The organism is Kosakonia sp. AG348 (assembly GCF_003337365.1).
In the GTDB taxonomy this organism is placed as follows: domain Bacteria; phylum Pseudomonadota; class Gammaproteobacteria; order Enterobacterales; family Enterobacteriaceae; genus Kosakonia.
In genome coordinates, this window is the sequence record NZ_QPJR01000004.1 from 1 (window position 1) to 56,945 (window position 56,945).

General features: G+C 50.5%; 55 protein-coding genes and 4 pseudogenes (1 of these 59 running past the window's edge). 30 read left to right on the forward strand and 29 right to left on the reverse strand.

Annotation, left to right across the window (positions count from 1 at the left end; genetic code table 11):
• Positions 1-288: 288 nt before the first annotated feature.
• Together DFO56_RS10230 and DFO56_RS10235 are read right to left on the reverse strand one after the other, a co-directional pair.
• Positions 289-1,401 (reverse strand): hypothetical protein, encoded by a 1,113-nt coding sequence (locus DFO56_RS10230; protein ID WP_045509882.1) that lies wholly within the window; start codon positions 1,399-1,401, stop codon positions 289-291.
• Positions 1,402-1,506: 105 nt separating this feature from the next.
• On the reverse strand, positions 1,507-1,713 hold the full coding sequence (locus tag DFO56_RS10235) for an AlpA family transcriptional regulator (RefSeq protein ID WP_045509457.1): 207 nt from the start codon (positions 1,711-1,713) through the stop codon (positions 1,507-1,509).
• A 226-nt stretch (positions 1,714-1,939) separates the two neighbouring features.
• Here DFO56_RS10235 and DFO56_RS10240 point away from each other — a divergent pair, with 226 nt between their 5' ends.
• The 3 genes from DFO56_RS10240 to DFO56_RS10250 all read left to right on the forward strand — a co-directional run bounded on the left by DFO56_RS10240 (position 1,940) and on the right by DFO56_RS10250 (position 3,975).
• Positions 1,940-2,524 (forward strand): hypothetical protein, encoded by a 585-nt coding sequence (locus tag DFO56_RS10240; protein ID WP_045509459.1) that lies wholly within the window; start codon positions 1,940-1,942, stop codon positions 2,522-2,524.
• A 246-nt stretch (positions 2,525-2,770) separates the two neighbouring features.
• A complete protein-coding gene (locus tag DFO56_RS10245; protein ID WP_045509885.1) occupies positions 2,771-3,493 on the forward strand; it encodes a hypothetical protein in 723 nt (240 codons plus the stop codon).
• Positions 3,494-3,495: 2 nt separating this feature from the next.
• A complete protein-coding gene (locus tag DFO56_RS10250; protein ID WP_045509460.1) occupies positions 3,496-3,975 on the forward strand; it encodes a hypothetical protein in 480 nt (159 codons plus the stop codon).
• A 25-nt stretch (positions 3,976-4,000) separates the two neighbouring features.
• Here the strand turns inward: DFO56_RS10250 and DFO56_RS10255 are convergent, their stop codons facing one another.
• From DFO56_RS10255 to DFO56_RS10275, 5 genes are all read right to left on the reverse strand, one after another.
• A complete protein-coding gene (locus DFO56_RS10255) occupies positions 4,001-4,933 on the reverse strand; it encodes a site-specific integrase (RefSeq protein ID WP_045509462.1) in 933 nt (310 codons plus the stop codon).
• A gap of 46 nt (positions 4,934-4,979) precedes the next feature.
• Positions 4,980-5,432, reverse strand: a complete 453-nt coding sequence (gene radC / locus DFO56_RS10260) for a DNA repair protein RadC (protein WP_045509465.1) — start codon at positions 5,430-5,432, stop codon at positions 4,980-4,982.
• A gap of 2 nt (positions 5,433-5,434) precedes the next feature.
• Positions 5,435-5,896, reverse strand: a complete 462-nt coding sequence (locus tag DFO56_RS10265) for a hypothetical protein (RefSeq protein ID WP_052679806.1) — start codon at positions 5,894-5,896, stop codon at positions 5,435-5,437.
• Between the two features lie 120 nt (positions 5,897-6,016).
• The gene (locus tag DFO56_RS10270) at positions 6,017-6,436 is read right to left on the reverse strand and encodes a DUF2787 family protein (protein WP_039079231.1); all 420 of its coding nucleotides are present in this window, start codon (positions 6,434-6,436) and stop codon (positions 6,017-6,019) included.
• A 238-nt stretch (positions 6,437-6,674) separates the two neighbouring features.
• Positions 6,675-7,052: a helix-turn-helix domain-containing protein gene (locus DFO56_RS10275; protein WP_370447805.1), complete on the reverse strand. Its 378-nt coding sequence runs from the start codon at positions 7,050-7,052 to the stop codon at positions 6,675-6,677.
• A 177-nt stretch (positions 7,053-7,229) separates the two neighbouring features.
• Here DFO56_RS10275 and DFO56_RS10280 point away from each other — a divergent pair, with 177 nt between their 5' ends.
• Genes DFO56_RS10280 through DFO56_RS10290 form a run of 3 tightly spaced genes read left to right on the forward strand, consistent with a single transcriptional unit; the run spans position 7,230 to position 8,501 of the window.
• Positions 7,230-7,757 (forward strand): hypothetical protein, encoded by a 528-nt coding sequence (locus DFO56_RS10280; protein ID WP_045509484.1) that lies wholly within the window; start codon positions 7,230-7,232, stop codon positions 7,755-7,757.
• 14 nt (positions 7,758-7,771) lie between these two features.
• Positions 7,772-8,131 (forward strand): hypothetical protein, encoded by a 360-nt coding sequence (locus DFO56_RS10285; RefSeq protein ID WP_045509889.1) that lies wholly within the window; start codon positions 7,772-7,774, stop codon positions 8,129-8,131.
• A 34-nt stretch (positions 8,132-8,165) separates the two neighbouring features.
• Entirely contained in the window at positions 8,166-8,501 is a 336-nt protein-coding gene (locus tag DFO56_RS10290) for a hypothetical protein (RefSeq protein WP_045509487.1), read from the forward strand.
• Between the two features lie 298 nt (positions 8,502-8,799).
• On the opposite strand, the gene DFO56_RS10295 is transcribed toward DFO56_RS10290, so the two are convergent.
• The 8 genes and pseudogenes from DFO56_RS10295 to DFO56_RS10330 all read right to left on the reverse strand — a co-directional run.
• A complete protein-coding gene (locus DFO56_RS10295; RefSeq protein ID WP_045509490.1) occupies positions 8,800-11,871 on the reverse strand; it encodes a type III restriction-modification system endonuclease in 3,072 nt (1,023 codons plus the stop codon).
• 11 nt (positions 11,872-11,882) lie between these two features.
• Positions 11,883-13,760: a site-specific DNA-methyltransferase gene (locus DFO56_RS10300; protein ID WP_045509493.1), complete on the reverse strand. Its 1,878-nt coding sequence runs from the start codon at positions 13,758-13,760 to the stop codon at positions 11,883-11,885.
• Between the two features lie 74 nt (positions 13,761-13,834).
• Positions 13,835-16,537: an ATP-binding domain-containing protein gene (locus DFO56_RS10305; protein ID WP_045509495.1), complete on the reverse strand. Its 2,703-nt coding sequence runs from the start codon at positions 16,535-16,537 to the stop codon at positions 13,835-13,837.
• Complete coding sequence (locus DFO56_RS10310) at positions 16,534-17,235, reverse strand: DUF4391 domain-containing protein (protein ID WP_045509501.1); 702 nt, start codon at positions 17,233-17,235, stop codon at positions 16,534-16,536. Before DFO56_RS10310 ends, DFO56_RS10305 begins: the two co-directional genes overlap by 4 nt.
• Positions 17,232-20,510, reverse strand: coding sequence for a helicase-related protein (locus DFO56_RS10315; RefSeq protein WP_045509504.1), 3,279 nt, complete (start codon positions 20,508-20,510; stop codon positions 17,232-17,234). Before DFO56_RS10315 ends, DFO56_RS10310 begins: the two co-directional genes overlap by 4 nt.
• Positions 20,510-21,415, reverse strand: a complete 906-nt coding sequence (locus tag DFO56_RS10320) for a YafY family protein (RefSeq protein ID WP_045509508.1) — start codon at positions 21,413-21,415, stop codon at positions 20,510-20,512. Before DFO56_RS10320 ends, DFO56_RS10315 begins: the two co-directional genes overlap by 1 nt.
• Positions 21,416-21,693: 278 nt before the next feature.
• A pseudogene (locus DFO56_RS10325) lies at positions 21,694-21,994 on the reverse strand (transposase); the annotation flags it as partial.
• Between the two features lie 9 nt (positions 21,995-22,003).
• Positions 22,004-22,375 (reverse strand): annotated as a pseudogene (locus DFO56_RS10330) (tyrosine-type recombinase/integrase); the annotation flags it as partial.
• Between the two features lie 663 nt (positions 22,376-23,038).
• Here DFO56_RS10330 and DFO56_RS24940 point away from each other — a divergent pair.
• Positions 23,039-23,252: pseudogene (locus tag DFO56_RS24940) on the forward strand (IS3 family transposase); the annotation flags it as partial.
• A 22-nt stretch (positions 23,253-23,274) separates the two neighbouring features.
• On the opposite strand, the gene DFO56_RS10335 reads toward DFO56_RS24940, so the two are convergent.
• On the reverse strand, positions 23,275-24,483 hold the full coding sequence (locus tag DFO56_RS10335; RefSeq protein ID WP_045509513.1) for a DUF1624 domain-containing protein: 1,209 nt from the start codon (positions 24,481-24,483) through the stop codon (positions 23,275-23,277).
• A gap of 1,093 nt (positions 24,484-25,576) precedes the next feature.
• On the opposite strand from DFO56_RS10335, the gene DFO56_RS24950 reads away from it, so the two are divergent.
• The 6 genes from DFO56_RS24950 (at position 25,577) to DFO56_RS10360 (ending at position 32,451) form a co-directional block, all read left to right on the forward strand.
• Positions 25,577-25,735 (forward strand): DUF5993 family protein, encoded by a 159-nt coding sequence (locus tag DFO56_RS24950; RefSeq protein ID WP_233500395.1) that lies wholly within the window; start codon positions 25,577-25,579, stop codon positions 25,733-25,735.
• A gap of 11 nt (positions 25,736-25,746) precedes the next feature.
• Positions 25,747-26,307 carry a disulfide bond formation protein B gene (locus DFO56_RS10340; RefSeq protein WP_045509516.1) on the forward strand — a complete coding sequence of 187 codons (561 nt, stop codon included), beginning with the start codon at positions 25,747-25,749 and terminating at the stop codon, positions 26,305-26,307.
• 870 nt (positions 26,308-27,177) lie between these two features.
• Positions 27,178-27,960 carry a hypothetical protein gene (locus DFO56_RS10345; RefSeq protein WP_016495795.1) on the forward strand — a complete coding sequence of 261 codons (783 nt, stop codon included), beginning with the start codon at positions 27,178-27,180 and terminating at the stop codon, positions 27,958-27,960.
• Positions 27,961-28,061: 101 nt separating this feature from the next.
• Positions 28,062-28,808 (forward strand): hypothetical protein, encoded by a 747-nt coding sequence (locus tag DFO56_RS10350; protein WP_045509521.1) that lies wholly within the window; start codon positions 28,062-28,064, stop codon positions 28,806-28,808.
• Between the two features lie 214 nt (positions 28,809-29,022).
• Entirely contained in the window at positions 29,023-30,912 is a 1,890-nt protein-coding gene (locus DFO56_RS10355) for a fibronectin type III domain-containing protein (protein WP_045509523.1), read from the forward strand.
• A 936-nt stretch (positions 30,913-31,848) separates the two neighbouring features.
• The gene (locus DFO56_RS10360) at positions 31,849-32,451 is read left to right on the forward strand and encodes a response regulator transcription factor (protein WP_016495792.1); all 603 of its coding nucleotides are present in this window, start codon (positions 31,849-31,851) and stop codon (positions 32,449-32,451) included.
• A gap of 127 nt (positions 32,452-32,578) precedes the next feature.
• Here DFO56_RS10360 and DFO56_RS10365 read toward each other — a convergent pair whose 3' ends face one another.
• From DFO56_RS10365 to DFO56_RS10390, 7 genes and pseudogenes are all read right to left on the reverse strand, one after another.
• Positions 32,579-32,917, reverse strand: a complete 339-nt coding sequence (locus DFO56_RS10365) for a hypothetical protein (protein ID WP_016495791.1) — start codon at positions 32,915-32,917, stop codon at positions 32,579-32,581.
• Positions 32,914-33,333: a hypothetical protein gene (locus DFO56_RS10370; protein WP_045509525.1), complete on the reverse strand. Its 420-nt coding sequence runs from the start codon at positions 33,331-33,333 to the stop codon at positions 32,914-32,916. Before DFO56_RS10370 ends, DFO56_RS10365 begins: the two co-directional genes overlap by 4 nt.
• A 566-nt stretch (positions 33,334-33,899) precedes the next feature.
• The gene (locus DFO56_RS10375) at positions 33,900-34,478 is read right to left on the reverse strand and encodes a lytic polysaccharide monooxygenase (protein WP_016495789.1); all 579 of its coding nucleotides are present in this window, start codon (positions 34,476-34,478) and stop codon (positions 33,900-33,902) included.
• Positions 34,479-34,602: 124 nt separating this feature from the next.
• Positions 34,603-34,944: a protealysin inhibitor emfourin gene (locus DFO56_RS10380; protein WP_174240601.1), complete on the reverse strand. Its 342-nt coding sequence runs from the start codon at positions 34,942-34,944 to the stop codon at positions 34,603-34,605.
• Positions 34,941-35,969, reverse strand: a complete 1,029-nt coding sequence (locus DFO56_RS10385) for a M4 family metallopeptidase (RefSeq protein ID WP_045509531.1) — start codon at positions 35,967-35,969, stop codon at positions 34,941-34,943. Before DFO56_RS10385 ends, DFO56_RS10380 begins: the two co-directional genes overlap by 4 nt.
• Positions 35,970-36,483: 514 nt before the next feature.
• Positions 36,484-36,750: pseudogene (locus tag DFO56_RS24955) on the reverse strand (IS3 family transposase); the annotation flags it as partial.
• A 97-nt stretch (positions 36,751-36,847) separates the two neighbouring features.
• On the reverse strand, positions 36,848-37,738 hold the full coding sequence (locus tag DFO56_RS10390) for a DMT family transporter (RefSeq protein ID WP_045509534.1): 891 nt from the start codon (positions 37,736-37,738) through the stop codon (positions 36,848-36,850).
• 119 nt (positions 37,739-37,857) lie between these two features.
• Here DFO56_RS10390 and gcvA point away from each other — a divergent pair, with 119 nt between their 5' ends.
• Together gcvA and DFO56_RS10400 are read left to right on the forward strand one after the other, a co-directional pair.
• Positions 37,858-38,742 carry a transcriptional regulator GcvA gene (gcvA, locus tag DFO56_RS10395; RefSeq protein WP_045509537.1) on the forward strand — a complete coding sequence of 295 codons (885 nt, stop codon included), beginning with the start codon at positions 37,858-37,860 and terminating at the stop codon, positions 38,740-38,742.
• A gap of 9 nt (positions 38,743-38,751) precedes the next feature.
• Positions 38,752-39,036, forward strand: coding sequence for a hypothetical protein (locus tag DFO56_RS10400; RefSeq protein ID WP_045509540.1), 285 nt, complete (start codon positions 38,752-38,754; stop codon positions 39,034-39,036).
• A gap of 299 nt (positions 39,037-39,335) precedes the next feature.
• Here DFO56_RS10400 and DFO56_RS10405 read toward each other — a convergent pair whose 3' ends face one another.
• A complete protein-coding gene (locus DFO56_RS10405) occupies positions 39,336-39,860 on the reverse strand; it encodes a lipocalin family protein (RefSeq protein ID WP_045509544.1) in 525 nt (174 codons plus the stop codon).
• A 118-nt stretch (positions 39,861-39,978) separates the two neighbouring features.
• Here DFO56_RS10405 and DFO56_RS10410 point away from each other — a divergent pair, with 118 nt between their 5' ends.
• From DFO56_RS10410 to DFO56_RS10455, 10 genes are all read left to right on the forward strand, one after another.
• A complete protein-coding gene (locus DFO56_RS10410; RefSeq protein WP_045509546.1) occupies positions 39,979-40,707 on the forward strand; it encodes a MerR family transcriptional regulator in 729 nt (242 codons plus the stop codon).
• Positions 40,708-40,913: 206 nt separating this feature from the next.
• Entirely contained in the window at positions 40,914-41,348 is a 435-nt protein-coding gene (locus DFO56_RS10415) for a nuclear transport factor 2 family protein (RefSeq protein WP_016495781.1), read from the forward strand.
• Positions 41,345-42,064 (forward strand): SDR family NAD(P)-dependent oxidoreductase, encoded by a 720-nt coding sequence (locus DFO56_RS10420; protein ID WP_045509549.1) that lies wholly within the window; start codon positions 41,345-41,347, stop codon positions 42,062-42,064. Before DFO56_RS10415 ends, DFO56_RS10420 begins: the two co-directional genes overlap by 4 nt.
• Positions 42,061-43,329, forward strand: coding sequence for an NAD(P)/FAD-dependent oxidoreductase (locus DFO56_RS10425; RefSeq protein ID WP_045509552.1), 1,269 nt, complete (start codon positions 42,061-42,063; stop codon positions 43,327-43,329). The genes DFO56_RS10420 and DFO56_RS10425 overlap by 4 nt, the downstream gene beginning before the upstream one ends.
• On the forward strand, positions 43,322-44,044 hold the full coding sequence (locus DFO56_RS10430) for a DUF1365 domain-containing protein (RefSeq protein WP_045509555.1): 723 nt from the start codon (positions 43,322-43,324) through the stop codon (positions 44,042-44,044). Before DFO56_RS10425 ends, DFO56_RS10430 begins: the two co-directional genes overlap by 8 nt.
• Positions 44,041-45,261 (forward strand): cyclopropane-fatty-acyl-phospholipid synthase family protein, encoded by a 1,221-nt coding sequence (locus tag DFO56_RS10435; RefSeq protein ID WP_045509559.1) that lies wholly within the window; start codon positions 44,041-44,043, stop codon positions 45,259-45,261. Before DFO56_RS10430 ends, DFO56_RS10435 begins: the two co-directional genes overlap by 4 nt.
• Positions 45,258-45,740, forward strand: coding sequence for a DUF2878 domain-containing protein (locus tag DFO56_RS10440; RefSeq protein ID WP_045509562.1), 483 nt, complete (start codon positions 45,258-45,260; stop codon positions 45,738-45,740). The genes DFO56_RS10435 and DFO56_RS10440 overlap by 4 nt, the downstream gene beginning before the upstream one ends.
• On the forward strand, positions 45,740-46,267 hold the full coding sequence (locus tag DFO56_RS10445) for a hypothetical protein (protein WP_045509564.1): 528 nt from the start codon (positions 45,740-45,742) through the stop codon (positions 46,265-46,267). The genes DFO56_RS10440 and DFO56_RS10445 overlap by 1 nt, the downstream gene beginning before the upstream one ends.
• Entirely contained in the window at positions 46,264-46,794 is a 531-nt protein-coding gene (locus DFO56_RS10450; RefSeq protein WP_045509567.1) for a DUF3833 domain-containing protein, read from the forward strand. Before DFO56_RS10445 ends, DFO56_RS10450 begins: the two co-directional genes overlap by 4 nt.
• A gap of 12 nt (positions 46,795-46,806) precedes the next feature.
• A complete protein-coding gene (locus DFO56_RS10455; protein ID WP_016495773.1) occupies positions 46,807-47,766 on the forward strand; it encodes a DUF1722 domain-containing protein in 960 nt (319 codons plus the stop codon).
• A 129-nt stretch (positions 47,767-47,895) separates the two neighbouring features.
• Here the strand turns inward: DFO56_RS10455 and DFO56_RS10460 are convergent, their stop codons facing one another.
• Positions 47,896-48,564: a class I SAM-dependent methyltransferase gene (locus DFO56_RS10460; protein WP_016495772.1), complete on the reverse strand. Its 669-nt coding sequence runs from the start codon at positions 48,562-48,564 to the stop codon at positions 47,896-47,898.
• A gap of 183 nt (positions 48,565-48,747) precedes the next feature.
• On the opposite strand from DFO56_RS10460, the gene DFO56_RS10465 reads away from it, so the two are divergent.
• Positions 48,748-49,107: a DUF1304 domain-containing protein gene (locus DFO56_RS10465; protein WP_045509570.1), complete on the forward strand. Its 360-nt coding sequence runs from the start codon at positions 48,748-48,750 to the stop codon at positions 49,105-49,107.
• Positions 49,108-49,176: 69 nt separating this feature from the next.
• Here DFO56_RS10465 and DFO56_RS10470 read toward each other — a convergent pair whose 3' ends face one another.
• Positions 49,177-49,971, reverse strand: a complete 795-nt coding sequence (locus tag DFO56_RS10470; RefSeq protein ID WP_045509573.1) for a helix-turn-helix domain-containing protein — start codon at positions 49,969-49,971, stop codon at positions 49,177-49,179.
• A 77-nt stretch (positions 49,972-50,048) separates the two neighbouring features.
• Here DFO56_RS10470 and DFO56_RS10475 point away from each other — a divergent pair, with 77 nt between their 5' ends.
• Genes DFO56_RS10475 through DFO56_RS10485 form a run of 3 tightly spaced genes read left to right on the forward strand, consistent with a single transcriptional unit; the run spans position 50,049 to position 53,228 of the window.
• Positions 50,049-52,112: an FUSC family protein gene (locus tag DFO56_RS10475; protein WP_072051632.1), complete on the forward strand. Its 2,064-nt coding sequence runs from the start codon at positions 50,049-50,051 to the stop codon at positions 52,110-52,112.
• Positions 52,105-52,320 carry a DUF1656 domain-containing protein gene (locus DFO56_RS10480; protein ID WP_045509576.1) on the forward strand — a complete coding sequence of 72 codons (216 nt, stop codon included), beginning with the start codon at positions 52,105-52,107 and terminating at the stop codon, positions 52,318-52,320. Before DFO56_RS10475 ends, DFO56_RS10480 begins: the two co-directional genes overlap by 8 nt.
• The gene (locus tag DFO56_RS10485; protein WP_045509579.1) at positions 52,317-53,228 is read left to right on the forward strand and encodes an HlyD family secretion protein; all 912 of its coding nucleotides are present in this window, start codon (positions 52,317-52,319) and stop codon (positions 53,226-53,228) included. Before DFO56_RS10480 ends, DFO56_RS10485 begins: the two co-directional genes overlap by 4 nt.
• A 74-nt stretch (positions 53,229-53,302) precedes the next feature.
• Here the strand turns inward: DFO56_RS10485 and DFO56_RS10490 are convergent, their stop codons facing one another.
• From DFO56_RS10490 to DFO56_RS10500, 3 genes are all read right to left on the reverse strand, one after another.
• Positions 53,303-54,481, reverse strand: coding sequence for an alpha/beta hydrolase-fold protein (locus DFO56_RS10490; RefSeq protein WP_045509581.1), 1,179 nt, complete (start codon positions 54,479-54,481; stop codon positions 53,303-53,305).
• Between the two features lie 377 nt (positions 54,482-54,858).
• A complete protein-coding gene (locus DFO56_RS10495) occupies positions 54,859-55,269 on the reverse strand; it encodes an ASCH domain-containing protein (protein ID WP_045509583.1) in 411 nt (136 codons plus the stop codon).
• Positions 55,270-55,380: 111 nt separating this feature from the next.
• Positions 55,381-55,656 (reverse strand): hypothetical protein, encoded by a 276-nt coding sequence (locus tag DFO56_RS10500; protein ID WP_045509585.1) that lies wholly within the window; start codon positions 55,654-55,656, stop codon positions 55,381-55,383.
• Positions 55,657-56,025: 369 nt separating this feature from the next.
• Between DFO56_RS10500 and DFO56_RS10505 the strand changes: the two genes are divergently transcribed.
• Positions 56,026-56,945, forward strand: partial view of an ATP-grasp fold amidoligase family protein gene (locus DFO56_RS10505; RefSeq protein WP_045509588.1) — the 5' portion only. 13 nt of this gene lie beyond the right edge of the window; the window shows 920 of its 933 coding nt (coding positions 1-920); the start codon lies at positions 56,026-56,028; its stop codon lies off the right edge, out of view.

The window sequence follows — 56,945 nt, forward strand, 5'->3', positions numbered from 1 at the left end:
TTAAACTCTTCGGGATAACGCTTACCGCTCATGGGCACCTCTCTTTAAGCCATCTTAAATGACTCTGAGGTGTCTGTTAAACCCGTGGCGATTCAATGGGGGAAAATGATCTCAGTCTTTCTCCTGTTATTGCACGAGGCAAAGCAATTGGGCTAAACCCTACCGGTAGTTAACAGGTCTGTCGTATCAAACCTGGGCGGTTTAAAACCATCTCTTTACAGAATTCAGGTTTCATACACCGGCCATTTCCACGTCCCCCAAACAAACGGCATCCCTGCCGCAACACTATTATCCCTGTTTCTGACGCGATTGAAGCCACTTCAGACGAAGGTTGTATTGCCAGTACTGCGGCTGCGCAAGAATCCCAAGCTTATCCAGCACAAGCGGCAACATAGCCCAAATAGTCTCTGAGTCGAACAACTGGATACGGTAGCGCGCCATACGTTTATCAACGCGCTTGTCAGCAGCTTTTTTCGTTGAGCTGACCTGTTTACCATTTATGGTAGCTGATGGTTTGTACTTTGCTCTGGCAACCGGATAAGGGACATACTCACGTAGTAAGCGGGCGAACTTGGGTTCAAGCATCGGATCTGCCAGCGCGTCACGATCATAAAAAGCCAACTTAGCAATTAGGTTCTCCATATTACGCAGGTTGTTCAGCATTAGTTTTTGCTTGCCAGGAGACAAACGCAATTCCAGACGCAGAAACCGCCGGAACTGGTGCTCATCAAGAACAAGAACCGTTTGCTCGTACCTCTTCTGAGTACTTATCTCCGGTGCATCAACCTTTTCGTATACGGAGGCCACAATGGTCGTAGATCCCAGCCTTAACCCTTCCTGCTCTCCATGTAAGTCATAAAAATCGCCCCTCCTGACCCCAGACAACCCAATGAAATAATCATGGAGTTTCATGCCAACCACATCCAGTGCGTAGTGGATAGTTGTTACCCAGGCATTGCGCAAGCCGCGATACAGGAACTTACCTATGCGCCCCTTACGCCCCAGCCACACAAACAAATCCGTTATCCGTTGCGAAGAGTAGTGCTGGGGACTGAATTCCATTCGCTGAAATCCGCGTTGCCTACTGGTTGGGTCAAAATGGATCACCAGCAGTATGGGGTGATTACGCGTTGTACCTTTCAGTCGAATTTCCACTACCTGGCGATAATGTCCATCGCACTCATCCCTGCCAGCAGGCCGAACTTCTATCAGATAGTCACCACCTGAAACAAGGCCAAGCAAACGCTGTTTGAGTACAAGATTTTTCTTCCAGTCATGCATATCCGTTACCCATGCCAGTTTGTCTACACCTCCATACATAGACTGGCCTGCACCATTAACTCCCAGAGGAACTTTGTCAGTTAAAGATGTCACCCGTTCACGATTAAATTGCTGCTTCATATTCTGTTCCAATAGTTCATAGCAGCAACAGTGATCACTCATGCACATGCAGGTACCATCACTGTTACTGTTTATATTGTTGGTATGTCAGGGGTGGAATGAGGCTTACAGAGCACGTGGCTTGCTAAGCCCGCGTGACTGAATCCAGCGTTGAATTTCATGTAACTCCCACCCCACAGCCCGACCACCATCGCCAGTGAGCTTTTTGGATGAGGGAAAATCCCCTTTTGATATGAGTCGGTACATCGTGGCGGCGGAAATCCCGGTCAGATGAAGAACCTCTTTTTTACGGAGAATACGGTTGGTGTTCATGCTTGTGCTCCTTTGAGCTGCTTCAGGAGCGGGGTTATTTACAAGCATGAAAAAGCGTGACGATTGGCTTGCGGATGGCCTTAACAGGCCTGAATCAGCCTTCCTTACAAAATTCCTTCGCTATAAAACGAATTAATGCCACCAAAAACCTTCTTGAAAACGCGCGGCTTTCCTTGAGGCTCAATGATGGTAAAATAACCAGGAATTAAATTAACTGGAGAAGGAAATGAGGGAACCCAGTAAAAAAGCAGATGCGGTATGCCATCGTGAGCGCATGAGTCGTAACGAGACATTTGAACTCCTGCAGAAGAAGCTCTATCTGGGGAGGGACACCCGGCATAAGTTGTCACTGATTGCCAAAAAATTGACGGGTGACGGGTTTAATCCACATACAATCGACGGGGAAAAAGCCGCTCATGTCATAAGCACTTGCGTAAGCCACATGTACAACGAGCTCTTTGACGATAATGAGGAAAACTCTGTCGAAGGCCTTGAGGAACACCACAAAATTGCCGCAGCAACATGTCAGATATCCATGGATATTTACGCGGTTTATCAGCGCATCAGAGGTCGCTTCGACAAGTTATATTTCACAGGCGCGACTGATAAGGAAAGGTACGATTCAGTTGCAGAAAAACTCAACGAATGTGAAGTCAAAAAGCCCAAGCTAAAAGCACTGTCCGCTGGCCCAAAATGGACGCGAAGTGATGTAGCCTGGATATGTAACCCTGCGAATATTAACGAGTGCATTGAACGAAAAAACAAGAAACATGCGCCTCTGAAACTAACCAGGAATGCCGCTGAGTTGTAGGGTTGAAAGCGATCGTCCTTAGTCCCCCAAGGGCCCTGCTCTTACATTAGCAAAAAACATAAAGCCAACTCGTCGGGTTTAAGCAATGAATGCCAATAAATGCTACCTCGTGCAGAGCCCTTGGGGGACAAGGGGTTGGCGTATTTTTTTCGATTTCTTTGCCTTTTCTACGCTTATCTGAGTTATTTCCCATCTGTCGTTTCGTTGCTACTCTTTATTGGGCTACGAACACATGGTGGAAGCGCTATGGATACTGCTTTACTTGCGTCTCTTGATGGTGAAGGAAAGAAAAAGCTGGAGCGGGCAATCGCAACGCTACAGGGTGATGTGAATGCTGCTTCGGGCGTATTGTATGTTGATCCAAAGCTCAGACTTGAGTACTCACGTCGCATCAAAGCCATGTCTGACGATCTCTACGCCAAAGCTTCACGCGGGATCATTAGCTGGGAAAAAGCCGCAGAGGAAGCTAACCAGACGCGCAACCTTCTGATGGAGCTCATCCGCTACCGAAGCACACCTGTAGGCAAAGCACTGGCGCAAAAAATGAAGGCGCAGGGCAAGACGCTCAATGAGCTGATAGCCTATAAAACAAAGGCGTTGTACGGCGACAAAGTTAACTTTAATAATCTTTCTGTTTCACAGAAAAACGCGGTTTACAGCGCCGTGGTGCAATCGGCTGGTAAATCCAACCTCGAAGTAAATATCAAAATGCAGCGTTTGTCAGGTGCCGGACGTGGATTGATATTCCTTTCTCTTGCAGTAGCTGTCTACCAAATCTATGAAGCCGAGGATAGAGTGCTTGAGACTCAACGGCAGCTTGCCATCAGTAGCGCCGGGATTGCAGGTGCGTGGGGAGGAGGAGCGCTGGCGGGACTGATGTGTGGTCCTGGCGCACCTGTTTGCGTTGTTATTGGTGCTTTTGTTGGCGGTGCGATTGCCGCATGGGAAATCAGCGGATTCTGGGACTAACTATGTTTAAGCAGCTCGACAACGTAACACTTATGCTCAGGGAAGAACCTACACCGACATCAATGGGAAAATATGAAGTCCTGATTGCTGGAAAAGGTACGGGCATTATGGTTCCAGTACAGGTGATAGAAGCTGCTGTTCAGGTTGATGATAAACGCCTGCTGTTGTTTCTTACCGATGACGTTCCCTATGAAGAAGCGCTTAAAATCGCACTGCTCGACCTGAAAGAGGGTGTGAAAGAGATACTGACGTTGGGTGGCGCATATCTGACAGGATCGTTTACGGACCTGAACATACAACCTAATGCAGTTGAATTCAGCTTTATTGGCGATACAACATGGCGGGTTGAAATACCAGCGATGCCCTTTATGAAACTCCCGTTCATCGGCGATCCACGGGGCGTTTCGCGTCCTCCGGCTCTGAAGCATTACATCAAAATCACCGCCAGTCCCGCACCTGCTCGCTTCGACGGTAGCCGCTAATTATTGAGTCAGAGAAGGGAATGTTCTAGTAGCACTGAATCCGTCGGCTGGCTCTGACTTTTACCTTATCCCCACGGCAGTCATAGCGGGTAGTCGTGGATATGTCGCTGTGCCCTGCCAGCTGGCGTACGGTATTAATATCCACATCCTGCTCTAACAAGCGTGTAATGAAGGTGCGCCGCATGTCATGAGGAGTAAAACGCGCTATGCCTGCATCATGCTGTAACTGCTCCAGGATGCCGGTTAAACCGGTCGTTGTCATCGGCTGGCTGGCGACCTTGCCGTTGCGCTGAATGCGGTTAAACAATGCATCCCCGGCCTCTTTCGCGCCACTGGCTTTAATCCATGCGCGGATGGCTTTATCTACCGCTGCCGCAACGTGTATCTCACGGTATTTACGCCCCTTCCCCTGCCTCACTGTAAGGATGCCGTTGTCATAGTCCCGGCACTCAAGGCTGACCAGTTCCCCGGCCCGCAAACCCGCACCGCAAAGTGTCATAACAATGGCAACATCACGACAGCAGCGGATACGTTGCGGATGCCGTTTAGCGGCCTGAACGAGTGCACGAACCTCTTCCCTGCTGAGTGCCCTTCCCTTGCGCTGGTTATCGCCATTAACGCGCTTAACTGCGCGGATACGGGCCAGCGTTTCGGCATTCATACAATTGAGGTTAAAGGCCGTCTGCGCGATGCCCCGGAGTGCTGACAACGCCATGTTAACCGACGACACGGCGTAACCGTCATCCAGCAGTGCCGCACGTACTTTAGCGACAGCGGCGAAGCTAAGTTGCTCCCAGGGGTAGCTGGCTGAAACCGCACCGCGTTTGAGTATGCCGGCGCTGCGGTTTAACAGGCTGGTGATACCCCGCCGTCCCGACGGGGCAAGACCGCTGATATAGGCGTCCAGCACGGTGGTTTCCACCACCGGCGCGACCTGACGCAGTGCAACCCTTCTCATGCGTTTAACCTGCTATAACATGTATTAAACCAGGTAACTGTCTGCATCACACCAGCCCTCGTTCAGCCAGCGACACCGTCTCTGTCCCGGCCACAATAAAGTGGTCCAGCAACCGTACATCCAGCATTTGAAGTAGCTCCTGCAGCCGCTTAGTTATCTGGACATCGCACTTGCTGGGTTCTGCCTCACCGCTGGGGTGGTTATGCACAAGGATGACCGCAGCGGCGTTATGCCTGAGTACCCGCTTAATAACCTCACGGGGATGAACGCTGACCGTGTTTAACGAGCCCCTGAACAGTATTTCCCGATGCAGAAACTGGTGCTGGTTATCGAGCAGGATGATGCCAAACTCCTCATGCTCCAGCAGGGCCATTTCATGCATCACGCACCGCCTTACATCATCAGGAGAGCAAAGCTGAGCGCCACGCTGGTAACACCGGCTGATAATGTCACGGGCCTGATCCAGGATGCGGGTTTCACGCAGGGTAAACGTCGTCATGTTCAGAACTCCCGTTCAATGAAGTAAATAGCTTCGGGAAACAACTGTCGCCGGGTCGCGCCAGCACGTAAGGAGAAGGCTTTGCGGGGCATGGAGGTTCGTCCGTTGCTGTCGAAGAACCAGAGCGTTTCTTCGTCCATTGTGGTGACAAGGGACCAGTGAAACTGGTCGCTGAGCATAATCAGGCGGGAGTGGTCTGTTACCGCCAGAAACCGCCTCATTTCACTGAAAACCCGCCCTTCCACAAGACCGCGACTTCCTTCAAAAGGTTTGCTGATTTGGACCGGAAACTGGCGGTGGTAGTGGCCTTTCCGGAGTACCTGCGCAATCAGCCAGTCGAGCCGGTTTTCATCTATCCCTTCGGTCAGCCACTCATGCAAAGGCCAGCGTTGCTGATAGGTCTGAAGAAGTCGGTTCATGAGTGGTTTTCGCTTCACCCGACCGTCATACAGCCAGCTCAGCATATTCACCACACAGTACGCGCCGCAAAGACAGTCAAGCTCTCCCTGTACAGACGCGTGTATCCCTCTGTTAGCAGTCACAGATAATGTCTCCATCAATAATTAGCTGTCAGTGTGGCGGGATTAGCTTTCCCACATAACGGTGAGGGTGTAGATATTCAGGAAGTGGTAATGAACGAAGTTTCTCTGCCAGAGTGCAAAAATGTCTCGCCCTTCCCCTGGGGGTAAATCACCGGCATAGGACAGGAAGACATAGCGCTGGCTCCAGCTGATATCGATTTCCTTTTCGAGCTCCGGGTCTGTTCCCATATATTTAAAGTCAGTGATGTAATCGAAATACCATTCATCGTTGCGGGAAATAAGCCTTATTTCGACCGGATGAAACCCACCATTTTCAGCGCTGTAATTGATATCTTTGAACAGTAATGTAACAGCACGAATATTCGGTTTAACTGGCGGCTTTTTACTGAGTTCAGCCAGTATGATATTAATGAGTTCCTGACTTACGGGCATGGACAGCCCTTCCTGACGGATAATATTCATTGTATTTATTCCGGTAAATATGCGTTTGGGTTGATGACATAAACACTAATTAACCCTAACCCGCACTGACTTTTCAGACGATGGACGTCCTCCCGCCAGAAGGGATATAAAATGAAAAGCTAAGTTGGCTATTAGTTTATGCATTAGTTACTGAATAATATGACACTATCCAGTAATGACATTATACCAGGAATATACTTATAAAGCAATTAGTTTCACTCAGAAACCAATTCTAAATTTATTTTATGAATTCATCTAAAAACAGGAGAAGGCTTTTCCTTTTGCCGTAATCCAATTTGTTCCAGACTTGATCGAGGCGTTGTTTTAATTCTTTATCAAGCCCAGACAGATAGTCAGACGGGATATTAGAAACATTCAGATCATCCATGCAATCAATAAAGAACCAACTTATTGGTGTCTTTAGAGACACTGCAATTTTAACTAAATGCGCAACATTGATCTTATTCGTTCCTCGTTCATAGCGGGAAAGTTGTTGCTGAGATATATCGATAATTTCTGCAAGTTCAGCTGCGGTTAACCCGGCTTCTTTACGTCTGCTCTGAATACGCTGTCCTACCAGCTTATCAGCTGAATCTGCCACCAGTTTAACCATCATTTATTCTCCCGTCCGTCCATAAGCGGAAGTTTGGGTCTTTTTTACTCTTGCATGAACATCACTAATGACCTTAAAATCCCATAAATACTCACTTATAGACCAAACAAGACTAAGACTGACGAGCTGAGTGACCAGCAGATGAGCCTTAGAACAAAGGTGGACAGAAAGGGGAACATTGTGGCAACCACCATTACTGAGATAACGGATTGCTTTGAGTACTTTTTTAGCTCCCTTTACCGGCGTGAATTTGTCAAAACACTGCGTCTGAATGAATGCAGCGAGCGGGAATTACTGCCATTAGTACGTTGCTATTTACTGGGTTGGTTTGCGGATAACGTCTCGCCAGAAGTTAAAAGCAGGCTACCCGGAACGGTATCCGGGCATGGTTTCATTGACTTTGTGATTGACGATGTGGCCGTTGAGTTTGCAGTCCGTAAGCCAACAGCAGCTCGTTCTAATGTCTCCGCAACCGTAAACAGCACGGAAGTGAAGAAGTTGATGAAGCACGACGGCAAAGCACTGCTTGTACTGTTTGACTTCTCTGACACGCCCTATTCAGAAGAACAGATCGAATCTTTTCGTGACTGGCCTTCCCTGGGACGGGGAAATCACCGTAAATCAGCTTTCAACGTAGTGTATTTCTTTGTGGAAAAACGCAGGCCGCTGGCACTGGGGAAAATCACCAAAAACATTCGTATCAGCTAACAGGATATTTAATGATGAAGAGAATTGTTACTGCATTAGTACTGACAGCCTTAGCCTTCCCGACAATCGCAGCTCAATACGCTAAGCCCGGTGCAGTTTTAACGCTAAAGCCAATGAACGGTAATGCAGAGTTCAGCATCAACGCATCAACCAAAGATGGCTCAGGGACCTGCAACATGGACGGTACAGCACAACAAATAGCTGCTGGTGAGAATCAGAAACGCCGTTGGGTCTGGAACGATAATTCCAGCCAATGTGTTGCCGTGCTCAGTGAAATGAAAAATGGGAAAACCAGCGTAATGACTCGTGGTTGCGGAGGATACTGCGGGGCTTCGGCAGCGGGGGCAATGGATGGTCAATACAGCAAAAAATAATAAAACGGCACTTTGATTCGAAGGAAAACAACAAATGAAAATAAATATACTTCTGGTACTGATTGCAGCGGGTTTAATAGTAGGCTGCGGGGATAAGACACCCAAATGTAATAGCGATGACGCCAAGAACCTGGTCGTTGATATAGCACGGAAAACGATAGAGAAAGGAATGACACTGGATAAGGATGTGCAGATTTCTGTAGAAAATGTCAGGACAGTAAGTCATGAGTCAGGTCTTGATGTTTATCAGTGTGCTGCCGATCTAACTTTCGCCAAACCAAACATGAAAGATTCATTGCCAATTACGTATCGGATACAGAAAACAGAGGATGGCAAAGGACAATTTTATATAAACGTATCTGGCTTATAAAATTTCGCATATTACTTCACTGCAATACGGAATAATCAAACAAAAAACAGGAGCCAACCAAGCACATTAAATAGATGGGGGGTGACATCCCCCAGTCCCCATTCAAGCAGTTATGAGCTATTGTGTAAGCACACCGATTTTAGTCTCACGCACTTTTTGAGGTTTCCGCCTTTTCAGCCATCAACCGATACTCTTCCGGTGTCAGGTATACCGGACGAGAGCTCAGATGTGGCCATGTGCATAGGTGGCAATTTGTGTACGCCATAATCTCACCACCACATGGCCAATCCTTAGTGTCTTACTTCACCACTTCCATCAGCTTAGCGAAGCTATCCACTACGTCATACTTCACGTTTTCTGGAGCAAACTTCGTGTTGATCTCATCGAAGAATTTACGGGCACATTTAATCTTGGTGGCTTCGATAGGCCTTAAATCCAGTGATGACATCGAGCCCTTTGTCTCAGCAACGAAATACACGTGCTTGACTGAGCCTTCTTTGAAGGAAATGGCCCAATCGGGGTTGTAATCGCCGACAGGGGTTGGGATTAGAAAACCACGCGGCAACTTGGCATATACCACCACATCCTTGCTGGTATCCAGCTCTTCGACGAACTTGCGCTCAATCGCAGAGTCGGTAAGCACGTAGTCATAGATGTGATTTTGTAATTTATTCCCGGCCTTACTGAGATCCTGTTTGCTTTGACCCGTGGTAAAGATGTCCAAATCAAACTTGTCCTCTAGCGTGTCATAAGCCAGATGCTCGATGATGACATTGGCCTTTTGTTCGTTGACCAAGCGAATGGCTTCAGCAATGAAGCTTTCCGGGTTACTCTTGAATTGTGCGAAAACGTCAGCATTGAGGCCTTTAAGAATTTCGGCAACAGTTCGTCTTGTAAGCAAAGTCCCCTCTGATAACTTGCCAATCAGATCGTACTGCACAGAGGAGTGGATTGAGGCGTTGTCCGATTCTGTTTCGGTAACTTTCAGTTCGAAGGCATTACCCTTTTTGAGGCCATCATAAGTTGCCGTATCAGTCTGCTCGCCACGGTGAATGGTGTATTGTAACGGCGTTACTCGCAACCCAGCATTCTTATCATTGAGCACCTTGATCGCATTGTTCACCAGCTCAACATCATCAAACAACACGCTGTAAGTAGCCTTGTGATTGATTCGGCCCCACAGCGCCTTGAACTCCTGCTTTTCAAAGTTGGCATTGGTCTGCAGTCTTTTGGGCTTGCGACCATCTTCTACCTGCATGAGTTGGCTTTCGCTGAATACGCTGTCAATCAGCTGGAATACCTGCTCTGCATAGGACTGCAGCTCGTCCGGCAATGCCCCGAGCCTGCAGTCTTTCTTGGCTTGATGATACTTCTCCGTGATATTGCGCTTCTTATCGACGTAGCCGTTCTGGATCAGATAAAACTCAATGTCCGTGGCTTGGTCCTCTGATACCGTAATCGGGCCTTCCTTCGTGTTCAGCATTTTGCCCGTGAAGTAGGCCTTGTCCGCCACACGCGGACGAGCTGACAAGGACTCGCTAATGTCCTTCTGCAAGGCGGTCACGAAGTCCTTGTAACTTTCGCTAGCCACAACTGTCAGTACGTTAATGTCATGAACAATGGATGGGTGATCCATGCGATCACCATTTTGATTGACGGATAAACGCAGGCCGCGCCCGACCTCTTGCCGGCGTGAAATGGTGTTATCACTATGCTTGAGCGTACAGATAACAAACACGTTCGGGTTATCCCAGCCCTCACGCAAGGCCGAGTGTGAGAAGATAAAACGCACCGGCTCAGCTAGTGATAATAATCGTTCCTTGTCTTTGAGGATCAGATCGTAAGCATCTACGTCATCCGACAAGCCGGCATTTTCACCGCGTGCAGCAACCTTGGGATCGGTGAGGCGCTTGCTCTTCTTGTCGACGGAAAAGTAGCCGCTGTGCGTTTTATCGGCCGCAATGCGGCGTAGATATTTAGCATAAGGGGTCTCTCCCTCCATAAACCCATTATCAAACGCTTCTTGAAGGTGCTTAGCGTACTCTTCTTCAAAGATTTTCGCATACTCGCCCTTTTCATCGGCAGCGGAGTAGTCCCGGTACTTGGCTACTTCGTCGATAAAAAACAACGAGAGAACCTTCACCCCTTTATCGAAGAGCTCCATCTCTTTATCAAAGTGCGCCTTGATCGCCTCACGGATCTGAATGCGGCGTAGCGCTATCTCGGAAATATCACCAGTCGCATCACCCACCGTCAGTTCTACGCCATTGGTAAAGCTCAAGGTGTCCGTATTGGCATTGATGTCTGATACCACAAACCCATCGCGGTATTGATCCAGCTCGTTCGATAGCACAAACAGATTGTCACCCTTGCCCAGTTTGCGAGTGACGCGCTTGATGTTTCCTCCGCTGAGTTTCTGTTCAAACTCCACAACCGCGACTGGCGGTTTTTTGGTTGAGATTTCGATGGCTTGTAAATAGAGATAGGCATTGGTTCCCGCTAGTCCCTTCACCGAGATACCGCGCACCTCAATCTTCTTCACCAGCTTCTGGTTGTAAGCATCGAGCGCATCCAGGCGGTGGATCTTGTTGTGTGTGGTCTTGTGGGTAGCGGAATAGCGCAACACCATCAACGGGTTGAAATTAGCCAAAGAATCCAGCGTCTTGCCCCCCTCCATCCGCTGCGGCTCATCAAGGATCAAGATGGGCCGGTTTGCGCTGATCACATCGATCGGGCGACGTGACTGAAAATCATCAAGCGCTTCATAGATACGGCGGTTATCTTTACCGGTGGCGTTAAAAGCTTGTACGTTGATCACCATGACATTGATACCGGCATCGGAGGAGAAGCTTTCCAGATGGTGCAACTGCTTAGAGTTGTAAATAAAGAAGCGAGCCTTCTTGTGGTAGGTCTCCTGAAAGTGCTCGGCCGTGATTTCCAACGACTTGGCCACGCCCTCGCGGATTGCAATGCTCGGCACCACTATGACGAACTTACTCCAGCCGTACTGTTTGTTAAGCTCGAAGATCGTCTTGATGTAGCAATATGTCTTGCCAGTCCCCGTTTCCATCTCAATATCAAGATTTAGCTTGGCGACCTTGTTCTTGACCAAGCTCTCCGACAACGGCAGGTTTTGCTGGCGCTGCGCCTGTTGGATGTTATCAAGCAAGGCAAACTCACTGAGGTTTAGCTCAGCATTTTTAAAACCGGTATCTACCGCAAACAGATCACCCATGCCATTTTTGGTATTACCAGGGTCAAGGCGATAGCTCATGGCCGCATCAGAGGCCAGTGGCTGCCCCTGAAAAATATCTACGACCGCCTGCACGGCGGCAGCCTGATAGGGCTGATGTTTGAATTTTAGTTTCATTGCGCGCGCCTTCAGATACATTTCACTTCGGTAGCGGGCGACAAGAGCTTGAAAATCTGCTCAACGTTGATCTTGACAGCGCTGTTCTTGTATCCCGCGTCGCGGAACACGACACGCAGCGGCTGATGCTTGGCCAGTTCCTTCACAAAGGCTTCGTCAATACTGCCACTGGCATCGAAGCACGCAGCAAGCACATTGCCTTCAACAAAGAATACTTCCTTATCTTGGATGGACTGCTTGTCGATAGGCAGGGCCAGATCGACGCCCCAATCCAGCATTACTTGGAACAGCAGATCCTCAGGTGTGCGGTCGGGCTTGATATTGTCAACGAACAGATCGAACTTGGCATTGTCAAGCGCGTCAGGCGAGTAATAAACGTCGGCCATGTTGGAAGACTCGATCTTCAGCACTCGGAAGCCTAGATCCTGCTGGCTCGTGCTGGATTGCTGACGCAGCTCCATTGCTACATTGCGCACCCGCTTCAAACCCATTTCAAATATCGAAGCCATTGCAGGCTCCGGCGTAGGGAGTGGCTCGGCAATCTGAACGGCAACGAATCGCCGATTGCCGCCGTCCTCGGCGTTTTGTTTGATAACGGCATGGGCGGTTGTGGCGCTTCCGCTAAAGAAGTCCAAAACAATATCGTCACTGCTTGGGCTCGTCGCAAGTTGCAGGATTCTCTGCAGTAGCTCAACTGGTTTTACTGAGTTAAGAACATTTTCGGTCTCTTCGAATTGAACATATTTAAGCAACGTCTTTTTCGCGTCCTGCGTGTGGCCCACCTCTTTGTAAAACCAAAGGGTTTGTGGCGTTTTACCTTGTTTGACTTCAGTTAAAAATCGCTTTAGGCGGGGCATGTTGTCACCATCAGCACCCCACCAAATTCGATTATCCACATCAAGCTTCTTGAAATTTGCTTCGCTCACTCTCCAGTAGCTTCCCTTCGGTGGCCCTTCGATAACGCGGCCAGAGGGGCACTTAACTGAATAGAGTCCCGCATCGTATCTGTTGCGTGCGGTAAGGTTGTCGGATTGCCATACGCCACGAGGATCATTGTCAGGATTCTTGTACCTAGCAATCATGTCGTCAGTTTGTGGCAGAAGATTGGGGCTCCAACTGTCGCCATTCTTTGCATAAACAAGAACGTAGTCGTGATCTTCCGAGAACCATCGTGCGCTGTTCTTTGGAGAGAACACTTTCTGCCAGATAACTTGCGCAACGAAGTTCTCATCACCAAATACTTCGCTGGCTACTTTGCGCAAGTTGTCCACCTCGTTATCGTCGATAGACATAAAAATGACGCCATCATCCTTTAGCAGATTACGAGCCAATCGAAGACGTGCGTAAATCATGCTTAGCCAGTCAGAATGATAGCGCCCATTGGCTTCAGTGTTGGCCACAAGTTTTCCGCCGGTTTCATTCACCTGGCCAGAGGCCAATTGGTAACCCTCGACATCTGCGCTGTAGTCGTCGTCATAGATGAAGTCGCGCCCTGTATTGTACGGCGGGTCGATGTAGATCAACTTGACCTTGCCGAGATAGGTCTCCTGCAGCAACTTCAGCGCATCGAGGTTATCGCCCTCGATGAACAAGTTCTTTGTAATGTCGAAGTCCACGCTTTCATCGCGGCAGGGGCGTAGCGTCTTGGCAATCGGCGTATTGGCCGTCAGCAGCGCCTCACGCTTGCCAGGCCAATTTAGGTGATAGCGTTCCTGTGGCCCCTCGACAATCGAATCGGCCAGTTCCTGCCGCAATTGGTCAAAATCCACCGCCAGCTTCACGCTGCCGTCTTCGCCCTTAGCTTCAGTGACGCAGCCCGGAAACAGATCGCGAATGCGGGCAATGTTGTCCTGCGTGAGATTGGGTGAATGCATTTTTAGCTTTTCCATGTTCTTTTCCTCTGGTCGCTATGCTTTTTATAGAAAAGCATAGCGGCTCACAATTCGAATTCGTATTTGTAGGTTCAGCCGCCTTGTTGCCAGTCCTGGCAAAAGTGCGGGCGCAGACTTTCGATGGCGGATGGCAAGCTGCCCTGGCAGGTCACGCCTAGGTAGGTGGCCGCGCGGGTGGTGCCGACGTACAGGTATTTGTCGAACAGTGCCGGGTGCAGCGTGGCGAGCTGGTCAATGCTGACAAAGAATACCGCCTCGAACTCAAGGCCTTTAATATGCTGGATATCGAACACGCGCACGTTGCTTTCCTGCCCCACAGCCTGGCCCTCTCGGCAGGCGATGACCTGGATGTTGTGCTCCGCCAAGGCTGTGTTGAGTGCTTCGGCCACCGGAGCAACGTCGTCCTCGGTGTTCACAAAAATGGCGGTGGATGGCAACTGGCCGACAAAGCGCTCAATCTCGCGAATGCGATCCGCCAGCCAACCGACAATGGTTTCTGTGTTGGTCGCGTGCTCCAGCAAGGCTGGCGCAACGCCCATGCTGTCCATATGCGCAGGCAAGTTGGCGTTTTGCTCGGGGCCACCGACGGCGCGGATCATGTCGCGAGCCAGATCGTTCAGTTGCTTGCTCTGCCGGTAGGAGACCGTGATCTCCTTGATGTCGAAATCCGCAAAGATCCAATTCAAATCGTCTACAGAGCGTGCGCCCCAAGTGGTCAGGCGCTGATTAAAGTCACCACAGGCAAAGAATGAGCGCAGTCGTGGATGCGCCAGCGCCGCCATGCTCGCAAGCTGAATGGGCGAGAAGTCAGTAGCTTCATCCACCAGGATCTGGTTGCAGTAATGCCCCAGAATGGGCTGGAGCGATGACCAGGCGGGGCTATCAATGTCGCGCTGAATGTTGGGCCGACTGAGCAGATCGCCTGCGGTGCGCAAGATCGCGAGCAGTACGATGTCCAACTCCAGGGGATGGATGTCGCGCGCCTCAAAGCCTTCGTGGCGATACCAGGTATTTGCCGGTTGGCGTTCGCGCCTGAATGCACGGTAGCGCTTCGGGATGCCCTCGAGGTAGCGTTTGACCGGATTAACGAAGCGGCGTGCACTGGCCTGCACCAGAAGGCTTGCACCCACCTCAACGCGATCCGCTTCTGTCAGACCACGCTCCCCTAACCACTCGATGATTTTGCCATTGCGAGAGGTTTTGCTGACTGTGCGCTTGGATGCTGCTGCTCGGGCTTGGGCGCGTACCGCTTGCATGTAGGAATTGAGCGCGGCGGTACGACCTGTGCGGGATGCTGTGGTATCTTCTTCTTCATCGGCATCCGGGTCGTCCTGGTCGTCCGCTTCAGTCGCTTGCGCTTGTTGGAGGCTGTCGATCATGCGGGCTAACTCATCCAGAAAAGCTCGGTTGCGATTGAGCTGCAGGTTGAGTGCGGCTTTGATCTTGGCGTCAGAGCCTTCCTTGAGACTGCTGACGAGCATCTGTACTTTGGCAATATCCACCGCCAGCGAGCCAAACATTGCAACCAGCGTGCCATCGGCCGCCCGCGACAAGATGTCTTGCAGGTGTGCGCCGAGACTTAGGACTTCGGGAGCTTTGGCATCGTGGAGCTGTGCTGCAGCTTCACGCAGCTCCTGCACGTAGGTCTTGCGCTGCCATGCATCGAAATCGTCAAACCATTGAATGGGCCGCTCTAGTGCGGAATCATTCAGGCTGGCCAGTCCCTCTTTCAGGACGAAGGTACCTCCACCTGAAGCCGTTCTGAGGACGCCGAATGCGTTTCGGGCCAGCTCGCGTCGATAGTCTTGCCATGTTCTGATGCGCTGATCCGAGGCGGGAACGCCTTCGCGCGCAAATGCCTCCTTGAGGTACTGCTTGAGCAATTCAGTAGGCGTGAACATCAGCCAGCTGTTGGCGTGCGCAATGCCTTGGGCTGAGGCGATTGTTTCAACCAGACGTTGTTCGCCTTCATCCAGGTAGGCGGTGTCGAGTTTTTGGCCGAGGCGGCGGATCAGAGTGGTCGTCTTGCCAGTACCTGGCGGGCCCAGGATCAACAAGCGCTTGTCAAGCGGGAGGCGGAAAATCTCGTCCTGGTATTGATCGAGGATGGGCTGATCCCGCAGTCCCATCTTGGTGATAACGCTGCGGCGAACGCCGTCGATGATGTTGGCCTTGGCGGTCTCTTCGGCCAGCAATTGGCCCAGAATGTCTTCGGTGACTTCCTCCCCCGCAACCTCAGTCAGCAGCGCACGCAGCGACTCGATGGTGAACGGCCCGAAATGCTCGGCTTCAACGACGGTGTCACGAGAGTCCCATCCATCGGCAAGCGCATTGGGGCGAAGATGCGCTCGCTCAATGACGGTTAAATAACTGCCATCTTTGAGCTCCAGCTCTGCTCCAACAGGTAGGGATGCAAGTCGTCCTTTTTCTGTTCGATAACTAGTGTGATTGATAAATCCTGTTAAAAGAATTGCCCTACAGATATAGAACGTCTGTCGATTTCCTGTGTCGTCCTCAGCAACGACACGAGCAATGGCTGGCTCAGATGCCAAGGTCTGATAGCTCTCTCTATTCACTTGGCTAATCTGACCGAGGTTCTGAATAGCCGAGCTAGATGTCATCGTATTGATACTTGCCAACGCTTCTGAGCCCAATGTCCGCCCATCGTGCAGCTTGCCCCTGGCGGTTTCAGCGATGCTTTCGAGTTGCACCAACGCTTCACCAGCGATCTCCTCGATATGTTTCCTTGACTCGTCATTCAGGCTCTGCGTCATGCACTCTCTCTCCCTGTCAATTCTTCAAGTTCGTTTTTAAGTTGTCGCAAGTGCGCGTTGATCTCTACTTTGCGGTTGAATTGTTTTTCTTTGGCAAGCCTACTGGCGGCTTTCTCAACCTCACGCTGCTTGGCTGCAACCAGTTCGACACGTGTGACCAAGTCCGCGAGACTTTCTTGTAGGCGCGCAGGCGTGGGGATCAGGCGGTGAAGCATCTGCTCATACAAGCCGCCCAGGTCGAGTGCTAAGGGCATGGCGGCGCGCTCACAGTCACTCGGCAACCAAGCTGACGCAAAGTAGCCGCTCAAGACCCAACGACTGGCGTCTGACTCATTGGGGCGTTTGTACGCAGCGATCACCTTTGTTCGGCCATCAAAGCTCAGCTCGAAGATGATGGGAAACTGCACCGCGCCATCGATGCAACGCAATACGTCCAGATTCAGCTCCGATGTCTTGAGCTGGATCGAGAAAATCTGAAGCTCTGGTACTCCCGGCTTAGCGTGCAGGTTGATCGTTTCCGGGGCCAACTTGTATTGCCAGACGATCTGCTCCACCTGCTCGACGAACAAGTCCTTCAGCCTTGTATTGGCGCCGCTGTGTTCGTAGATCTTATTCTTTGGCAGGGTTCGACCAAAGACGGCCTGCTTCGGGTAGTTGATGAATGCGGTACTCGACTCAAATTGGACGGGCTGACTCATCCGGCCTCCTGAATTACAAGGAAGGTGAGCAGTTCGAAGTCGTCCAGCCCGGCGATGGTATTGACCAGCGCAGTGGTCTTACCTACGCAGAAGAGGCTGTCCAGATCCTTCTCTTCCTTCACCTCAATCATTGAGCGGATGGCCTTGCCAAGTAGGTCCGAATACACCTGCATATTGCGGCCATCGGCCGTTTCCATGTTGAACAGGAGACAGGCATCTGTAATAGGCTGGGCTTGCCCTTTGCAGCAGGTGCGTACCAGATCCAGCAAGCGTTTGACTTCGGTGTGATCGTGAATGACTTCACCCTCGCGATTAATGTAGACGAGGTAATAAGGGTGCAGCCGGTTATGCTGGCTGACGTTGACGCTTGGATTCCGGTTGCGCAGCGTGAAGATCACACCCGGGCGCAGGCCCATCTCCGGCTTGGCAGACACTACGGCGTGCATCCCGCTTGGCACGTTGCTCATTTCGCCATTAGCCTTCACATAGTTGAGTAAGTCCATTCGGAAGTCATTGAGCCCGAGATCAGTGATCGACACTCCGGTTTTCAGGTCTTCCAGTTCAATCACTTCCTCTTGCAAACGTCGCAATTGCTCTTTGCGATAAGATACGTCATTGGCTTGGGCGCTCAGCACGTTGTCGTCACCAGTGGCTGTGACATCAGCAATCATCATCCGGCTTTCAACCCGTTCCTTCAAGTTGATATATTCGTCGAGTGAGATGTCTGGCCAGTAGTTAACCAGTTGGATGCTGCTGTTGGGTGAGCCGATGCGATCCACACGGCCGAAGCGCTGGATGATGCGAACAGGATTCCAGTGGATGTCGTAGTTGATGAGATAGTCGCAGTCCTGCAGGTTCTGGCCTTCAGAGATACAATCGGTGCCGATCAACAAGTCAATTTCTGCCGCCTCATTCGGCAGCACAATGGCTTTCTCCTTCGAGTGCGGCGAGAAGAGGGTGAGCAGTTCCTGAAAGTCGTAGCTCTTCTTGAGCGTGGACTTCGGCGCACCTTTGCCGGTAACTTTCGCGCTGTGCAAGGTCTGTGCGGCCAGCAATTCCGGAGCCAAATTGGCATACAGATAGTCAGCGGTATCGGCGAAGGCGGTAAAGATTAGCACCTTCTTGTTGCCAGGATTCAGCGGTGCTGCGATCTTTTCTAAAACCAGTGCTTTGAGATGCTGCAGTTTGGCATCATCGGCAGCCGTGATCTTGTTCATTGACGTAAGCAAGGCATCAATGATTTCTAGATCGACCTTCAGCTCGTGCTCCCAGGAAGGCAAGTCCATATCGGCGAGGCTGATTTTGACCTTGCCACCGATCTCGCTGTCGCCAATGCTGGGCAGGTCGTCGTCCGCGTCGAGGTTTTCCAACTGGTCGGTCAGGTCATTGATTCTGCTGCCAATGCCACTGAGGTCGCCAGTCTGATTGAAAGTGCTGATCTTGGCCAGCGTATTCGTGTGATTCGAACGCAGGGACTGGAGCGTCAAGCGGAAGGACTCAATCGAACTTTCCAAGCGCTTGAGCAGGTTGGTCGTCATCAATGCCTGCAGGCTCTTTTCGCGATCGACTTGCTTAAGCTTGCCTTTGCCTGCGACCTGAGTGTCATACATCTCCTCGTACTTCTTGAGCCGACTGGGCAGGATGTAGCTGATCGGGGCATAAACGGCGAGCTTGAGCAAAGACAGCTGCTCGAAGATCTCGTTGAAGCTCATCACATCCGTTCGCTGCGTGAGCGGACAGTGGAACGACAAGGGTTTGCGGCGCTCGGGGAATTGGCCTATTTCTCTGGTGTCGTAGAAAGTCTGTATATGCTTGCGCGAGCGTGCGATGGTGACGCTGTCGAGCAATTCGAAGAAGTCGAAGTCCAACGAGTCCAGGATGGCCCGCGCTGTGCGCTCTTCCGGTGGAAGCTTTGCCCATGCATTGAAGCTGGCCTGCGCACCACGGAAAATGTCCTCTACCGTCTTGCCGGTACGCAGCTTCTTGCTGAGATTTTCGGAATCGCCTTCGTAGGCCAGTGCCAGTTGGTTGCGCAGGTCATTGAAGCGGTTGTTCACCGGGGTGGCCGAAAGCATCAGCACCTTGGTCTTCACGCCTTCCTTGATAACCTTGTTCATCAGCTTCTGGTAGCGGGTTTCCTTGTCCTTATAGGCGTCATTGTTGCGGAAGTTGTGCGACTCGTCGATGACGACGAGGTCGTAGTTGCCCCAGTTGATGCGATTCAGCGGTGTGCCGAACGACTCACCGCTCGTACGGCTGAGGTCAGTATGACAAAGCACGTCGTAGTTGAACCGGTCGCGAGCAAATATGTTGGTCTTGAGGTTGCGGTTATAGTTCAGCCAGTTGTCAGCAAGTTTCTTGGGGCATAACACCAGAACTGACTTATTGCGCAGTTCGTAATACTTTACGACAGCCAGCGCGGTGAAAGTTTTGCCCAAGCCCACGCTGTCGGCCAGGATGCAGCCGCTGTAGCTCTCAAGTTTGTTGATGATCCCGGTGGCAGCATCTTTCTGGTAGTTGAAGAGTTTGTTCCAGATGAGCGTGTCTTGATAGCCTGTGCGGTCATTTGGCAGGACATCCTCGTTGATGTCGTCCAGAAACTCATTGAAGATATTGTAGAGCATCAGGAAGTAGATGCTCTCGGGCGAGTTTTCCTGGTAGACGGACGCAATGTGGTCGCAAATCTGCGCGGTTACATCCTCCAGCTTCTCGGGGTCTTGCCAGATCTGGTTAAACAGACTGAGGTAGGTCGCCGTAAACGTCGGCTCGTCCATCTTGTTGACGAGGTTGGAGACAGCGTTGCCCTGCTGGTAGCCGAGATCGACGGCTGTAAAACCGTGCAATGGCATGTAGGCAGCCTCTGCGGCGGCGGCCTGAACACAAGCAAACTGCTGCATCGGTGCCTTACTGCGATTGGACTTGAATGTTGCCTTGCGCCGCATCCAGTCCGCGCACTCTTTTGCAATTGCGCGCTGGGTCAGTTTGTTGCGTAGCTGAATTTCGAACTCACTTCCGTACAGACTCTGTTCGCGGTCAGCCTTCGGTATGTGGAATTCTTTGCGCACCTTACGAATCTTATCAGTAACCTCGTTGGCGGTGAACGTCGGCGAGGTAAAGATGAATTGCAGTTCGTCGATTTTTTCCAGCTCTGCTTTGAGCGCTTCGAACGCATACATCGAAAAGCAGGAGGCGGCGATCTTCAGGCGAGCACCAGGTTTGAGCGTCTGCTTTAGGTCGTCTCCGAGCAGGCGGTTGATATTGTCGATCAGTTCCATTAATAGTCAGCCTTCTTAGTGGCGCTATAGCCTGGTGCCAGTAAGGCATTTTTTACACCGTAAATTGCGAGATGATCTTTGAGCCATAACCGGTACTCCGGTCCACGAAGGCAATGATCGGGTGAGCAGTCTACCCGCCAGCGCAGCAACATATAGCCCACCACCGCAGCACGAACGCGCATCCTGATCGAACCATCTCTCATCCCGTAGTCCATCTTGATAATATCGGGCCGCTCAACGCTCGGGTGCGGCACGAAATCCAGCTCGACGATGCGCGTCCACTGGATGTCGTTATCCTGTCGTTCGTTGGCTTGTGGCTCTTCGTCGAGCAATGTTGGTGCTTCGATGCGGGTGACGACGAAATCCCGAAACTCTCGACTCTTGCGATCAAAGGCCCGGACGTGCCAGCGCAGGCCGGTATCAACCAAGGCAAAGGGCACAATGACCCGCTCGGACTCGCCGCTGCTCATCGAGTGGTAGCGGATGGCGACGGGTCGCTTAGCGTGGATACCTCGGCAAATCGTGGCTAACACATCCATCTTGGGAATGCTTAGGGCTGCGGGGGATTCGCATGGTAGCAGCGCCTGCATTGAGCCGTTCACTCCATCGCCAAAACCGAGAGACAGCGCCGATAGAACGCGCAGCGATGCGTGCTCGAACAACGGTGAGAACTCCTGCCCGATGCGATAGATCTTGTTGCTACCATCGAAGGTGATGTTATGCGGCGCAATTTCCCGGTACAAAGCCAAATCGCGTGTCGCCCCTGCTGGAGCCACACCGAAGCGCTCAATCAGATCTGGGCGACCGATCTCACCGAAGAAGTAGAGCCGAAAATCAATGTAGCCCAGCCGCTCGCGCTGGACCAGACTCAAGTCCTCAAGCCGCTTAGAAGGGGAACTAGGCATGAATCATCACTATAGGGAAAAAATGAATATTTATACGGTAATCCATAAAGTGCCATGGTTATAATCAAATTGATGATAATCATGCATTAATACATATATAACGGCAAGAAATGATATCTCAAACGTAGACGGTCATCGTATTGGCTGATGTTTCTATATCGTTAGATTGATGCCATCCAACTATGAAACCTTGCTGCCCAATGCCCTATCGACCCTCAGGTAATTTGCCCTTATCCACTTATTTGTAAGCATAAAGTGAGTACCGTATTGACAGCCATTTATTGGTGGAGATTTACGTTCCATGACAGAAGTTCTGCCACTTTATTAGAAAGCCACTCAGGCAGAACGCTCAGGATATATCTGATGCAAGCTTCCGGATCGATACCATTCAGCCTGCATATCCCGATCAGCCTATATAGCGGTGCTCTTCGCTCACCTCCTTTAAGCGCTGCCGAAGAAAATATAGTTTTTCTTTTCCAGACATACGGCACGTAATGCACGTTCTGCGGCGTTGTTAACAGGCTCTGCCAGACCATCATCGCTGTAGTAGCACAGCACATCCCACTGATTGCGCACATATATAGAGGAAATATTTTTATTGAAAGCTTCGATAATGTCGGAGGCATAACCTTCAGACCATCGGCTCACCTTCGTTCCGTGCCATTCAAGCGCCACTTGCTGAAACGTGTTGTCGAGCTGCACATCGCGAACCAGCTTTTCTTCTTTCTTGGCAAAAGATGGGGCGATTCCTTCGGCCAGCTTTTTCTTGGCTTCATCACGTAGTGTCCTCGCTTGTGCAAGGGAGACTGCCGGATAGACACTAAAAGCCATACGCTTCTCTTTTCCATTGAAGCGATACTTCATCCACCAATATCTGGAACCCGAAGGGATAACCTCAAGATACAAACCAGCACCTTCTGCCAGCTTATAGGCTTTCTCTACGGGTTTAGCAGTGTCTATCTGTCATGCGTTTAGCTTTATTAGGGGCATATCCCTGGACCGAAAACAGAATACCCCCACTTATGCCCCCAACTGTGATTTGAATCCAGTTGATACCAAAAGATAAGGTACGGGCTAGAAACTAGTCGTATACGGGCTTTGAGTTGGTTTCGGTAGACTTGGCAAAAGTTTGAAATGGTGCCGATTATGGAGTTGAACATACGAACTGTCCATTTCGAAAGCGAGCGAATTCCAAAATGAGTACAAGCATGAGTATAATGAAAGATAGGTAGAAATTAAAACAATAAATATCAATACAATACAATAAAAGTCACGGTTCAACGTCTAATTAGTTTTATTGTCTCATGAGGTGTCATAACATCTCATAAATCTCACAAAACCCTCTAAAATCCACGCACTTGCGTGGATTTTTTTATTCCGTATTGTCGCATGAAAGCGCGGTCTGAAATGAATACATAGGTGAGGTGCGTACAATCAGTTTCCATTCTTATCTTGGGTGAGTGCAATAAAGCTATAAGAAATAGACAAGAACCCGCTAGATCCGCAAGGTCAATGACGCATCTAACACCTTTGAGCTGCTCGCTAAAGAATGGTTGCAAATAAAAGACCGGGCAGAAACCACCAAAATGCGCCGACGAGAGATGCTTGCACCTGTGGCAGGAAGTCATGAGTAAGGCAACGGGCCTGTCGTAACATCGTTCCAGCGGGCTAGCCGGTTTATCCCTGTCAACATGCCATAATGAGGTTCAGCGTCCGGCTGGCTGCTGATGCGCAGTTATCCGCGCACGTCACTGAACGGGCACCTGAACGCCGCCGCTTTGGTTACCGGCGTATCCGGGAGCTTCTGCAGCGTGAAGGTATTTACGTTAATCACAAGTAGGTCTATTGAATTTTACATCTTAAATATATGATAACCATCTATAATTATGCGTACTTTTATATTTCTGATATGCGGAGCATAAAGGATAAATAATAATAATTAACAACAACCACACAACATATACTAATAACAAATTTGGACTGTAGTTAGCCGGCCATTTTTCATCTGTATTTGAAGTTGGAAAATGGAGCCACCAACCGCCTGGCGAATTTAATATTAAACGTGAATAAATGCTTGCAAATATATGAATTAAATAAAGATGCACCAAATAGAAAAATAAAGACACCTTACCAAAACATAAAATAACCCCGTTGTTTTTAGGTTGCCATTTCTCCACTGCAGCTAATACTATAAAAAAAACACCTAACGTGAGCATAATAAAAAGCAATGAAGGCGGATACTTTGTTACATTTAAAAAGGAAAGTATACTGTAGGTGAGGTCATTCCCTTTAATAGTAAAGTGGTTGGCATCGCCGTAAATATTAAACCACCTTAACACACAAAAACAAACCAGTGAAATTAGACCTAAAATAAAGAACCGTTTAACCCTTAACTTAATTGGCAGTAAAAACCATGGTGCCAAATAATATCCTAAAAAAATCATACCAAACCAGGGTATTATTGGATAAAAGACCCTGACAGCCCATGAGCCAATATATATATCTCCTTGTACATGCAAGATATGAAAGATAATTTTAAAGAATCCGTCCGGCGCTGCGTATGTATCCATTAGATTATGACCAAAAAACGCGACCAAAGCGCATGTCAGTAGAAATAATCTTGATAACCAAATAAATGCAGAAAGCAAAATCATTGAAAACCCTAAAATAAAAATAACCTGTATAATAACAAACTTATCAAAGTTAAACTTCCACGCAAAACTGACAACGGTTACCTCTATTAAAATCAACCATACCCCTCGACTAAACAGGAATACAGATAACTGCTGACGAGTACGCTTCAGACCATACAAATACGCACTAACACCTGCCAGAAAAATAAATGCAGGCGCGCAGAAGTGAGTAATAAATCTGGTCAAAAAAAGGGATATGGATGCATGAGATAAATCGGTTGGGTCAAATTCTGTAGGGCAAAATAAAGTGCGCACATGATCTAACACCATTAAAATAAGTGCTAAACCACGTAAAAAATCAATAGATCTCAATCTTGATGAATAGCTCTGGTTACCTCCTGAGGGGAGGATTGCTGAATTTCCTATAGTATCCATGGTATCACCCCGCAGGCTGGATAAGTTGCCAAGGGTAGCGGTTTAATACGGGGTTTATCCGTTTTCTAAATGAGTTGTTCTTTAACAAGATGACAATTCCTCTGGAAAAAATACATCTAAAGTAATATTCATGATATTTTTCTATGTTAATGATTTCCATATATAATATAATCCTGTCCGCTGGAGCGTCGTTGATTACTAAAAACAGATTCTTTAAACACGGTAGGTTGTACAATCAGGGACTAAACAGCACAAACGAATATAGATGATATTTTATTTAGCATAGAGATTTCTGATACTTAATAAATCATTGATTGAAACAATTAAAGGATAGCATCCAAAAAACTCACTTTTGCTAGAAAATTCTGATTTTTTATTTTTCACATCGGACAGTTTGGGCGGTTTTTAATATGACATGTAATAACCTTTCAATTTTTTGAAATATTGTATATTCCAAAAATTGTTTCTGCAGATAAACCATTTCCCCAGGAGGGGGGGAAAGTAAAAAACTCAAATTTAGACTCTATTCAAGACATTGTAGCAAAATTCGCGATGAGGTCGCTTTTTCTCATTTAAATACCCTACCTTTCAAAAACATCTGCTAACCAGAAGCAGCTCACCAGGAAGGTCACCATAATATAATACTGAGGTCTGGCCTTTGCGAAGCACACGCATCAGCTCAACGCTATAGGATCTTTTTCGAAATAACACAAATATGGGCCTATTCTATGTTCTCGGTATAAGCTACTCTGTATCTCAGAGTTTTGGTGTTCCTGGGTTATTTTACTTTTTATCCAAAGGTTAACACCTCCAGGGACTCAATGATGTCTCTGGTATTGTTTCTGATTGCAGTAAGCATGGGAAAATATATTTTGTAGCATAATCAATATTACTTGTTATAGCGTTAGCTAAAGAGGTATTTCTTATATCTTCATGAATATACCCGTAACCAGAAAAAAGGAGGTGATCACTACACAAACGGTCGTATCCCTGACAATTCAAAGCATTCCAGATTGACATAGCATCTTTTCGTTCATATGTGGGTACGACAACACAGCATTCCCTTATCAATTGACATAAAGAGGAAATATTTATGTTCATGTTTTTGCCATTTTTGATTGGATTGGGTGTGATCCTGGCTGCCATAACCGGAAAGGAAAAAACCAGTTACATCCTTTGGGCAGCTTTATTGATCATCACAATTTTATCATTCATTCACCATGTAACTGATCCACTGAGTTTATCATTTTAAGGAGCTATGCTATGAAAACCCAAACTCATCCAATGACGGCTGTACACCTGGTTAATATGGTGGGACTTCTTGGAATATGCGTTTCTCTGGTTATAGCTTTTTATTATCAACTCGTTATGCATGAATTGCCTTGCCCACTTTGCCTGTTACAGCGAATTGGGCTCATCATCGCTGGTTTCGGTTTTTTATTTAACATCTACTTTGGACTACGAAACCTGCATTACGGGATGGTAATTATTGGCAGTATCCTGACAGGAATAATGGCATCACGGCAAATGTTTTTACATATTCTGCCCGGCGACAAAGGATATGGTTCTGCATTTCTTGGGTTGCATTTTTATACCTGGGCTCTGGTTACATCAGTTGTGATTATTGCTGCCACTGCGGTAGTTCTGGCAATCAGTGAGATGAATAGTTCGATTCGGCCATTAAATATGCCACCGGCGTTGTTCCGCATTGCCAGTTGGGGATTCCTGCTACTGATTTCAGCCAACCTTGTGTCAACTGTACTGGAATGCGGGGGTGGGCAATGTGCTGATAACCCGGTTATATATGAATTATTATCCAAGTAGCGTGTTTCTATTTCGGATAATGGTCTGACTAATTTTCTCTATCTAATGCTGCTATCCCCTTACCAAATTATTCTGGAGTAACTGTGATTTTTTGTAGACATACAGTACAGTGATTTTCAGTTATTTGGGGTATGGGGTAATGGAATGCAGCCCGGCGCAGATACATGCAGGTTTGATCATTTATAAACGCAGGTCGTTACACCTACAGATACTTGAATAACAGGAGATAAGATACGGTCCAGAAACCGCAATATACGTGCTTTGAGTGGGTTCCGATAGGCACACGAACAGTTTGAAATGGTGCGATAACCGGAGTCGAACCTGAGACCGCAGCATGGCGCATGCGACCTAACTCAAAAATGAGCATAGCAATAAGTGCAAATAAACAACAAAATTAATAAAAATATCATACAAATTATGTTTTAGCGTCAAATAAGATGTCTTATCTCATGGTGTTTAGTCAAACTTCATAAGCAACACAAAAGCCTATAAAATCCACGCTATTGCGTGGATTTTTCATTTCATAGCAACTTAACTCGTCACGTCACACAATATAGTTCGCGTTACCATCAATATTTAATGCGATAAACACAGCGCATATGGCTCCGTAATTTACCCTGCCGTATTTGCCGTATTGATATCAGATGCGTTCGTATTTATATTTCTTCCATTAGATTTATATTTAGAGGAAATTAAAAAACCTCATATAACGACTATAAATTCGTTCTATATCGCAGGAAGCACTGAAATATATACAAGCCACTAATAAGCAACATTTTCGTTGATTACCTGGCGGCATTCTCTTTTATATCAATGAAACACAGTAATTTTTATAGCATACACACCTGGAACTTTGAGTGGAGAAATAATATGAATACTAACGCTTTGGATTTTGTGCTTAAAACACCGATTGAAACCACTGCCGATCTGGCACCGTTACTGGAACGTCTAAAGGGGGTACCGGATCATGGTCAGTCAAAAAGAAAAACCATGCTGACTGATAATAAAGTATCTGCACAAGTCAATGCCGGCAGCCTCATCTCATTTACCGAACGTCTGGATGGGCAGAATAAACAAGATGTGCAGAACTCAACACTGTTCGCTCAACTGGCGGCGGATAAACACTGCAACCGTTATACTGCGCCCATGGATTGGTATCGTTTTTATGTCAATGTACTGGGCCAAATTGGCTGGAACCAACCTGCTTTCGCGTTTGATACCTATACGTCAGGTGCCAGTACCGTAAAACTGGATGAGGCTGTGTTGGGGATCATCGCGCAAATCGCTACTGTCGGTGAGGTTGCATTAGTGGCAGCGGCAATGAAGGCGTTATCCAGCCTGAGCGATACCTCAAAGCAAATGCTTATCTGGGATGCGAAATCAAATTCGGAAAACACCGGTAATTTTCAAATTTTCCCGGCAGATCTGTTACCAAATGGCGATGTGGTAATGATGCTTGATGGTATGCAATTTGATGCGAAGCGCAATGAGGGGCGTTTTTTGTGGGTAACCTGGCAATCCACCTCGATCAAAATTCAACGCGCGGCAAATAAATTCGTCTTAAACGAAGGTGTTTATAAGGGGGTGCGCCAGGCCGTTATTGATAAACTGGGTGATCGGGCAATCGATATGATTGCAAATATTGAAATCTGATATCGAAATACGGTTATTTTACTCTGTCGTCCATGATGAAGTAATAAGCCATGTTATGGACGACCACCTATAATACTTGCGATACATTGCGAGGTTAATTTATGTTGTCACTCCTGAATTCCATCACGCTTCCTGAATTAACAGATCGAGAAAAAACGCTTAAATCTGCCGCCCGCTGTCCTGACCCGGCGATTGGTTCAGATGATGATAATTATGCGCAAATTAACGAAGGTATTGTGCTCTCTTTTGATAAAGCCCTCTCCAGCCAACAGCGGGATGATGTGAGCCATTCTCTGTTATTCGCTCAACTTGCGGCAGATAAGAAATTTAACCGGCATTCTGCCACTCAGGGCTGGCAGGAAAGTTTTACGGGTGTGCTTGCAACGATAGGCTGGAATATGCTCCATTTTGCCAGTCAATCCATTGAGCTTTCAGCACCTGTCGACTGGGCTGCGTTAGTGAATCAGCATATTCCCGACGCGACACAGCCTCTGGCAGGCGCGAGTATTCACGCGGCGCAAGACCTCACATTGACCTCGCCCGCTTTTACCTTATGGGAATCCGCGGCTATCAATCCGCACAAATATAGTGACGGCCTTTTCATTGTGACACCAACGCTGAATGTACAAAATTCGCCGCAAATCATTGTTCTGATGCTTGCTTATCACTTTACCAGTGATGTTGAGGGTTTTATGAAATGGCAAGAAGGCTATTCCATAGATATATACAAACTGGGACTCAAATTAAATGAAGATATTTACAACCAGCTAAGACAACCTATTCTTACAAAGCTTGGCGATCGCCCGGAATATCTGATAGCAAATATCCCAATGGATACAGCAATGTGATTGCCTGACGATAATACATACTAATCCCCTTTCTGACATGCTAATTATTTTAACGACGGCGACGCTTATTAAAATTTATTAGCAACAGGACAATCCAACTGTTTAACCAATAAAAGCAGAGTGCTTATTTGATAGTTATCTGTGTAAGCACTCTTGTTTTACCTGCAGGATATACCTGAAACAGAATTCACAATAAATACATGGAGAAATACAAATGTCTGATACAACTCACGTCTCTTTCACCGCGAAATATGCATCAGTTTCCGCATGGTCGGGGGCGCTTAAAATAACACTTCTCAATAATACTGGAAAAACCATTAACAGCCCTGTGAAAATTAGCTTCGATATGCCGCAAAGCGTTCAGCCGTCTACCAATATTGGGTTGAACATCGAGAAAACGGGGATAAGTACGACACATATTACCGGGCAATTAGCGAACTACCTGACACCAATCGCTAATGGCAAATCGGTCAGCTTTATTGTCAATATCGGTTCCAGTAATGGTAGCTTAAGCGCTAATGTTTTACCGATCGCTTATTATGTAAATGGTGTACTCGCCGGAGACAGCGATACGCCAGATACCACAGCCCCCTCAGCACCGACAGGTCTGGTTTCCACCGGCACCACCAGCTCAACCATTGCTCTTTCATGGAACGCCTCCACCGATGATGTAGGCGTCAGCGGCTATATTGTCACCTGGAGCTGGGCCAACGGAAGGCATACTAAACGCGTACCGAACAACACCACTATCCTCGATGGTCTTAGCGCAGATACGCAATATACAATCTCGGTACAGGCCTATGATGCCGCAGGCAATGTATCCGACAATACTGGCAGCATCAGCGTGCTGACCCGGCCCGTTTCGCCAGATACCACCGCCCCCAGCGTTCCGGTTAACCTGCATGTGACGCGTATTGCGCACAATGCCATATCCCTGGCATGGAATGCCTCTACCGATGACGGTAGCGGCGTAAAAAACTATGTGGTGTCTTACGCCGAACCAGGAGCTTCATCGCAGACCGTTACCGTGACAACAACGTCAGCCACCATCGGCGGCCTGAAACCAAACACCCTTTATACCTTCCGTGTCTTTGCTGTCGATAACGCAGGCAACCAGTCAGCCAGGAGCACTGCAATTAATGGCAAGACTTCCGGTAAACCCTCGACAGGCTCAGGCGCCACTGATTTTGCACCCTATGTTGATGTCACCATATTCGCTAAATGGGCAACAACGCCCCCTGGACTCAACCAGGATTTTATCAGTGATGCGATCGCGTTTGGCGTCAAAAAGTTCCATCTCGCTTTCCTTGTGCAGGATCCCGCCAACCCGAAAAATCCGGTCTGGGGCAACAGTAGTTTTCCACTCAAGGCCATCAAGCCGCTGACAGATTTAATTAATAACGCAGGTGGTGAACCCATATTTTCTTTTGGTGGTTTTTCCGGCGTGGATTTTTCCACCACATGGAGCGTTAATGATCTCGCCGGGTTATATGTCAATATCGCCAATAATTACGGTGTAAAAACGATCGATCTCGATTTTGAAACCCAGGGTTTTTATAATAGCAATGTTGCATTCCCGGCATTTGTGCAAGCTAAGAAGGCCATTCCATATCTGGAAGTCAGTGTCACGCTGCCTGTATTACCGACTGGATTAGTTCAGGCTGGCCTGGATGTACTTACTAGTGCAGCAGCGAATAAATTACACCCTTACGTTAATATTATGGCGATGGATTACGGCCCAAGTTTTGCCGGCAATCAGGGGGATTACGCTATTCAGGCAATTAACTCCACCAAAGATCAGCTAAAAGCGATTTGGGGTTATACCGATGCCGAAGCATATTCAAAAATCGTTGTGACACCGATGATCGGCCACAATGACACTGACCCGTTAGTATTCACGCTTGAGGATGCAGTTAAAGTTGCTGAATTTTCCAAAGCCAATAATCTGCATCAAGTCAGTAACTGGTCTCTGGGACGCGATTTTGCACCTGATACCATCGACGAACATGGCAATATGCACTCGAACAGTAAACCAACCAGTACGCTGATCACTGGTCAGGAAAACTATGCTTTCGCCAAAGCTTTTGCAAAAATCCTCTCCTGAGTGCTCTCTGCGGGGTCGGTAACGACCCCGTTTTATACTACCCCGCCACAAGCTGTGATCATCCTGAAGTGTTCTCTGGCAGCGCCATAATGCATAAACGCCATTTAACATGGCTCGGCCGGAACAGGAAATATACTTCACCTGAACGACGCACGATCACTGCTCATACTGTTTACTCTCTTAATTATTTCAGGAATGGATGGCCAATCATTTCACTTGTTTTTTAATGTATAACCAGTTGATTTATAATCCGTCGCAGAAGATGTAAGCCTAATAAACTTTCATACCCAGCATGAAAAACCTCGCAAGGTATACTGTTAACGACATATGTCTATTATTAAACCTGACACCACTAGCAGTTAGTACATATAGCAAAATGATATTTTTGGGTGAAAGCGAATTTCACAAATTAGGGAACAGCTACGCCAGAGTATAGGAGGGAAAAGTACCCGCAACCGCTTTTTTCCCTCCTTTTATGGGGCCGGATTTCTGACACCAGCGGTGTTAGCCCGGGTCGGATGCCACAATTCACCCATCATGATTAAAAGACGTTTTTTGTTATTGTCTGCACGGGCTTTCAATCAAAACCCTTTCGATTATTTACAGCGAAGAGTATTGCGCAAGTAAGCTCTGGAATCGGATAACGCTAATTCTGCTGCCGGTTACCAGGCTTTCATGCTGTTGTCGAAAGGAACACATCGGCACACCGAAAACCCTACGTTTCAAGGTATAACCAAATGAGATAATAAGATAAGATCCTACTTCGCAAAAATAATTAAGAGGTTATTTATAAGCGTCAGGCATAACTTAAAGTTATTATCCGTTTCCTGTCGGATAAAAGGCCTATGGAAATCACCCTAATTTCAATTGTTCACACCATTGACTACTCTATGAAGTAATAGATTCATTGAAGAAACTATTATATGGAGAAGGCGCATGCATATATTCATGATTGACAAACATTCTATATACATTGAAGAAATGACATCGGTAGTGTCTCATAGCATTCCGGAAGTAAAAATCTGCGGTTTAAATGATTGTAAGAAAATCAATGAAACTCTGGGCAAATTCCCCGCCTCCTTAATTATTCTGGATGGTAATGATAATAAAAAAGCATGTATTGAGTTAATTGATAACTTATCGCAGCACTATCCTGGCATCCCGGTGGTGATGCTGGTAAATAAATGCCAACTCATCTCGTTGCGGCAATTTCTGAATCATCATGCCATTGCTTTTGTCAGGCGCGACTCCCCCCCCGAAACCATCACACAAACGCTACATACCGCTTCTGCGGGCATGCTCAGCTTTCCCCACGAGAATATGACGGTTCTGGATAATAACCATCGTACCCTGGCTTGTCTAAGCGAACGTCAGCGCGAGATCCTCAAATTGCTCGCTGCCGGCGAATCTAATAAACAAATTAGCCGCCTCCTGAATATCAGTCCGGGTACCGTAAAAACGCATCTCGAATCTATTTTTCGTCGACTGAATGTGACTAACCGCACCCAGGCGGCAATGATGTATTTTAAAGAAAGTTAGCCACACTATTTATGCTGTTCGATTGCTGTCAATTCCCAACGAGTCTCTAGCACAAAAGGAGCATCAGATATAAATAATGCTCCTTTTATCATACCCACTCTTTTTTTGGGTTGGTGATTTATTTAGCTTATTTTGCTGCTCTTTTATGGGGAAATTTCTTACTAGATGGCAGATTTGTAGACGGCGGATGTATGCAATAGCTGATTGTTACTATCCCGATACCGATATCTTTAAATATAAAAAAAGAGGATTGATAAGGCGTTAATATGACATCAAACAATAAAAAAGGCACATTTATCGCCACCTGTAACATAAAACCAATCCCCGCAATCAGCAGCCCAATACTATATCCTCGCGAAATATAAACGGTATTGAGAAGGCGATGACTGAGCGCGCTAATCAGAATAATCAAAGCAACAAAAACATCTACCAGAGTGAGTACCCAGTATAAAACCTTCAACATCATGATGGATCTCCTGTTTTTGAACTACGCATGGATCGGTAACGGCCTGGTATTTTGTTAACACCTCTGGCGGCGCGCTTCAGCTCTCCTGCCACCTGCAAAATGTCGCGCTCTTCTCTGTGGCAGAAAAAATTGGCCAGCCAGGCAACCATTCCGACACTGATTGACCCAATGAAATAACCGATCCCCATAGCAGTATCCTTATCTGTAAAATTCATTCCCAGCCATTGAGAGATAATTCCTCCCAGGGTAAATGTCGTACTAACGCTAATCCCCCCGATAATGATGCCCGCCGTCAGGCGGCCACGTTGATACAACTTTTTAGGTTGCCAAAAAAATGACACGCTCAGGCCACCAAATAATCCGGCGAGAGCGGCCAACCAGTTACTGAATAACCCCATGTCATCAATTGTTATCATTGCAGCCTCCTTTAATTATCAAGATATGACCTCAGTAAACGTCATGAGGCCTTAACATCAATTACTGACAAGGGAGAAGCACGACAGTTGTAGCGCCATTATCCGTCGAGAGATAACGCACCGCGCTTTGTGGGTTGTCGATCACATATTTATCAGTACGCAAACCGCGTACGCTATCCGTCACTGCACTGTACCAATTCCCGTCATTCGCAAATTGCTTGCCAATCCAGAAAGAGCGGGGTTGCGCTTTATGTGAGACTCGCCCCGTGATTTTCACACTGAACGACCCCTTGCGGGCGAACCTTCCAGCCTGGCTTCTGTTCTGGTTTCGCTGTTACCTGATTCGCGTTGGGTAACATCCAGTTCGAAGCCAATTGCTCTTTCTTCAATGCTGATGTTTCAATGAGGGATGGCAACAAGCAGGGGAAATAGCCCTGGGCAAAAGAGTCAAAGGTAAGATTAATTACACATTTATACCTGCAAAAAACCACACTCGATAAATAATCTTATTTAATAAACTGTATTAGTACAGACTCGGACTAATACAGTTTTAGATATTTCATTGATTATTTAGTCATATTAGCATCAATGACCTGATAGAACGCATTCCCTGTGTCGGCAATTGTCCATACGCCCAAAATAACTTGATACCCCGAGCGTTGTGGAATAGTACAGTTCATCTGGACTTTACTTTGCGGGATTTTCCCGTTATCAAATCTTTCGCAGAAAGGTTTTAAATCAAAATCAGCCCGAGCTAATGGTTTATTCGGATCCCATCCTTGCTTAGTGATGTAATATTTCCAGGAAGTTGTGCTATGGCGGGCGGTGAGCGTCCAGTCAAATGTATGCGCGCCACTTTTGAGATTGACTTTGTACCAACGACCTGGTGTCTGTTCATTTAATTCAGAAAAACTCGGATTCCCTGCGCTTGCGATTAAACCATCGGAAGGACCGCCGTCAGGAAAACCTTTCACGCCTTCAATCGATTGAGGTTCATACATCACCGCGCCACAAGCTTTATTTAATGCACCGCCCGCGTGAGTGCAAAGAAATGAACGACTTGGTGGGTTATCAATATATCCATGCGCGTAAACATAACCAGTCAGAAATAAAGATAACATTAAGATCAGTAGATTTTTTTTCATGATTGAATATTCCTTTTCAGATGTGATATTACCTGTTGATATTAATAACCAGGCTGATTTAAGATTTTTATTGATATACCTCCTTTACAGAAAAAATATAAAAACGCGCCGGGTTCATCGCATTTTAAGGTTTGCAGATAGAGGTCTTACCTTCTCTGCACAACCTTTGCAGGGATTCCGGCGCCTGGTTTTCCGGGATCAACAACTGCATCTCTTTTTGCCGGGCCGTCCAGGTAATCTGGAGGCGGTAGAAACGCTGGTCACCCTCGCCTGGAGAATTTGCCAGGCCAGGCCGCTGCCCGAGCGGTAATGCCTGGCGAAGAATAGTGTCAAGGCGCTGGCGCTGCTCTGTATTCAACTGCGCTATTTCAATGCACTGCTTTCTGATGAGTTTCGGCATATAAACCAGCCCGCCTTCACGGGCCAGTTCAATCACCACATCATCGGTGAGTTCAGGCGTGCTCACCATAACACTCCAACTTCTCTCCAGGCCTGCTCGATGGCGTTGGCAACCGCTTTGCCGGAACGTTTTCCACCGTGATAGATAGTCAATCTGGCGAAGGTGGCGAAATCTGCGTCCGGAGTCAGTGACTTGTCACAAACCGTGTCGTACCAGGCGTAACCGGTTTTTTCCCATGCATAACCGCCGACAGCGACAGATGCCAGGTAAAAGGCGCGATTTGGGATACCGGAATTTAAATGCACACCGCCATTGTCATCGCGGGTTCGGACATAATCGTTCATATGGGCGGGCTGCGGGTCGGCACCTAACATCGGATCGTTGTAGGCGGTGCCCGGCGCAGACATGGAGCGCAGCGCACGGCCATTAATTCTTTCACCCAGTAATCCTTCGCCAATCAACCAATCAGCCTGGTCGGCGGTTTGCTGGTAGTAGTATTGCTTCACCAGCGAGCCGAAAACATCTGATAAAGATTCATTCAGTGCGCCTGACTGCGCATAATAGATCAACCCGGCCTCACTGCCGGTGACGCCGTGACCGAGCTCATGCGCGATGACATCGATGGCAATCGTGAAACGATTAAAAATAACACCGTCGCCATCACCAAAAACCATCTCCTGCCCATCCCAGAACGCATTCATATATGATTCACCGAAATGCACGATGCCATTCAGGGCCATCCCCTGGTTATCAAGAGAATTGCGTCGCCAGACTCGCCAGAAGAAATCATGCGTCACGCCGAGGTACTCATAGGCCTCGTCCGCAGCGATATCGCCATTGGAAGGTTGGCCTTCATAACGTACCAGCGTGCCATTTACCGTCGACTGATGATGCGCATCGTAAATATTACGCATCAATTCGCCAGGGTAGGTGGCCAGAGGCTTAGAGATTCCTTTAAGGCCGATATCCATCAAGTTTTGCACATGGACTAAAGTTCGACGCGCAAAGTGTTGCTGCGCCTCAGAGCCATTGTCGATGATGCGACGTAAAATATGGGGAGGAATAAGACTGTGTGGGTAATATGCGGGCATATTATTCTCCTTGGCTTTATTTAGGCTGTATGAGGACATGTTGGCCTCCTTGCAATAAAATTATCTACGAGCAAATATGCTGTTCCCCTTGAAATAAGAAAGAACAACAAAAATATAGGCCTGCCCACCTCTTTTACTCAATACGGCAAATAAACCAGGGCAAATTACGGAGTCTTACGCATTGTTATTTTATCGCCAGCAATAAAATCACTTTCACCTGACTATTACCTGAAAAAAAACATTATTCAGATGTTATTTAATGCAAACCCTCACCCATCAGATAGCTCATAATCAGGCAAGCATTGCCTCATTAAATATATTATTAACCTTTGCGTATATTCCCCGACAGATATAAAGGAAGGTTATACCAGATGTGATATTTTCCGCGTCTGCAACATCTGCCCTACCCTTCGTCTGCACAAAATAATTATATTGCGCGACGCCCGGTTAATAGTGCATATCAACGGCGATAAACCCGGTAAACGGAATGATTTTCTGGACACTTTTCCGCTAATCAATAGCCACGGATATTCCCGACACTTCCGGGCCGCTGATAATAGTGGTTTCATACTCCGCCGGTGGCATGGGGTTGCGCTAACCATGCTGACGCTTACTGATATAAAACAGTTCGTTGTCATCGAAATATCGCTGCGGGATCCATCTCTCGTTCGGTAGATTTTTTTCTTTAATTCTTCACGCTTCAGTAACGGAAAAAAGTTTCTGTAACGGCATTGTCGTGACCGTCAGCACGACGACTCATGCTGCCCTCCAGGCCGTGTGATCGGCACCCCAGGTCATCAAAATGGCTCTGCGGTGCCTGTTAAACCCATGGTGATGCAATCACATGAGATCTGATTGCCTCTCTAAAAGCTGTTACCTCACCTGAACGCTTTTTCAGGACTCACCACCATCCAGACCGCCACACCGATAATAAGCGCCCCCATAATGAAACCGCTGTTAATGGTTTCGCTCAGTACCAGATATCCCCATAGCACGCCAAACGGCGGAATTAAAAATGTCACGGTTAATGAACGTAACGGCCCGATATCGGCAATCAGTCGAAAATAGAGGATGTAAGCCCATGCCGTGCAGAATACTCCGACTGCAATGACGCTTACCCAGGCCTCTTGCTGCAGCCAGTTAACCGTTGGCCCGAACCGGGTGCTGCAGATGAAAAAAGGCAGCAAAAAAACCGTTGCGCCTGTCTGACTACCGAAAGCGACTATTTTCGGATCGAGTCCCCCTTTGTTTGAAATCCAGCTGCGCGTCAGAAAGCCGGCGATCCCATAACAACTGGTCGCGATAAGACAGGCAATAACGCCGATGATTTGTTTATCCGCTGATTGCGCTTCACCGATGGTGGTAATCACGATAATGCCGATAAGCCCCAGCAGCACGCCCCCCCATTTTTTGAGGGTAAGTTTCTCGGCAAAAAAGGAAAAACCCACCAGCGCACCCATCAACGGGGTGGTTGCATTCAAAATGGCCGAATACCCGGCAGGCAGCCATTGAGCCGCCAGACAATACATCAGAAAAGGCAACCCGGAATTAATAACGCCGAGGATAAATGAGGATTTGAATTTATCTTTAAAATCAAACGAAGATTTAAACAGTAATAAAATGACCGCGAGTCCGATAAAACCAAAAAATACCCGCAAAAATGCCGTATTAATCGCACCGAACTGCGGTACCGCTATGCGCATAAAGAGAAAACTCGCGCCCCAGATAGCGGCAAGCAACACTAACCGAAGATAATCAGCAACACGCATAACCGTTCCTTTTCGTTTACGGGGAATTCACGGCGAAACTGTGAAACATGCCAGACAGACTGACAAACAAGATTTTTGTTTATACTTAAGATTTTCTAACTCATGAGACAGTGTCGTTAATGAAAATGCCACCTTTACATGCGCTTATGTGTTTTGAGTCGGCCGCGAGGCTGATGAGTATCAAAGCGGCTGCGGAAGAGTTATCTGTGACATCCAGCGCTGTCAGCCAGCAAATCGCAAAACTGGAAAACTTCACCAGCACCAGGCTGTTCATCCGCAGCCCTCGCCGTCTGGAACTGACAATCGAGGGGCGCATCTATATGCGGGCGATAAGACCCGCGTTCAGCCAGATAGCAGAAGCAACGCAACACTTAATGAATGAGGGAAAGGCAAACAAAGTGACGGTCAGTTGCACCAGTGGTTTTGCCATTCAATGGTTACTGCCGCGCCTGCCAGCCTTTGAAAAAGCCAATCCGGGTGTGGAAGTGCAAATCAGCACCACCAACAGGCAGGTTGATTTACTTTCCGAAGGGATTGATTTCGCTATCCGACACGGTGCGGGTAACTATCCGGGGCTGACGTCTGAGGTTCTGGTAAACGACAATCTTCTCCCGGTCTGTAGCCCCCGATTACTCGCGGCAGAAAGCGAACTCTCAGGGCCGCGGGATGTGGCAAAGTACCCGCTGCTGCACGATGAGCACCGGCTGGACTGGGCCTTATGGTTTCATACGCTGGGTATTGACGATGTGAAGAGTGACACGGGCCCCATTTTCATCGACTCCAATGGCGTGATTGAAGCGGCAATTGCAGGTAGAGGCATCGCGCTTGTTCGCCGTGCTCTTGTACGCGAAGAGCTAAGAAGTGGCCTGCTAATTAACCCGCTGAAAATCTCGCTTCATTCGCCGATAGCCTACTATCTGGTGTATGAGGAATCCGCGTTGTTGCAGAAGATAAGCCGCCGCTTTCGCGACTGGATCTCGGCTGCTGCAGCCACTGAAGAGTAAGGACGTAGTATGCAAATCGATCTCCATTTACTTGAAGAAATCATCAGCAAAATTTTTATTGAAATGAAGCAGCGGGGAATAGATAGCATTGCGCTGGATGCCGATTATTACTGGAATGTTCCCTCCGCATCCCTCTACGATCCTCATCGTGAGCCAGATAAATTAGACATCGGCCAGCTGGTTGATGACTACGACATATTGAAGCTGGCTTATGAGAAGAACAGTCTGGTTAGCTATAACTTAAAAAATGTCGCGGCAATCATGAGATTCTTATCGGAAAAATATTCATTTTGAAGGCAAAATTGTGGCTGGCATCTCAGTGTTAACGGTATCACCTCTTGTCGCTGAAACAGATTGTGCGCGGAATTCGTTCGTCCTGCGGAACACAAGCTGCCTGTTTTGTGACTGACGGAAGAACGGCTAAGCCAACAGACTGAGCACTAAAATCCCTACGGGTGCGCGGTATTTCCCCCCTGCCGGCGCGACATTGCGCGTTGTTCGCGCCCGGCGCAATGGGGAACTGGCCTTTGTTGCTGCCCCTTCCCCAGGGTGGCGCAGCGTTATCGCGGACATGAGGCGATCCCGGCGCTGCGTTACTGTTTAACCCATACCAGTTGGTCAACCCGGAACCCGAGGCTTCGCGCGGTATTCAGATAATCCTGTTTTACCGTTTCAGGAAGCGTCGGCGTGCGGGAGAGGATCCACAAATAGTCGCGGTTCGGGCCGCTCACCAGCGCGTACTGGTAATTGTCATCGAGTTTGATCACGTTATAACCGCCGTAAAACGGGCCAAAGAACGATACTTTCAGCGCCGCGGTGGTCGGCTCGCCGGTGAAATAAGCCTTCCCTTCGCTCTCGCTCCACTTCTGCTTTTGCGGATCAAAACCACGGTTAAGGACGCTGATCCCACCGTCGCTGCGCTTGCCATAAGTGGCAGTAACCTGTTGAAGCCCGCGCTCAAAACGATTTTCCAGACGCGCGATTTCATACCATTTACCCAGATAACGGCTGGCGTCAAACCCGGTGATCGGCTGCACCCATTTTGGCGGCGTCGGAGATTTACAGGCGACAAGTGTCAAGGCGATAGCCACACCCGTCACCACTGGCCATAACTTCATGAGAACTCCTTTCATCTTCGCGGTTGGCAGTAAAGTGTAGTGCAAACGGCCCACACTTCATTCAACCCATAAATATTCGTAGTATATTGAGAGCATTCTTTATTATCGGGTTTACCTTATGTCTTACTCCATCGGCGAATTTGCGCAACTTTGCGGGATCACCGCGACCACGCTGCGTGCCTGGCAGCGTCGCTACGGCCTGCTCAAACCGATGCGCACCGATGGCGGTCACCGGCTCTACAGCGATGACGATGTGCAGCAGGCGCTAAAAATTCTCGATTGGGTGAAAAAAGGCGTCCCTGTCAGCCAGGTGAAACCGTTGCTGGAGCGCCCCGGCGCGCGTCGCACTAACAACTGGCTGACGCTGCAGGAAAACATGCTCCAGCGCCTGAAAGAGGGAAAAATCGAATCCCTGCGCCAGCTTATTTATGATTCAGGACGTGAATATCCGCGCCCGGAACTGGTAACCGAAGTGCTGCGACCGCTGCGCAGTAAAGTGTCGGCCAATATCCCGGCGATGATGACCCTGCGCGAAATCCTCGATGGCATCATCATTTCTTACACCTCCTTTTGCCTTGAAGGAGACAGAAAAGCGCCGGGCGATAACTATCTCATCACCGGATGGCACCTTGCCGATCCGTGTGAAATCTGGCTTGAAGCGCTCAAACGCACCGGCCAGGGCCACCGTATTGACGTGCTTCCCGTGCCGCCTGCAACCTTAGCGCCGGAGATCCTGCCGGAACGAAAGTGGTTGCTGGTCACTTCCGGCAAACTCACCGTCGCCCGTAAAAAACAGATCGAACTCTGGCAACCACGCGTTCGCTCCCTCGACGTCATCTCGCTCTAATCCCTTCCCTGCGCAGGCCTATGCATCAAGCGCAACGGTTACCGTTGCGTATCACCCTCATTTTTTCGCAAAAAATCACCTTAAACAACCAATTGAATTCTCTACTAAATAAAAAATATTTTCATCAAAACTTGGACAAATAATTTTAATTGTGTAAGTTTGAATTATGCAGTTCCGTTACGTTGTTCAACGCCCTGGTGAGAGTCATGAGCACACTGTCCCGCGTCATCGATCGGTTTGTTGAGTACTACGCCCGGCTGGATAGCCAGCCCGTCTCTGCGCTATCCGCGCTGTATCACCCGGATGCGCTGCTTATCGATCCGTTTGGCGAACACCTGGGGTTACCGGCTATTGAGCGCTATTTCAGCCACCTTCTCGCCAGTGTTAACCACTGCCATTTTTCCATCGACTCGCCACTTCACGATGATGCGCGTTTTGCCACAAGCTGGACCATGCACTGGTCGCATCCGCGCATTGCCGGCGGGAAACACCTCACGCTGCCGGGCTGTTCAGTGGTGGATGTGCGGGGCGAAAAGATAGTGCGGCAGCGCGATTACTACGATGCCGGCGAGATGATCTACCAACATCTGCCGCTGCTGGGTTGGGCGGTTCGCGGTGTGAAACGGAGTGTGCGCGCATGATGACTGTCCTCATCACCGGCGCCAGCTCCGGTATCGGCGAGGGGCTGGCGAGATCCTGGGCCCGCGATGGCTACCACGTTATCGCCTGCGGGCGTGACCCGGTGCGGCTGGAAGCACTCCGGCAATCCAGCCCGAACATCACAGTACGCCTGTTTGATATGACCGATCGCGAAGCCTGCCGCCATGCGCTGGCCGATTGCTGCGCCGATCTCACCATCCTCTGCGCAGGTACCTGCGAGTATCTCGATCGCGGCGTGGTGGATGCAGAGCTGGTTGAACGGGTGGTCACGACCAATTTTCTCGGGCCGGTCAATTGCATTGCCGCGCTGCAACCGCAGCTGGTGGCGGGAAACCGCGTGGTGCTGGTCAGTTCGATGGCGCACTGGCTGCCGTTTCCACGCGCCGAGGCGTATGGCGCGTCGAAAGCCGCGCTGAGCTGGTTTGCCAACAGTCTGCGGCTGGACTGGGAAGCTAAAGGCATTGCCGTCACGGTCGTTTCACCCGGTTTTGTGGATACGCCGCTGACGCGTAAAAACGATTTTGCCATGCCAGGCCAGGTAAGCGTTGATGAGGCGGTAAACGCTATTCGTCGTGGTCTGGCGAAAGGCAAAAACCACATCGCCTTCCCGACCGGTTTTAGCCTGATCCTGCGTCTGCTGGCCGGGCTGCCCTCTTTTCTTCAGCATGCGCTGTTGCGCAGGATGGTGCGTTCATGAAGATTGCCATTATCGGCAGCGGCATTGCCGGGTTGACCTGCGCCTGGCGGCTGGCGGGACACCATCAGGTGACGCTGTTTGAAGCACAGCCCACCGCTGGCGGGCATACCGCCACGGTCGATATCACCACGCCGCAGGGTACTTACGCCATTGATACCGGTTTTATCGTCTACAACGATCGCACCTACCCGCGCTTTATGGGCCTGCTCAGCGAGCTTGGCATCCGTGGACAAAAAACGCAGATGAGCTTCTCGGTGCATAACCCGCACAGCGGTCTTGAGTACAACGGGCATACGCTCACCTCGCTATTCGCTCAGCGGCGTAATCTTTTCAACCCTGCATTCTGGGCGTTACTGAAAGCAATTGTGCGCTTTAACCGGCTGGCGAAAGCGGCGTTACAAGACAACATGGATGAGAATGCCACGCTGCAAACCTTCCTTGAGCGCCACCACTTTAGCGATTTCTTCGCCCGTCACTACATTTTGCCGATGGGTGCCGCCATCTGGTCATCCTCCTTGCAGGAGATGCGCCGCTTCCCGTTGCCGCTCTTTTTGCGCTTTTTTGAACATCACGGCCTTTTGGATATCACCCATCGCCCGCAGTGGTATGTGGTGCCCGGCGGCTCGCGGGAGTACATCCGTGCGATGCTCTCACAACTGGGCGATCGCCTGAGCCTGCAGCTTAACGCGCCGGTGCAAAAAGTGACTCGCCATGACAACCGCGTCGATATCGAGCTTGCCACAACCACGCAGACTTTCGACCAGGTGATTTTCGCCTGCCACTCCGCGCAGGCGCTGGCAATGCTTGATGCCCCAACCCCTGCCGAACGTGAAGTGTTAGGCAATATCGGCTGGCAGCGCAACGCGGTCGTTTTGCATAGCGATCCCCGCTTGCTGCCGGTACGCCAGCGCGCATGGGCAAGCTGGAACTATCGTCTGAGCGAGCAGGATCATGCCAGCGCCTGTGTGACTTACAACATGAATATTCTCCAGGGGCTGCCGGCGGGAAGCCCGCTATTCTGCGTCACGCTGAACCCGGATAAGCCTATCGATGATCGCTACGTCTGGCAGCGCTTTGTCTATGAACATCCGCTGTTTAACCCGGCAAGCTGGCGCGCCCAGGCACGGCGTCATGAGATTAACGGCCAGCACCGGAGCTGGTACTGCGGCGCTTACTGGTACAACGGATTTCATGAAGATGGCGTGCGCAGCGCGCTCGATGTCGTCCACGGCATCGCCACCAGCGAGGGGCGCGCCGATGAATAGCTGCCTGTATCAGGGCGTGTTGCGCCATCGTCGGCTGCAGCCGAAAGCGCACCATTTTCGCTATAGCGTATTTATGGCCTGGATTGATCTGGACGAGCTTGATGCGCTGCCTTCGGTTGGCATTCGCCGTAATCGCTTTGCTGCGGCCTCATTCCATGATGCGGACTATCCGCTGGGCACGCCGCTTAAAGCGCGTGCGCTCGATCAAGTGGAAAAGCTGACCGCCGAGCGCCCGGACGGCCGCGTGATGCTGCTGACCCAGTTGCGCTATTTCGGCTTTCACTTTAACCCGGTCAATTTTTACTACTGCTACGACAGTGCGGGTAGCCTGCGCTGGGTGCTGGCAGAGGTGCGCAACACGCCCTGGAACGAGCGCCATTACTACGCCGTTGACGGCCAGACGCCGCGCCCGCTGGAAAAAGCGTTTCACGTCTCCCCCTTTAACCCGATGGAGATGGTCTATCACTGGCGCTTCAACAGCCCCGGCAAAACGCTGCACATGCATATCGAAAATCATCAGCAATCAAAAGTGTTCGACGCCACGCTCATGCTGAGCCGGGAACCGTTAACCCGCGCCACGCTGGCGTCTTTACTGCTGCGTATTCCGTTGATGACGCTAAAAACCGTGTTGGCTATTTACTGGCAGGCGCTGCGGCTGTGGCTCAAACGTGTGCCGATTTATCCTCATCCCGTGAGCAGGAGTGAACGTTCATGACCGATCCCGTCTTTGCGCTTGAACCCGAGATTTCGCGCAACGTCCGTATCGCGCGATGGATACTTTTCCGCCTGCTGAGCGGCATTCAGCAAGGCTCCATCACCCTGCGTGAAGGCGCCCAGGCGTTTCATTTTGGCGATGCCTCAGCTACGCTGCGCGCCGAGGTGCAGATTGTGGCACCCGGTGTTTACTGGCGGCTGCTGACCGGCGGCAGCCTCGCCGCTGCTGAATCCTGGATCGCGGGTGACTGGGAGACCAGTCAGCTTAGCGCACTGCTACAGATCCTGGCGCTGAATAGCCGCGTGCTCGGGCGGCTGGAGAGCGGTTTTCGCTGGCTTAGCCGACCTGTTGAGCGGCTGCGTCACTGGACGCGGCGCAACCATCGCCAGCAGGCGCGGGAAAATATCGCCGCCCACTACGACCTGGGTAACGCCTTTTACGCGCAGTTTCTCGATGAAAATCTGCTCTATTCCAGCGCGCTTTTTGCCGACGAAAATCAGGATCTTGCCGACGCGCAACAGGCCAAAATGGCCAGGCTTTGCGAACAACTGGCGTTGACACCTGCCGATCACCTGCTGGAAATCGGCACCGGATGGGGCGCGATGGCGGAGTACGCCGCCCGTCACTATGGTTGCCGGGTAACCACCACCACGCTTTCGCAGGAGCAGTACCGCTGGGCAAGCGAGCGCATTGCCCGCGCGGGGTTGCAGGATCGTGTGCAGGTGCTGCTTTGCGACTATCGCGATCTGACAGGTGAATTCGACAAACTGGTGTCGATCGAGATGATAGAAGCCGTCGGTCAACGCTATCTGCCTACCTTTTTCAAAACCTGCCAGGCGCGTCTGCGTCCCGGTGGCAAAATGGCGTTGCAGGCCATCACCATTCAGGATCAGCGCTACCGCGACTACAGCAAAAGCGTCGATTTTATTCAGCGCTACATCTTCCCCGGTGGCTTTTTGCCGAGCATCACCGCCATGAACGATTTGATGACGCGCCACACCGATTTTGTCGTACGCAATCTGTTCGATATGGGCCCTGACTACGCCCGCACGCTCGCGCACTGGCGGCAGCGTTTTAACCACGCCTGGCAGGAGATTGAAAAGCTCGGCTTTGATAACCGCTTTCGCCGCATGTGGCTCTACTACTTTGGCTACTGCGAAGCCGGGTTTAACGCGCGCACCATCAGCGTGGTGCAACTGACCGCGGAGCGCGTATGAAACGTTATCTGCAGGTCTTTTTATTGGCTATCGCGTTCGATCTCTACTGGACGCTGGTGGTACTGTTTCGCGAGCGCGGCCTGGTTATCTGGCTTACGCTGGCGATCGCGGCCTGCATGCTGTTATCCCCCACACAGCGTCTGTACGCCCTGTTTCTGGCAGGAATGGGGGGCGGACTGGATGCATTCTGGGCGCTGACGGGTCTTATCGAATTTAGCGGCGATTCGCTGCTGCCGCTGTGGATGGTGGCGCTGTGGCTGATGTTTGCCTGCGTCTGGACGGCGCTGAGCAGTACCTCGACACTTCCCGGCTGGGCCCTGATGTTGATGGCGACAGGCGGCGGCCCGGTGGCTTACATCCTTGGCGAACGATTAGGTGCCATCACCTTTCTGGCCCCCACGTTTATTGTCGTTAGCTCGATGGCCACCGGCTGGCTGGTGATGATGCTCTTTTTCCATATTGTGACGGGGAGGCGCTGATGCGAACCGCGTTACTGATGTTGCTGTGGCTTGGCGCGCTGGTGCCTACGGTCCACGCTGCCGACTGGTTAAGCTGGCGCAAAGTTGGCGACGCGACGCTGACCTGGGGGCCGTTTACGGTTTATACCTCGCAGTTGCGCACGCCAGACGGCCGCTACACCGGCCCTGAACAGGATCAGGCGCTGATCATCACCTACCAGCGCGATATCGACCGCGACGAACTGGTAGACGCCACCCGCGAGCAGTGGCAGGCGCAGGGGATCCTGGCGCGCGAGCCGCAGAGCGAAGCCTGGTTGCACATGTTGCGCACGCTGTGGCCTGACGTGACGTCCGGCACGCAACTGGCGTTTGTGATGCGCGGCAAACAGGGGCAATTCTGGTATCGCGCCGCTTCGTCGCAGCAAGGCTTTAGCCCGCTCGGCCCATACCAGTCGGAGGCGTTCAGCAGCCACTTTCTGGCGATCTGGCTTGCGCCCGCCACGCAATATCCCGCCCTGCGTCAACAGTTGATCGGAGGTCAAAAATGAAACGCATTCTGGCGCTCGGCCTTGCGCTGATGATGCTGCTGGCCGGTTGTAGCAGCGAGATTGGCGATTATCAACACCAACAGCCGCCGCTTGATATTTTCCGCTATTTCAACGGCACCACCGAAGCCTGGGGGATGGTGCAGGATCGCAGCGGCAAACAACTGCGCCGTTTCCATGTTGAGATCAAGGGCGAGGTGGTGGGCGAGACACTCACGCTTAATGAGCACTTCGTTTATGACGATGGTGAAAAGCAACAACGGGTGTGGCATATCCGCCGCGTCGGTAGCGATCGCTACGAAGGTACGGCAGGCGATATTGAGGGCGTGGCAACCGGGCAGTCGGCCGGTAACGCCTTTAACTGGCACTACCGCATGAACGTGAAAGCCAACGGCAGCACCTGGTTGCTGACCTTTGATGACTGGATGTATCTGCAGGACGACACCCATTTATTCAACAAAACAGCGATGAAGAAGTTCGGCATTACCGTCGGGACGGTGACGCTTTTCTTCACCCGCCAAACGCAGTAAGAGGATAGCGCCATGAAAACCCCACCCATGATTGGTATCAGCGGTTGTTTAACCGGCTCCACCGTCCGTTTTGACGGCGGACATAAACGCATGGGCTTCGTGATGGACGAGCTGGCGCGGTGGGTCACGTTCAAACCCGTCTGCCCGGAGATGGGCATCGGCCTGCCCGTGCCGCGCCCGGCGCTGCGTCTGGTGCAGACCACCGCCGGGGATATCCGTATGCGCTTTAGCCACGCCCCGCACGACGATGTGACAGAGAAAATGGCCGAATTCGCCGAGGCGTATCTCGCCCGCCAGGAGGGATTAGCCGGTTTTATCGTCTGCGCGAAATCGCCAAGCTGCGGCATGGAGCGCGTGCGGCTGTATGACGAAAATGGTCAGCGCGGGCGTAAAGAAGGGGTTGGGCTTTTTACCGCTGCGCTGCTGGCGAAATACCCATGGTTGCCGGTGGAGGAAGATGGCCGCCTGCACGATCCGCTGCTGCGGGAAAACTTTGTCGAGCGCGTTTTCGCCCTGCATGAACTCAATACTTTGCGGGCCAACGGCCTGACGCGCCACGGTCTGCTGGAATTTCACAGCCGCTACAAACTGCAACTGCTGGCGCACCATCAGGCGGGCTACCGGCAGATTGGCCCGTTCGTCGCCTCCCTGCATGAGTGGGAAGATCTGGATGCCTTCTTCAGGGTGTATCGCGAAAAGCTGATGGCCATCCTGAAAAAAAATGCTTCCCGGGAGAACCATACCAATGTGCTGATGCATATTCAGGGCTATTTCCGCGAACATTTGAACAGCCGTCAGCGGGGGGAACTGCGCGATGTGATCCTCAATTATCGCAACGGGCGGCTGCCGATCCTCGCCCCGATCACGCTGTTAAAGCACTATCTCGCCGAATACCCGGATGGCTACCTGGCGAAACAGCGCTACTTTACCCCCTACCCCGACGATCTGGCGCTGCGTCTGACCGTTCACTGAATTAATGACAAGAAAGCCCGAATGACCCTTACGGGCTCCTGAACCACCCCCTTTAGACGACATCGTAGTGTCGTCTTTTTTTTTCCGGCATTGCCAGCGGCTTATGCGATCCTGAAGAGAGGGGGCAACTCACCGCGCGGAACAGACGATGGTGGCATGATCCCACCACGGATTCTCGTTCACCTGGCTTGCATGCACGACAAACTGCGCGTTTTGTACTTCCTCGAGCAAATCAGCCAAGGGTTTAAGTGTGCGCCAGGCTTGCCCCTGCCTGAGCAGGCACTGCTGGTCGCTATCGTAAGCCGCGATATCCCCGGCGTAGCGCGGCAGCCCGCACATCGAGCTGATAACAAAGTACCCTGTCGGTTTGAGCAACCGCCTGACTTCGGCCAGGCAGCGCTGCCGGGCATCGCCAATGAGACAGTGCAGGCAACTGCCATCCACAATCAGATCAAACATGGCATCGTCACATTGTGGGAGATGGCAGACATCGCCCGTGAAAAAGTGCGCGGGCAGGCCCGCCTGCGTAAAGCGCGCTTTCGCCCATTCGATGGCGGTTGGCGCGAAATCAACGCCCCAGACGGTATCGCCTCGCAGGGCAAAATAGTGCGCCGCCATGGCACCATTGCCACAGCCAAGTTCCAGGATGGTCGCACCGGGTTGCGGAAGATAATGTTGCTGGCTGAGCCAGGCAAAAACCTGCTGTTGTTGCGCTTTCGCGCGTTGGTAACCGTCGCCAGCCCAGGCTTCGGCACCGCTGGCTTGCAGTTCCTGATACTGTTTTTCGTAAATATCCATTGAGCACCTCACGTCCGGGCAAACCTGTCGTCACGCATTTTGATGGTGGTTAAACGTTGTGCCGCTATAGTGCGCGCATCAAAGGGTGAATGCTATTGCGCGTTTTGTTAAACGCACTTGCTGCTGCACCCCGCGCAATTATCTATACTCCCTTTCACCTGCCCTCATTCCGTAAGGTTTCCTGTGTTAGCCAAAATTCTTGTCGCCATTGTTGCCGTCATTCATCTCTACATTCTGGTGCTGGAAATGTTCCTCTGGGACACAAAAACAGGCCGCAAAGCCTTTAACCTGAGCGCGGAGTTTGCTCGCGAAACCCGCGTTCTGGCCGCAAACCAGGGGCTGTACAATGGCTTTCTTGCCGCAGGGTTATTGTGGGGGTTGTGGCTCGCTGAGCGCGGCGTGGCGGTACTCTTTTTCTTTCTTATCTGCGTGCTGATTGCCGGGGTTTTCGGCGCGGTCACCGCCAGCCGTAAAATCCTTTATGTGCAGGCGCTTCCGGCTCTGCTGGCGCTGATTGCGTTGCTGGTGCAGCAGATGTCGTGACAGTGAGTACTGTTTTTCCTGCCGGGCTAAATGGCCGCAACGGGAAGCAGCGATATGCAGACGCGTCGCTTAGCGCGGCGCTTTTTGTTGTTCCGCAAAGTAGTGCGCGGGCGTGCTGCCCATCGCTTTTCTGAACATGGTGATAAAGGCGTTCACCGATTCATACCCCAGTTTTGCCGCCACATTTTGCACCGAGACACCACTCGCCAGCTCCCGCAAGGCAATCACCAGATGGAGCTGTTGCCGCCAGCGCCCGAAGCTCAGCCCGGTTTCGCGCAGCATCAAACGTGCCAGCGAGCGTTCGCTGAGCGCCAGCCGCTTTGCCCATGCTTTAAAGGTGCTGCGATCGTCGGGATGGTTTACCAGCGCCTGTGCCATCGCGCGGATTTTGGCGTTCGCTGAAACGGGCAAACTGACGTTTTGCTGCGGCATGGTGGCTAACTCGTCGAGCGTGACTCTGGTCAGCCTGGCAACATGGCTGTCTGCGGGGTATTCGACGCTCTCGCCTGTCAATCTGTCCACCAGTTCTTTGACCAACTGGGAGATCGCCAGCGTGCAACACTGGTTCGGTAGCGCTGCCGCGCCAGGCTCGATAAACAGATAATTGAGATGCGCGTTCCAGGTGGCGCTGACGCTATGTGCGACGCCGCCGGGGATCCAGACCGCGCAGTGCGGCGGCACAATCCAGATCTCATTTTCCGCCCGGCAAGTCACCGCGCCATACAGCGCAATAATTAACTGCCCTTTACGGTGGGTATGCACCGGCACTTCGGCTTCGTAATCAACAAAATCGAGACGACGCGCCACCGCCGGGCAGCCGGTGGTGTCGGGATCAAACAGGGTCGTGGCATAACGGGTTGGCATACGATTGGCAACATTCAGGTATTTTTTGACAGAATAGAGTATTTAATGGCGTGCGCAAGCCGGTAATACTTCCCGCCATGAACAAAATTGATTTCTCACCCCGCCGTTTGTTGCGCGATTTATCTGCCCTGCGTCGTCGTATGGGCGCGATGTTGGGTTCCGTCACAGTGGCGGGCGATGCCAACGCATTACTCTATTCCGCCAAGAGCTTTGCTGCGGCGATGCTCGCTTATTACATCGCCTTATCGATCGGCCTTGAAAAACCCTCATGGGCGATCATTACCGTTTATATTGTGTCGCAAACCTCGGTTGGCGCCTCGCTGAGCAGAAGCGTCTACCGCTTAGCCGGTACAATAGTGGGTGCCGGGGCGACGGTGTTGATTGTGCCCACTTTCGTAAACACGCCGATTTTTTGTAGCGTGGTACTCACCGGCTGGATCACCTTTTGTCTCTATTTATCGCTGCTTGAGCGCACACCCCGTGCGTACGCTTTTGTGCTGGCCGGTTACACGGCGAGTCTGATCGGTTTTCCGGCGGTTTTTCACCCCGGCGAGATTTTTGATACCGCCATTGTTCGTGTGCAGGAGATTGGCATTGGCATCTTCTGCGCGGCGCTGATTCACCGCTATGTGTTGCCAAAACGGATCTCTGGCCTGTTCAACAGCAAAATCGCGCAAACGCTGCATTCCGCACGCCAGATGCTGGCAGACGCGCTGGCGGGAAGTGCCAATGAGGCGGCCGCTAATCTGCGACTGGCGCTGGCGTTACAGTTTCTGCAAGGCCTGAGCCACCATATCCCTTACGACTTCGCCTTCTCGGCACCGGTGCGCCATGCGCGAAAAGCGCTGCATGACAAGCTGGCGCGTTTGTTGATCATCAGCGGTGAAATACACGATCGCCTGTTGATGGTCACTGCCCTGCCCGCCGATATTCAGACGCTGCTGGAAGAGGTGCAAAGCTGGCTCGTCGGGGAAGATAGCGCAAAACGGAAAATCACCGGACAAGCGCTGGCAGAACGCTGCGCGATATTAACCAAACGGCTTGCCGCCGCAGAGGCGCTGACCTTTGAAACGGCGCTGCAGATGAACCTTGTCCGTCACCTCCATGAAGCCATTATCCTGTTGCTGCACTGCGAGCGGCTCGCGAACGCACTCGCGCAGGCAAAACCGGCGCAACTGCCGGCAGAAGATAAACCGGCGAAAGGCTATGTCTTTCACCGCGACAGCCTGTCTGCGGCGCGCACGGCGCTGGGGGCGTTTGTCATCATCCTCTGTGGTTGCCTGATCTGGATTTATTCCGCCTGGCCCGATGGCGCGACGGCGGTCTCTATCCTCGGGGTCTGCTGCACGCTGTTTGGTAGTTTCGATACACCCGCCCCGCATATTGTGAAATACATGATAGGTTCCGCCTGGGGGGTGATGGTGAGCCTGCTCTACAGCTTTGCCCTGCTTCCCCAGGTGACAGATTTCGCGGTGCTGGTGGCGGTGCTGGCACCGGTCTATTTGTGGGCCGGATCGTTACAGGCGCGACCGGCTACCACCTTTATGGCAATGGGGATCACGCTGACGCTGCCCATCTTATGTGAGCTGGGGGCGCACTACAGCGGTGATTTCGCCACCGCCGTCAATACCGCCATCGCGCTCTTTGCCGCCACCGGCTTTGCGGTGCTGGGTATGGGGTTGCTGCAAACCGTGCAGGCCGATGCCGCCATCCAGCGTTTATTGCGCATTTGCCAACGCGATATCAGGCGCAGTGTGAAAGGCGTCATGATGCTTGATGAAGTGCACTGGACCAATCTGATGATGGACAGAGCGGCGTTGTTACTGCCGCGCCTGCAACGCAGCGAACAGGCAGCCGGAGATGTGCTGCAGGCGATGTTGCAGGCTTTGCGTATCGGCCTTGCGGTAGTGCATTTACGTCGCTTGCAAACGCAGGTTAGCCGTAAAACCGCCGTTGAGATAAGCCTGCTTCTTGAACGGCTTATCCACCATACCGACTCGCCTGCGCCAGGCCCGCACCTTCACACCCTGATTGCCCACCACGCGCCGTCGCCACATGCGCTTTCACAAAAACTCACCGACAGCCTGCTGGATCTGCACTGTGCCTTGCGTGAACACAATAAGGAGCCGAACGATGGTTAATGATCTCAATCTCGCTGGCGTATACATTCCCGGGCTGCTGGTGATCGCGCTGGCGGCGTTACTGCTCACGCTATTATGGGTGCCGCTTTTCACCTTCAGCAGACCCCTTCGGCGCCTGCCCTGGCGTCCGCTGATGAGTTTTGCCACTTACATTGTTACTTTTTTCCTGCTTATGCAGGGACTGAACGCGCTGGGGTTAGTCGCATGAAATCCTTTTTTTCTCTGTTAAGCCGTTATGCACTGACGTTAAGCGCCGTGCTGGTGGCAACCCTCCTTGCTTACCTGATGTGGAAACATTACGCGCAGCGTCCCTGGACCCGTGATGGTCGGGTGCGTGCTGATGTGGTGCAGATAGCGCCGGATGTTTCCGGGCCGGTGGCAAATGTTGCCGTTCGCGATAACCAGTGGGTTAATCGTGGCGATGTGCTCTATTCGATCGATCCGCACTGGCTGAAGCTGGCGGTAGCCAGCGCGCAGGCGGATGTCGAGGCGAAACGCCATGAGATGTTAATGCGCCAGGATGCGGCGACAAGGCGTTCGCAAATTAAAGGCGTGATCTCCGGCGAAGACTTACAACAAACAGGCAGTGCGGCCAGCATCGCGGTGGCGAATTATCACGGCGCGCTGGCGGCGCTGGAACTGGCACAACTAAATTTATCGCATGCCACGGTGCGCGCGCCGGTAGCGGGCTATGTCACGCATCTCAGGCTGCGTCCGGGCGACTACGCCACCGCCGGGGAAACCAAAGTGGCCATCATTGATGCGAACAGCTTCTGGGTTGTGGGCTATTTTGAGGAAACAAAACTGCGGCATATTCATGTCGGAAATCGCGCGCACATCGCGCTGATGGGGTTTGAACCCGTCATCACCGGTCACGTTGAGAGCATCGGGCACGGCATCGGCGACAGCAATGACGAAACGGGTGGTCTTGGCCTGCCGGACGTCAACCCCACCTTTAGCTGGGTGCGACTTGCGCAGCGCGTACCGGTCCGCATTCATATCGATAAGTTGCCCGCAGGCGTGGAGTTAGTGGCGGGGTTATCCGCCACGGTGTCAGTGGAGGCTACCGGGCGGAAAACTTCCCCGTCGTTACTCGCCCGCATAAGCGGTGAATAACCAAAGCGTTAAATGTTGTTTTGATTTTGTCCGCTGACAGCCTGTTCAGCGCCAGCGGACGATACGGCAACGTCTTATTTAAACAGCTTCTGCACAAACTCAGCATAGGCGGGACGCCAGACATCCATTTCATGCCCCAGACCGGGATACGCTTTATAGCTAAACGTGATGCCCTTTTGCTCCAGTTCTTTTTTAAGCCCGGCAATATCCTTCCCGGTGACGGTATCTTTTTCGCCCACCACCACCGTGAAGTTATGCAACTGCTTATTCACTTCCTGCGGCTTATTGAGCTGCGCTGTCACACCCGCATCCGGGACGGTGGCGGTGGTGACACCACTGAATGTCGCCAGCCAGCCAAAGCTGTCCAGATGGTTCATCCCGGAAACCAGTGCCTGAAAGCCCCCTTGTGAGAGCCCGGCCAGCGCACGTCCGCCAGCATCCTTGCGCACATTAAAGCGGGCATCGACCAGCGGAATAATGTCATGCATCAGTTCGCGATCTGCCGCTTTGGCATTAAGCGGATAGAAGGTGTTACGCCGCTCTTTCGGCGGGAAATTTTCCGGGATAGCCTGCACGATATCCGTTTCAGTATCCGGCACCACCACCAGCATGGGCTTGATTTTCCCTTCGGCCAGCAGGTTGTCCATTATCTGCGGCAACCGCCCCTGATCAATGGCGGAAAGGCCGGTATCGCCAAAGCCATGGTAGAAATAGAGTACCGGCAGAGGCTCGCCTTTACCGTTGTAACCCGGCGGCGTCCAGATATACATGCGACGCTCTGAACGCAGTTCTTTCGCGTGGTAGGTCACCGTCAACAAATCACCATGGGGCACAGCGCGATCGTCAAGAATACTGCCCGGCACCAGAATCAGGCTGGTATTGACCTGGCGCTGCGGTTTCTGAAACCGGCTTCCTGTATCCACCGAACGAAAACCATCGACATCAAAGTAATATTCGTAAAGGTTCGGTGCCAGTGCGGCGCTTTTCCACGACCATATGCCGTGCTCATCTTTTTGCATATCGTGTGAAACAACGCTCTCCGGGGTTGAACCGGTCACCACCGATACCCGCTTTGCGCCCGGCGCGAAAAGGCGGAAGGTAATACTTTTATCGGCGTTAACCTGGGTTACATACTGGCTTACCGGCACAGATAAATCCGGCGTCGCCGGTAATGGCGCGGCCACGGCAGGAAGCGTCGCGCCCGCAACAAGCGCGCTGACGGTAAGCGCCAGCCAGGTAATGTGTGTTTTCATATTCCACTCCCTCATTGTTTTTTTCGTTAAGGCAGAACGTGTTAGCGCATTCCCACCACGCTTCAACCTGAACGCCAGCCCGCCCGATCAATGTTACCCGCGAAGGCTGGCAGCAAAAGTTTGCGTAGTGAGCGGATTTTTAAAAACCTGTTTCTGTGCGTTTTGCGATATATGTTGCGTAAATCAGCGACTTTTAACCAATTTTGAACAGGGTTAAGAAAGAGAGGACGTTCTCTGAACATCACGCTGAGTTTCTGCATGGCGAGCTTTTCGACCTGTTGCAGCGGTGCGGGTTTTGAAGGTGAAACAGGTGAAACGCGCCCGTCGCGTTTCACCTCGGGAGTATTGGAAATGCGGATCGACCGTCAATCCACGGTTTAGAGAACCTCAATCACCGCGAACTCTTCCGCGACAAGCTCCATCTGTTCAGAGTAAAATCCCGCGCGGGTAAAAAAGGCTTTGTGCTCTTCGCGCCAGTATTCAAGGCTTAAATCGCCCTCGCCCTCTTTTCTGGCAAACTCTTCCGTCACATCGCAAAAGCGTACCAGGCGCAGCACTAGCATTCTGATGACGCAAACCGGGGAATGTTGCCCGTCGAGAATAATATGATAACTGCCGATTTTGGCTGCCGATTCTTCAGCGAGGTAGGAAGCAAGCGAGCAGCAGGAGGCCGTTTTTCTGCCACTCACCACTAAGCGTGCAAGCGCGTTTGCCATCTCCGGCTGGTCGCCAAATGACCATGCCTGTGCGCCGGGATAGGCGTTTTTTAGTTCATCAATTTTCGTCATGCTGGACCTTTTATCGGCGTATTATCGGCGTAACTTCGCGGCAACTCGCGTTCAGAGCGGGCATTGTGCCGCCGTATTTCCCATCCATTAACGTAACCGTCTACGTTTTGATCACTGCTCTTTTTTGCGCACAAGAGAGGTGACAATGGCCGTCAATCCACCGATAAGCGGCATCGGTCCTGCGCCGGCGAGGAAGTTTTCGCGATCGATTTGGTTATCACGGCGAATATCCGCAAAGCGGGCAAGCGCGTTTTTATCACTGCTCGCGCTGATCTCTTCAAACTGTTTTTCGAAGCCCTGCGCCACCAGTTGTGAAGCGGCATCCCCTTGCGAACTTTTCAGCACAACGATTTGCTTACCTTTTTGATAAAAACTGTAATCCGTCATTTCTCACTCCCTCATAGAAAAGGTGGCCCGACAGGTAATATATCTGGCTTAAGTGAATTCTGAATCTGTTTTCTGCGCAATTTGTTAAGCCGGTAAGAAAGACCCTTTTATCTTCAAGCCCTGTACCTTCCTGCAAAGATAATTCGCGTTTCTCTTTCCTTACTCCCGCCCCATATTTCGCGGTCACACGCCGGTATCTGTGTTGAGATTTAACTTAAAGAAGATATTGCCCGTTCCCTTCTGCCAAGCAGAACTTAGCCAACTCGTTTAAGGATGTTTTACCTGTAGCCACTCCATCGTCACTCCATATTAGCGGCAATATAAATCAATAAATCCTCTGCAGAATGTTTACTGTCCGCAGGAGGAAAAATGAACAGATTTAATTATTTCATGAAATACACCGAGTATCTGGGTCGAAAACTTTTAACCGGTATGGTTCAGGATCACCAGTTTCATAGCAAGAGATTAAAAAGACTCACGGGCAGAACTCCCGATCTGGTTAATCCGGTGACGCTGAGCGAAAAAATATGCTACCGAATGATGCATGACCATAACCCACTCTATACGCGGCTGGCAGATAAACTGGCGGTGCGCGATTACGTTGCGACGCGTACGCAGAAAGTACAATTACCCACCTTGCTTTGCGTCTATGACAACGTGCAAAGCATCGATTTCAGCCAGTTACCGGACAAGTTTGTGCTGAAGTGTAATCACGACAGTGGTAGCGCAGTAATATGCACAGATAAGGATAAACTCAATATTGCGCGCGCGCTGCAGAAGCTGGATTTTGCCCTGCGCAAAAATATGTATTACACCACCCGGGAATGGCAGTATAAAAACATCAAACCGGTTATATTGTGCGAAAAATACATTGACTTATTTTTCGAAAGAGACAAAAGCCACACGCCAGAAATGCTGAGAATACACTGTTTTCACGGCATCGCGGGTTTTATCGAAGCAGACTTTACCGATGATGCCGGTCACGGTTTTATTAATGTCTACAATCGCTGCTGGCAGTTGCAGCCCTTTCAGATGGAATATCCCAATACCCCCTGGGCGATACCTGAACCGGAATTATTGCATAAGGCAATAACCGCTGCGCAGGAGCTGTCAACCGGGATCGATTATTGCCGAATTGATCTTATGCTGCAGCGTGATGTTATTTATTTCAGTGAAATCACCCTCAGCCCCCGGCGCGGCAAGTTACAAATCTCACCGCCCGAGTGGGATACCCGGCTGGGTGAGATGTGGAATATGGCAGCGAGACAAACCAACCCGCAGTTGCAGAC

Coding starts and splice junctions, on each gene's coding strand:
- DFO56_RS10240 (WP_045509459.1), top strand. CDS start 1,940: ATGAGGGAACCCAGTAAAAAAGCAGATGCGGTATGCCATCGTGAGCGC.
- DFO56_RS10245 (WP_045509885.1), top strand. CDS start 2,771: ATGGATACTGCTTTACTTGCGTCTCTTGATGGTGAAGGAAAGAAAAAG.
- DFO56_RS10430 (WP_045509555.1), top strand. CDS start 43,322: ATGAATAGCTGCCTGTATCAGGGCGTGTTGCGCCATCGTCGGCTGCAG.
- DFO56_RS10365 (WP_016495791.1), bottom strand. CDS start 32,917: ATGATGTTGAAGGTTTTATACTGGGTACTCACTCTGGTAGATGTTTTT.
- DFO56_RS10285 (WP_045509889.1), top strand. CDS start 7,772: ATGAAGAGAATTGTTACTGCATTAGTACTGACAGCCTTAGCCTTCCCG.
- DFO56_RS10485 (WP_045509579.1), top strand. CDS start 52,317: ATGAAATCCTTTTTTTCTCTGTTAAGCCGTTATGCACTGACGTTAAGC.
- DFO56_RS10455 (WP_016495773.1), top strand. CDS start 46,807: ATGAAAACCCCACCCATGATTGGTATCAGCGGTTGTTTAACCGGCTCC.
- DFO56_RS10475 (WP_072051632.1), top strand. CDS start 50,049: ATGAACAAAATTGATTTCTCACCCCGCCGTTTGTTGCGCGATTTATCT.
- DFO56_RS10270 (WP_039079231.1), bottom strand. CDS start 6,436: ATGAATATTATCCGTCAGGAAGGGCTGTCCATGCCCGTAAGTCAGGAA.
- DFO56_RS10400 (WP_045509540.1), top strand. CDS start 38,752: ATGCAAATCGATCTCCATTTACTTGAAGAAATCATCAGCAAAATTTTT.
- DFO56_RS10320 (WP_045509508.1), bottom strand. CDS start 21,415: ATGCCTAGTTCCCCTTCTAAGCGGCTTGAGGACTTGAGTCTGGTCCAG.
- DFO56_RS10440 (WP_045509562.1), top strand. CDS start 45,258: ATGAAACGTTATCTGCAGGTCTTTTTATTGGCTATCGCGTTCGATCTC.
- DFO56_RS10495 (WP_045509583.1), bottom strand. CDS start 55,269: ATGACGAAAATTGATGAACTAAAAAACGCCTATCCCGGCGCACAGGCA.
- DFO56_RS10315 (WP_045509504.1), bottom strand. CDS start 20,510: ATGGAACTGATCGACAATATCAACCGCCTGCTCGGAGACGACCTAAAG.
- DFO56_RS10355 (WP_045509523.1), top strand. CDS start 29,023: ATGTCTGATACAACTCACGTCTCTTTCACCGCGAAATATGCATCAGTT.
- DFO56_RS10300 (WP_045509493.1), bottom strand. CDS start 13,760: ATGGAAAAGCTAAAAATGCATTCACCCAATCTCACGCAGGACAACATT.
- DFO56_RS10385 (WP_045509531.1), bottom strand. CDS start 35,969: ATGCCCGCATATTACCCACACAGTCTTATTCCTCCCCATATTTTACGT.
- DFO56_RS10310 (WP_045509501.1), bottom strand. CDS start 17,235: ATGAGTCAGCCCGTCCAATTTGAGTCGAGTACCGCATTCATCAACTAC.
- DFO56_RS10445 (WP_045509564.1), top strand. CDS start 45,740: ATGCGAACCGCGTTACTGATGTTGCTGTGGCTTGGCGCGCTGGTGCCT.
- DFO56_RS10290 (WP_045509487.1), top strand. CDS start 8,166: ATGAAAATAAATATACTTCTGGTACTGATTGCAGCGGGTTTAATAGTA.
- DFO56_RS10410 (WP_045509546.1), top strand. CDS start 39,979: ATGTCTTACTCCATCGGCGAATTTGCGCAACTTTGCGGGATCACCGCG.
- DFO56_RS10450 (WP_045509567.1), top strand. CDS start 46,264: ATGAAACGCATTCTGGCGCTCGGCCTTGCGCTGATGATGCTGCTGGCC.
- DFO56_RS10405 (WP_045509544.1), bottom strand. CDS start 39,860: ATGAAGTTATGGCCAGTGGTGACGGGTGTGGCTATCGCCTTGACACTT.
- DFO56_RS10415 (WP_016495781.1), top strand. CDS start 40,914: ATGAGCACACTGTCCCGCGTCATCGATCGGTTTGTTGAGTACTACGCC.
- DFO56_RS10420 (WP_045509549.1), top strand. CDS start 41,345: ATGATGACTGTCCTCATCACCGGCGCCAGCTCCGGTATCGGCGAGGGG.
- DFO56_RS10345 (WP_016495795.1), top strand. CDS start 27,178: ATGAATACTAACGCTTTGGATTTTGTGCTTAAAACACCGATTGAAACC.
- DFO56_RS10360 (WP_016495792.1), top strand. CDS start 31,849: ATGCATATATTCATGATTGACAAACATTCTATATACATTGAAGAAATG.
- DFO56_RS10500 (WP_045509585.1), bottom strand. CDS start 55,656: ATGACGGATTACAGTTTTTATCAAAAAGGTAAGCAAATCGTTGTGCTG.
- DFO56_RS10250 (WP_045509460.1), top strand. CDS start 3,496: ATGTTTAAGCAGCTCGACAACGTAACACTTATGCTCAGGGAAGAACCT.
- DFO56_RS10305 (WP_045509495.1), bottom strand. CDS start 16,537: ATGACGCAGAGCCTGAATGACGAGTCAAGGAAACATATCGAGGAGATC.
- DFO56_RS10335 (WP_045509513.1), bottom strand. CDS start 24,483: ATGGATACTATAGGAAATTCAGCAATCCTCCCCTCAGGAGGTAACCAG.
- DFO56_RS10370 (WP_045509525.1), bottom strand. CDS start 33,333: ATGATAACAATTGATGACATGGGGTTATTCAGTAACTGGTTGGCCGCT.
- gcvA (WP_045509537.1), top strand. CDS start 37,858: ATGAAAATGCCACCTTTACATGCGCTTATGTGTTTTGAGTCGGCCGCG.
- DFO56_RS10460 (WP_016495772.1), bottom strand. CDS start 48,564: ATGGATATTTACGAAAAACAGTATCAGGAACTGCAAGCCAGCGGTGCC.
- DFO56_RS10230 (WP_045509882.1), bottom strand. CDS start 1,401: ATGAAGCAGCAATTTAATCGTGAACGGGTGACATCTTTAACTGACAAA.
- DFO56_RS10235 (WP_045509457.1), bottom strand. CDS start 1,713: ATGAACACCAACCGTATTCTCCGTAAAAAAGAGGTTCTTCATCTGACC.
- DFO56_RS10425 (WP_045509552.1), top strand. CDS start 42,061: ATGAAGATTGCCATTATCGGCAGCGGCATTGCCGGGTTGACCTGCGCC.
- radC (WP_045509465.1), bottom strand. CDS start 5,432: ATGACGACGTTTACCCTGCGTGAAACCCGCATCCTGGATCAGGCCCGT.
- DFO56_RS10480 (WP_045509576.1), top strand. CDS start 52,105: ATGGTTAATGATCTCAATCTCGCTGGCGTATACATTCCCGGGCTGCTG.
- DFO56_RS10255 (WP_045509462.1), bottom strand. CDS start 4,933: ATGAGAAGGGTTGCACTGCGTCAGGTCGCGCCGGTGGTGGAAACCACC.
- DFO56_RS10295 (WP_045509490.1), bottom strand. CDS start 11,871: ATGAAACTAAAATTCAAACATCAGCCCTATCAGGCTGCCGCCGTGCAG.
- DFO56_RS10275 (WP_370447805.1), bottom strand. CDS start 7,052: ATGATGGTTAAACTGGTGGCAGATTCAGCTGATAAGCTGGTAGGACAG.
- DFO56_RS10490 (WP_045509581.1), bottom strand. CDS start 54,481: ATGAAAACACACATTACCTGGCTGGCGCTTACCGTCAGCGCGCTTGTT.
- DFO56_RS10350 (WP_045509521.1), top strand. CDS start 28,062: ATGTTGTCACTCCTGAATTCCATCACGCTTCCTGAATTAACAGATCGA.
- DFO56_RS10375 (WP_016495789.1), bottom strand. CDS start 34,478: ATGAAAAAAAATCTACTGATCTTAATGTTATCTTTATTTCTGACTGGT.
- DFO56_RS24950 (WP_233500395.1), top strand. CDS start 25,577: ATGTTCATGTTTTTGCCATTTTTGATTGGATTGGGTGTGATCCTGGCT.
- DFO56_RS10435 (WP_045509559.1), top strand. CDS start 44,041: ATGACCGATCCCGTCTTTGCGCTTGAACCCGAGATTTCGCGCAACGTC.
- DFO56_RS10265 (WP_052679806.1), bottom strand. CDS start 5,896: ATGCTGAGCTGGCTGTATGACGGTCGGGTGAAGCGAAAACCACTCATG.
- DFO56_RS10470 (WP_045509573.1), bottom strand. CDS start 49,971: ATGCCAACCCGTTATGCCACGACCCTGTTTGATCCCGACACCACCGGC.
- DFO56_RS10340 (WP_045509516.1), top strand. CDS start 25,747: ATGAAAACCCAAACTCATCCAATGACGGCTGTACACCTGGTTAATATG.
- DFO56_RS10390 (WP_045509534.1), bottom strand. CDS start 37,738: ATGCGTGTTGCTGATTATCTTCGGTTAGTGTTGCTTGCCGCTATCTGG.